General features: G+C 61.6%; 39 protein-coding genes (1 of these 39 cut by a window edge). 13 read left to right on the forward strand and 26 right to left on the reverse strand.

Features of this window, described 5'->3' with window-relative positions:
- The 3 genes from QWL29_RS09150 to dusA form a co-directional block, all read right to left on the reverse strand.
- Nucleotides 1-6 carry the beginning of an energy transducer TonB gene (locus QWL29_RS09150; protein WP_305822579.1) on the reverse strand. It extends 339 nt beyond the left edge of the window, so only the first 6 of its 345 coding nucleotides appear in the window; it begins with the start codon at nucleotides 4-6; its stop codon lies beyond the left edge, outside the window.
- Nucleotides 7-85: 79 nt separating this feature from the next.
- Complete coding sequence (locus tag QWL29_RS09155; protein ID WP_305822580.1) at nucleotides 86-1,846, reverse strand: methyl-accepting chemotaxis protein; 1,761 nt, start codon at nucleotides 1,844-1,846, stop codon at nucleotides 86-88.
- Nucleotides 1,847-2,363: 517 nt separating this feature from the next.
- The gene (gene dusA, locus QWL29_RS09160) at nucleotides 2,364-3,374 is read right to left on the reverse strand and encodes a tRNA dihydrouridine(20/20a) synthase DusA (protein ID WP_305822581.1); all 1,011 of its coding nucleotides are present in this window, start codon (nucleotides 3,372-3,374) and stop codon (nucleotides 2,364-2,366) included.
- A 307-nt stretch (nucleotides 3,375-3,681) separates the two neighbouring features.
- Here dusA and QWL29_RS09165 point away from each other — a divergent pair, with 307 nt between their 5' ends.
- The 6 genes from QWL29_RS09165 (at nucleotide 3,682) to QWL29_RS09190 (ending at nucleotide 8,833) form a co-directional block, all read left to right on the forward strand.
- Nucleotides 3,682-4,512, forward strand: a complete 831-nt coding sequence (locus tag QWL29_RS09165; protein ID WP_305822582.1) for a site-specific integrase — start codon at nucleotides 3,682-3,684, stop codon at nucleotides 4,510-4,512.
- Nucleotides 4,509-5,153, forward strand: coding sequence for a hypothetical protein (locus tag QWL29_RS09170; protein WP_305822583.1), 645 nt, complete (start codon nucleotides 4,509-4,511; stop codon nucleotides 5,151-5,153). The genes QWL29_RS09165 and QWL29_RS09170 overlap by 4 nt, the downstream gene beginning before the upstream one ends.
- A gap of 872 nt (nucleotides 5,154-6,025) precedes the next feature.
- Nucleotides 6,026-6,445, forward strand: a complete 420-nt coding sequence (locus QWL29_RS09175; protein ID WP_305822584.1) for a hypothetical protein — start codon at nucleotides 6,026-6,028, stop codon at nucleotides 6,443-6,445.
- A gap of 156 nt (nucleotides 6,446-6,601) precedes the next feature.
- Entirely contained in the window at nucleotides 6,602-6,859 is a 258-nt protein-coding gene (locus tag QWL29_RS09180) for a hypothetical protein (RefSeq protein WP_305822585.1), read from the forward strand.
- A complete protein-coding gene (locus QWL29_RS09185; RefSeq protein ID WP_305822586.1) occupies nucleotides 6,840-8,183 on the forward strand; it encodes a primase-helicase family protein in 1,344 nt (447 codons plus the stop codon). The genes QWL29_RS09180 and QWL29_RS09185 overlap by 20 nt, the downstream gene beginning before the upstream one ends.
- A gap of 41 nt (nucleotides 8,184-8,224) precedes the next feature.
- Complete coding sequence (locus tag QWL29_RS09190; RefSeq protein ID WP_305822587.1) at nucleotides 8,225-8,833, forward strand: hypothetical protein; 609 nt, start codon at nucleotides 8,225-8,227, stop codon at nucleotides 8,831-8,833.
- On the opposite strand, the gene QWL29_RS09195 is transcribed toward QWL29_RS09190, so the two are convergent.
- The 3 genes from QWL29_RS09195 to QWL29_RS09205 are packed head-to-tail and all read right to left on the reverse strand — an operon-like array spanning nucleotide 8,834 to nucleotide 10,999.
- The gene (locus QWL29_RS09195; protein ID WP_305822588.1) at nucleotides 8,834-9,034 is read right to left on the reverse strand and encodes a hypothetical protein; all 201 of its coding nucleotides are present in this window, start codon (nucleotides 9,032-9,034) and stop codon (nucleotides 8,834-8,836) included.
- A 24-nt stretch (nucleotides 9,035-9,058) separates the two neighbouring features.
- Nucleotides 9,059-10,114 (reverse strand): hypothetical protein, encoded by a 1,056-nt coding sequence (locus QWL29_RS09200; RefSeq protein WP_305822589.1) that lies wholly within the window; start codon nucleotides 10,112-10,114, stop codon nucleotides 9,059-9,061.
- A 51-nt stretch (nucleotides 10,115-10,165) separates the two neighbouring features.
- Nucleotides 10,166-10,999: a hypothetical protein gene (locus QWL29_RS09205; protein WP_305822590.1), complete on the reverse strand. Its 834-nt coding sequence runs from the start codon at nucleotides 10,997-10,999 to the stop codon at nucleotides 10,166-10,168.
- 220 nt (nucleotides 11,000-11,219) lie between these two features.
- On the opposite strand from QWL29_RS09205, the gene QWL29_RS09210 reads away from it, so the two are divergent.
- A complete protein-coding gene (locus tag QWL29_RS09210) occupies nucleotides 11,220-11,786 on the forward strand; it encodes a recombinase family protein (protein ID WP_305822591.1) in 567 nt (188 codons plus the stop codon).
- Between the two features lie 567 nt (nucleotides 11,787-12,353).
- Here the strand turns inward: QWL29_RS09210 and QWL29_RS09215 are convergent.
- From QWL29_RS09215 to rfbD, 5 genes are read right to left on the reverse strand one after another with little or no spacing between them, the layout of a single operon-like run.
- Nucleotides 12,354-12,914, reverse strand: coding sequence for a GNAT family N-acetyltransferase (locus QWL29_RS09215; protein ID WP_305822592.1), 561 nt, complete (start codon nucleotides 12,912-12,914; stop codon nucleotides 12,354-12,356).
- A gap of 36 nt (nucleotides 12,915-12,950) precedes the next feature.
- A complete protein-coding gene (locus tag QWL29_RS09220; RefSeq protein WP_305822593.1) occupies nucleotides 12,951-13,925 on the reverse strand; it encodes a hypothetical protein in 975 nt (324 codons plus the stop codon).
- The gene (locus QWL29_RS09225) at nucleotides 13,922-14,620 is read right to left on the reverse strand and encodes a WbqC family protein (RefSeq protein WP_305822594.1); all 699 of its coding nucleotides are present in this window, start codon (nucleotides 14,618-14,620) and stop codon (nucleotides 13,922-13,924) included. Before QWL29_RS09225 ends, QWL29_RS09220 begins: the two co-directional genes overlap by 4 nt.
- Nucleotides 14,617-15,735, reverse strand: a complete 1,119-nt coding sequence (locus QWL29_RS09230; RefSeq protein WP_305822595.1) for a DegT/DnrJ/EryC1/StrS family aminotransferase — start codon at nucleotides 15,733-15,735, stop codon at nucleotides 14,617-14,619. Before QWL29_RS09230 ends, QWL29_RS09225 begins: the two co-directional genes overlap by 4 nt.
- Nucleotides 15,732-16,778 carry a dTDP-4-dehydrorhamnose reductase gene (rfbD, locus tag QWL29_RS09235; protein WP_308635165.1) on the reverse strand — a complete coding sequence of 349 codons (1,047 nt, stop codon included), beginning with the start codon at nucleotides 16,776-16,778 and terminating at the stop codon, nucleotides 15,732-15,734. Before rfbD ends, QWL29_RS09230 begins: the two co-directional genes overlap by 4 nt.
- Before the next feature lie 162 nt (nucleotides 16,779-16,940).
- Between rfbD and QWL29_RS09240 the strand changes: the two genes are divergently transcribed.
- Nucleotides 16,941-17,627, forward strand: coding sequence for a hypothetical protein (locus QWL29_RS09240; protein ID WP_305822596.1), 687 nt, complete (start codon nucleotides 16,941-16,943; stop codon nucleotides 17,625-17,627).
- Nucleotides 17,585-18,145, forward strand: a complete 561-nt coding sequence (locus QWL29_RS09245; protein ID WP_305822597.1) for a hypothetical protein — start codon at nucleotides 17,585-17,587, stop codon at nucleotides 18,143-18,145. Before QWL29_RS09240 ends, QWL29_RS09245 begins: the two co-directional genes overlap by 43 nt.
- A 16-nt stretch (nucleotides 18,146-18,161) precedes the next feature.
- On the opposite strand, the gene QWL29_RS09250 is transcribed toward QWL29_RS09245, so the two are convergent.
- A complete protein-coding gene (locus QWL29_RS09250) occupies nucleotides 18,162-19,922 on the reverse strand; it encodes an ABC transporter ATP-binding protein (protein ID WP_305822598.1) in 1,761 nt (586 codons plus the stop codon).
- A gap of 204 nt (nucleotides 19,923-20,126) precedes the next feature.
- Here QWL29_RS09250 and QWL29_RS09255 point away from each other — a divergent pair, with 204 nt between their 5' ends.
- On the forward strand, nucleotides 20,127-21,215 hold the full coding sequence (locus QWL29_RS09255) for a hypothetical protein (RefSeq protein ID WP_305822599.1): 1,089 nt from the start codon (nucleotides 20,127-20,129) through the stop codon (nucleotides 21,213-21,215).
- Nucleotides 21,216-21,309: 94 nt separating this feature from the next.
- Here QWL29_RS09255 and typA read toward each other — a convergent pair whose 3' ends face one another.
- The 14 genes from typA to aroG all read right to left on the reverse strand — a co-directional run bounded on the left by typA (nucleotide 21,310) and on the right by aroG (nucleotide 41,010).
- Nucleotides 21,310-23,145: a translational GTPase TypA gene (gene typA, locus QWL29_RS09260; RefSeq protein ID WP_305822600.1), complete on the reverse strand. Its 1,836-nt coding sequence runs from the start codon at nucleotides 23,143-23,145 to the stop codon at nucleotides 21,310-21,312.
- A gap of 849 nt (nucleotides 23,146-23,994) precedes the next feature.
- Complete coding sequence (gene truB / locus QWL29_RS09265) at nucleotides 23,995-24,915, reverse strand: tRNA pseudouridine(55) synthase TruB (protein ID WP_305822601.1); 921 nt, start codon at nucleotides 24,913-24,915, stop codon at nucleotides 23,995-23,997.
- Nucleotides 24,912-25,337, reverse strand: a complete 426-nt coding sequence (gene rbfA, locus QWL29_RS09270; protein WP_305822602.1) for a 30S ribosome-binding factor RbfA — start codon at nucleotides 25,335-25,337, stop codon at nucleotides 24,912-24,914. Before rbfA ends, truB begins: the two co-directional genes overlap by 4 nt.
- A 134-nt stretch (nucleotides 25,338-25,471) precedes the next feature.
- Entirely contained in the window at nucleotides 25,472-28,294 is a 2,823-nt protein-coding gene (gene infB / locus QWL29_RS09275) for a translation initiation factor IF-2 (RefSeq protein ID WP_305822603.1), read from the reverse strand.
- 46 nt (nucleotides 28,295-28,340) lie between these two features.
- Entirely contained in the window at nucleotides 28,341-29,906 is a 1,566-nt protein-coding gene (gene nusA, locus QWL29_RS09280; protein ID WP_305822604.1) for a transcription termination factor NusA, read from the reverse strand.
- Nucleotides 29,903-30,391, reverse strand: a complete 489-nt coding sequence (gene rimP, locus QWL29_RS09285; protein WP_305822605.1) for a ribosome maturation factor RimP — start codon at nucleotides 30,389-30,391, stop codon at nucleotides 29,903-29,905. The genes nusA and rimP overlap by 4 nt, the downstream gene beginning before the upstream one ends.
- Nucleotides 30,392-30,691: 300 nt before the next feature.
- Nucleotides 30,692-32,788, reverse strand: a complete 2,097-nt coding sequence (rluB, locus tag QWL29_RS09290; protein ID WP_305822619.1) for a 23S rRNA pseudouridine(2605) synthase RluB — start codon at nucleotides 32,786-32,788, stop codon at nucleotides 30,692-30,694.
- The gene (gene scpB / locus QWL29_RS09295) at nucleotides 32,775-33,512 is read right to left on the reverse strand and encodes an SMC-Scp complex subunit ScpB (protein ID WP_305822606.1); all 738 of its coding nucleotides are present in this window, start codon (nucleotides 33,510-33,512) and stop codon (nucleotides 32,775-32,777) included. The genes rluB and scpB overlap by 14 nt, the downstream gene beginning before the upstream one ends.
- 399 nt (nucleotides 33,513-33,911) lie before the next feature.
- Nucleotides 33,912-34,925: a glucokinase gene (locus QWL29_RS09300; RefSeq protein WP_305822607.1), complete on the reverse strand. Its 1,014-nt coding sequence runs from the start codon at nucleotides 34,923-34,925 to the stop codon at nucleotides 33,912-33,914.
- Between the two features lie 129 nt (nucleotides 34,926-35,054).
- Nucleotides 35,055-36,011: a rhodanese-like domain-containing protein gene (locus QWL29_RS09305; protein ID WP_305822608.1), complete on the reverse strand. Its 957-nt coding sequence runs from the start codon at nucleotides 36,009-36,011 to the stop codon at nucleotides 35,055-35,057.
- Between the two features lie 81 nt (nucleotides 36,012-36,092).
- The gene (locus QWL29_RS09310; RefSeq protein ID WP_305822609.1) at nucleotides 36,093-37,784 is read right to left on the reverse strand and encodes an ABC transporter ATP-binding protein; all 1,692 of its coding nucleotides are present in this window, start codon (nucleotides 37,782-37,784) and stop codon (nucleotides 36,093-36,095) included.
- 2 nt (nucleotides 37,785-37,786) lie between these two features.
- Nucleotides 37,787-38,788, reverse strand: a complete 1,002-nt coding sequence (locus QWL29_RS09315; RefSeq protein ID WP_441295506.1) for an ABC transporter permease — start codon at nucleotides 38,786-38,788, stop codon at nucleotides 37,787-37,789.
- 5 nt (nucleotides 38,789-38,793) lie between these two features.
- Nucleotides 38,794-39,732, reverse strand: coding sequence for an ABC transporter permease (locus QWL29_RS09320; RefSeq protein WP_305822611.1), 939 nt, complete (start codon nucleotides 39,730-39,732; stop codon nucleotides 38,794-38,796).
- Nucleotides 39,733-39,948: 216 nt separating this feature from the next.
- Entirely contained in the window at nucleotides 39,949-41,010 is a 1,062-nt protein-coding gene (gene aroG, locus QWL29_RS09325; RefSeq protein WP_305822612.1) for a 3-deoxy-7-phosphoheptulonate synthase AroG, read from the reverse strand.
- Here aroG and QWL29_RS09330 point away from each other — a divergent pair.
- The 3 genes from QWL29_RS09330 (at nucleotide 41,009) to QWL29_RS09340 (ending at nucleotide 47,338) form a co-directional block, all read left to right on the forward strand.
- Nucleotides 41,009-41,230 (forward strand): hypothetical protein, encoded by a 222-nt coding sequence (locus tag QWL29_RS09330; protein WP_305822613.1) that lies wholly within the window; start codon nucleotides 41,009-41,011, stop codon nucleotides 41,228-41,230. The two genes, aroG and QWL29_RS09330, sit on opposite strands and share 2 nt — an antisense overlap.
- A gap of 269 nt (nucleotides 41,231-41,499) precedes the next feature.
- The gene (locus QWL29_RS09335; protein ID WP_305822614.1) at nucleotides 41,500-44,379 is read left to right on the forward strand and encodes a TonB-dependent receptor; all 2,880 of its coding nucleotides are present in this window, start codon (nucleotides 41,500-41,502) and stop codon (nucleotides 44,377-44,379) included.
- Nucleotides 44,380-44,623: 244 nt separating this feature from the next.
- On the forward strand, nucleotides 44,624-47,338 hold the full coding sequence (locus tag QWL29_RS09340) for a TonB-dependent receptor (protein ID WP_305822615.1): 2,715 nt from the start codon (nucleotides 44,624-44,626) through the stop codon (nucleotides 47,336-47,338).
- Nucleotides 47,339-47,518 lie beyond the last annotated feature (180 nt).

Here is a 47,518-nt window from a genome sequence, read left to right on the forward strand (position 1 = left end):
TTTCATAATTAGTATTCCCAAAAAGTGAGTTAATGTGCCGCTGACTGCTTGCGGTCTTTCAGTGTGTCCGGCAAGGTCGCCGTAATCAGAATTCTTCCCATTCATCGTTGCCCGCTGCAACCGGCGCCTTCTTCGGCTTGGCTGCGGCCGGCTTGGCCGCTTTGGCCGGTGCCGCCGCTGCCACCGGCTTCTTCAGCGCCGGACGTGCAGCACGGACGGCCGGAGCGCGCACCGCAGGCACGCTGGCCGCTGGCGCCGGGGCCAGTGCAGCGCCCTCTTCGCCTTCGACCAGCTTGAAGATGCTGACCACGCGCGCCAGTTCGCCCGCCTGGTCCTGCAGGCTCTGGGCCGCAGCCGCCGCTTCTTCGACCAGCGCCGCGTTCTGCTGGGTCATGCTGTCCATCTCGATGATCGACATGTTGACTTGTTCGATGCCGGCGCTCTGCTCGGCGCTGGCGTTGGCGATCTCGCCCATGATGTCGGTCACGCGTTTCACGCTCGCCACCACTTCGTCCATCGTCACGCCGGCCTGGCCGACCAGCTTGCTGCCGCGCTCGACCTTCTCGACGGAGTCGCCGATCAGGGTCTTGATTTCTTTTGCCGCCGCAGCCGAACGCTGGGCCAGGTTGCGCACTTCGGATGCCACGACCGCGAAGCCGCGGCCCTGTTCGCCGGCACGGGCCGCTTCGACTGCCGCGTTCAGCGCCAGGATGTTGGTCTGGAAGGCGATGCCATCGATGACGCCGATGATGTCGGCGATCTTGCTGGCCGAACTATTGATCTCGCCCATGGTGCCGACCACTTGCGACACCACATCGCCGCCCTTGCGGGCCACGTCCGAGGCGCTGGCCGCGAGGTGGTTCGCTTCACGAGCGTGCTCGGCGTTCTGGCGCACGGTGGTGGTCAGGGTTTCCATGGCCGAGGCGGTTTTTTCCAGCGAGCTGGCCTGCAGTTCGGTACGCGACGACAGGTCGATGTTGCCGGCGGCAATTTCACGCGAGGCGGTGCCGATGGTCTCGGTGCCGCGGCGCACCTGGCCGACGATCTTGACCAGGCTGTTGCGCATTTCGCTCATTTCCGACAGCAGGCTGCCCTTGTCGGCGGTGCTGGTGTCGATGTCGATGGCCAGGTTGCCATGGGCGATGCTGCCGGCAATCCTGGTGGTGTAGTCAGGCTCGCCGCCCAGCTGCTTGATCAGACCGCGGGTGATGAACCAGGCGGCGGCCACGCCCATGACGACGGCCACGACCAGCATGATGACCATGAAGTTGCGGGCATTCACGAAGGCGGCTTCGGCATCGGCCTGGCTCTGGGCGCTTTGCTTGTCTTCCAGCTGCACCAGCTTGTCCAGCGCTTCGGTCCACTTCTTCTGGACCGGACGCACTTCCTTCACCATCACGCGGGTCGCGTTCATGGCGTCGTTGGCGAGGTACAGTTCCGAGGCCTTGGCAATTGCCGGCAGGGCGGCGGCTTCATGCTGCTTGACTTCGGCCAGCAGGGCTTTCTCGGCGTCGCTGCCGTTGGCCGCGAAAATCTGGCTGACCTTGGTTTGCGCTTCGGTGTACTTGGCGGACTGGTCCTTGAACTTCTTGAGTTCCGGTTCCATGTCGGCAGGGTCGGCCATCAGGGTCAGCACGCGCAGCGATGCCAGGCGGTCCTGCACGTTGTTGCGCATCTCGATGACCATGCGGCTCGAAACATTGTTCACGCTAACGACGTGATCGAGGCGATCCTGGATCTGGCCCATGCGCAGCACGCCGACCACGGTCACTACCACCAGCAACACCAGCACCAGGGCAAACCCCAGCCCCAAGCGCATACCGACTTTCATGTTCGATAAATTCATTTCGCCTTCCCTATTCTGTTATTCAGATTTGCCTGGAACCAGTGTGCCCGCGTGATGTGCCAGTCGCAGACTTCCTTCATGGAAACTGTTTCCGAAAGGATAAATCAAATCGTACGGCGTCACATGGAAATTTATGCATATACAAGAAACACGCCTCGGAGCGCTTCTTCAACAAATCTTCGTTTGCTACCAGCGAAATTATGGATTGGGTCTTGCCCCAGAGCAAGCATGGCCTTGAGCTGTCTACACAAATCGACGTTTCCGTGTAGCAAATTTCCTACATCTGGCAAGAATATTACGTAGTTTCTTGTTAATAACATCATTGCTATTCTCTTATGGAACCATATATATCCCCGTAGAAACTTTTCCAAATGGCCGGGCGTCCCTGCCAATACAACTACCCGTCTGCCCGATACGCCAGCACAATGCAGGCGCGTAAACGCAAAAACGGCGCCTTGGAGCGCCGCCTTCCCGATACTGGTCCTGCTGCCCGCCTGCCTGGCCGGGCGCTGCCTCGCTACAGGCTGCGAATCCCGGCCGCCGCCTCGAGCAACAACTGCGGGTCGGCCTTGGCCAGCTGCTTCGGGTCTGACAGCATCTGGCGGAAGGCGCGTGCGCCCGGCAGCCCGGCGGTCAGGCCCAGCATGTGGCGCGTGACGCTGTTCAGCTTCATGCCGTACTGCCCATAGCGCGCCAGCTGGTCCGCGATATACGGCACCATCGCCGCCAGCACTTCGGCGCGGGTCTTCGCGGGCACGTCGTCGCCATAGAAACGCGCGTCCCAGTCGGCCATCAGGAAAGGATTGTGATAAGCCTCGCGCCCCAGCATGACGCCGTCCACGTGCTGCAGGTGCAGCGCGATCTCGTCGTTCGTCTTGATGCCGCCGTTGATCAGGATTTCCAGCTCCGGAAAGTCGCGCTTGAGCTGGTAGGCCACCTCGTAGCGCAGCGGCGGAATCTCGCGGTTTTCCTTTGGAGACAGGCCCTTCAGGATGGCGTTGCGTGCGTGGACGATGAAGGTGCAGCAGCCGGCATTGGCAATCGTACCGACGAAGTCGCGCACGAAACCGTATTCCTCGTTCTTGTCGATGCCGATGCGGTGCTTGACGGTGACGTCGATCGTCACCGCATCGCGCATCGCCTTCACGCAATCGGCCACCAGCTGCGGCTCGTTCATCAGGCAGGCGCCAAAGGCCCCTTTTTGCACACGCTCGGACGGGCAGCCGCAGTTCAGGTTGATCTCGTCGTAGCCCCACTCCTGGCCCAGCTTCGCGCTCTTGGCCAGGTCGGCCGGCTCGCTGCCGCCCAGCTGCAGGGCGACCGGGTGCTCGATGTCGTCGTAGCGCAGGTGGCGCTCGACGTCGCCATAGACCAGGGCGCCGGTGGTGACCATCTCGGTGTAGAGCCAGGTGTGTTTCGTGATCTGGCGGTGGAAGACGCGGCAGTGGCGGTCGGTCCAGTCCATCATCGGGGCCACACTTAGCAACCTCTTGTTTTTAATAGTATTTTTGTCGTTAATTTGGGTCATGTGCAGCATTCAGTGCACACGTAGTGCACACGGGGTAAATAATTCGTCCATAATTCGGGCATAACTCAACACACACAGATTGCACACGATGGCTACGTTCACAAAATTACCTAGCGGAAAATGGCGGGCACAGGTACGTCGACAGGGGATGTATCGGAACGAGACGTTCACCCGGAAGCGCGATGCGGAATCATGGGCGAAACAAGTTGAAATTCAAGCGGAACATATAGTTGCAAGCGGATACCAGCCAGTACCCGAGGGTTACAGCGTAGCCGATCTGATAGATGGGTATGCCCTAGAGTGTAACATGGGCGGTCGAACGAAACAGGCGACCCACGCTATGCTACGCCGCGAGCTTGGCAACATCCCATTGAAGCGTATTAACAGCATCCACTTGCGCGACTTCATCGATAAGAGGCTTGCTGCCGGGGCCGGAGGCGTGACCATCGCCGCCGACTTATCGTTCTTCGGTGCCATTCTCAAGTGGGGGAAACATTCACGCCGGATGGACTTACCTACCGACCTCGCCCTTAACGCACGGCGCGACCTAACTGCCCGGAATGTACGCACCCGTAGCAAAGAACGCGACCGTGAACCTACGCCCGCAGAGCTTGAACAACTTTTTGCCCACTGGCGAGATAACAACCGCCAGAAGATTCCGATGGCAACCCTGTGCGCTTTCGCCCTTGCTACATCCATGCGACAAGATGAAATCTGCTCCATCAACATCGAGGACGTAGATGTAGCCAAGCGCACCGTCATCATCCGGGACAGGAAAGACCCCAAGAACAAGGAAGGCAACCACCAGACCGTTCCGCTACTTCCCGCCGCGTGGGCTATCGTTGAATCGGCTCTACAGCTTCGTAAGGTTGGCCGCGTCTTCCCGTACCAAGCTTCCAGCGTAAGCACCGCCTTTACACGTGCATGTACAAAGCTAAAGATTGTCGATCTGCGCTTTCATGACCTTCGCCACAAGGCGACCACTGACCTGTTCAGCGTAGGGCTGACAATCCCACAGGTTGCGCTGCTCACCGGTCACAAAACGTGGACACAGTTGAAGCGTTATACGCACACGAAGCCAGCAGACGTACACGCGGCCCTGTTGGCACTGACAGGCACGAAGCCGGGTGCAGCATGACTACCGAGATCAGTCGAGACGACCCGTCCGAAATCGACAAATGGACGCGTGATTACTACCGCATTCAGGACGAAAGCACCGATGCATTCCTGATTCGCAATGGCTTCCTTGACGACACTCCCGCTGGGCTTGTTAAACGTTTGTACATGGGCTTAGCTTGGATCGAACCGCAGGTAACGGCCCACACCCGGCCTCTGATTGACGAAATCAAATCGATCCTGGCCCGATATGAGCAAGGTAGATTGGTCGAGACAGCCGAACATTGGCAACCGGGCAAGACGCTGCACCTGCCTCTGCACGAATCACCAGCCTGTGTGGTGTTACCCCCGCCACTAACCGAAGTCGATACCCTACAGTTGAAAAAGGGAGAGACGTTATTCGAACAGGCGCGAACGCTCCACAGGCTGCAACCGACACTCGACGCGCAGCAACAGTTTAAGGAGGCACAGAGCAAGAAGGCATCCATCCCCCGGAAGTTATCCGAGGCCGCATGCGTGAACATTGCAAAACACTACTGGGACAGCAAGCGCGACGGGACGGCTTACGGCGTAGTGAAGATGCTGGCAAACCGCTATGAAGTGAGTACGACAACGATCAACGCTGTAGTTCGGAAGTACAAACCAGCCTCAATTGACAAGTAGCCGGGCTGCACATCATTGCTCCTTTACAGTCCAGTCCTCACTAACAACACGGAGGACTGAAATGCAAACTAACACCCTTACCCACACCCCGAGCATTGCGCACCTAGCGCAGCTTGTTGACTGCCTAGACGAAGATGCCTTTGCCAAGCTCGCCGGGGTAAAGAAATCGACCCTTGAGGCATGGCGCAAACGCGGCCAAGGGCCAGAGTACGCACTACTCGGCTGCAACTACTTATACCCTATCGCCGCAGTGCGTAACCACGTTGCCGGACTAGTTAAGCCCCGCTCTACCATCGACTCGAAGAAGGTTTTGATGTGAGCGTAAGCTGGAAAAGCGACCGGATAGCCAAGAAAACTGACGCGCCTACTTCTTAATTTCATCCGGGTAAAATTCGCCCGAAGCACTGTCAAACGCCCCCGGCCTGCAATGGGCGATTCCCCCCGGTTTGTGTGCGATAGCCGAACAAAATAAAATTGTAAAAACGCTTGACTTTTACAAACTTCTTGACTTATTACAGGTGATCTGTTATAATTGTAGTCAGTGGAGAGGAACGTTCTCCGCATCCCGCCGTTGAAACACAACTCCCCGGTAAAAATTTAATCATCCTATCAACTTGGAGGTATCCCTATGCTTAATGAAAATCAATCCCCGCAATTTGGCGGAAAACTTAAAACAGCACCCTACTACGAAGCTGTGGCGTCTATTATCCGCGTCCTGCGCCCGTACTCGACGCTACGTACTATCTCGAATCATTTGAATTCAGTCGGCCTAAAAACGCCGTCTGACCTGATTTGGAACCGCGAACGCTTGGCTAACTTCATGCGTTGCACTGCAATCTAATTACTCACTACTACAATCTAAAGGAACTAAAATGACCGACCAAACCGCCGTACTTACAACCGATCTGCCAGTAGCAGCCCCAGCAGCACCAAGCCGCCCGGCCTCAATGTCACTAATTGGAACTATGATTCCGACCCTGCATAAACTAGTAGCCGCCGCACGCCAAGGGTACATTTGCACCGACCTACAAATTTACGGGCACACCGGGCAAATTATGGTAAATCTGGAGCGAGGCAACCCCGACGCAGACCTTGTAGAAGCCCTGCAAGCTGATATGGCTGACGTGCTGGAAGCAGAACGCATTCAGAAAGAAAAGGCCATTGAAGACGCCGCTATTCGCCTCGTTGCCGAACGCGAGAAAGCAGCCAAACAAGCCGAAATCGCCGCTGCCATTGCCGAGCAAGAAAAAACGCTTCGTGCCCTAAAGCGTCAGCAAGTAGCCGCCGCGTAATACCCGCCTCATACCGCTACCCGGTATCGGGTACGCACCAAACGGCCATTCCCGGCCACCGCAGTAAATCAAAACCAGACGCTAATAATAGTCGTATCGCCCGATAGGGATTGTTACGCCCGTTTTACGTCTGGAAATTAACGTAAAGGAAACAAAATGAATAGCAGCACCATAAAAACGGAAGCGCGGATGAGTCCACAGACCATCCCGAACACGAACCGGCAACGCGTTGTATCGAAAGATGGGACGGTACTGTTTCGTCAATATTGCTTCATGCCACAAGCCTCTTGGGATTCTTTGCAAAGGTTATGCCACGCATCGAACCAATCTGGTAGCCAAGTAATTCAACAATTAATCGCAATAGCCGATCTAGGCACGCAAAAGGACAAAACAAATGAACCACGCAACACCTGAAATCAAAACCTCGCCAAAGAATGCAGTCAATAATTACGCCCGGTACTTATCGTCACTTTCGCTTTGCGTAGACTACGCCGTGCATCCGCCGCAAATGTTCTTTTCGAATACGAAGCAATGTGCTTCTATCGAAACTATCACGGCGAAGTGGCCTAAGTGGGCAAAGGATAATAACGTCTTTATTGACGATTCGGAGCCATACGCCGACTTTAAAGCGAAGCTGCAAACCCGTGTCAAAGCCAAGCTACCGCAAGTGTACGGCTGTGCTTTCAAGCCCGTCAATGCCCGGTTCTTCGAAGCGCAAGAGGGCGTGTTGAAGGCGAACACGTTCGTGCCGTTCCTGCCGCCGCTGGCCCCTGACGCCCCGCAAGTGCTGACGGAGTACTTCGAACGCCTCTTCCCGAACGAAGACGACCGCCGCCACGTTCTGCAAGTCCTGGGCCACGCATTTCAGTTCCCGCTAGTCCGCCCGGCACATGCGTTAATGATTACAGGCGTGCAAGGTAACGGTAAGTCGACCCTGCCGATTGTTTTGCGAAAGGCACTGGGCGATAGACACGTGTTTGACGATAACAGCTACAGCAGCGCATTCAAGGAATTCTCTGCCGACTTGCCTGATAATATGTTCGTTGTATTCGATGACGCAAAGGGCGACCGCAATACGCATAATCGCTTAAAGCTGGAAATCACGCGTAGAAGCCAATCCGTCAACGTCAAGTACCAGACGCACCCGGAACTCCGCGAAGTGTATGCCCGTGTAATCGTTTTGAGTAATAGCCGCACGCCGCTAGTAATGGATAATTGCCGTCGATTTTACGCTACCGAGTTTTCTACGCATACGAACATGCATAACCCGGAAGGCGATAAGGCAAACACTGACGCGTTCTTCTCTCGCTTCTTTGCATGGCTCCAAGAGCCGGAAGCCGCCGCCCAGTTGCGTCAATTCTTTTTGAACATCGAACTTCAAGGAGATAAGCCGTTCAACGCGTTCAGCATTCCGCAAACGCCGACCTTGTTATCAATGATTGACGCTGGCCGTAGTGCACTTGCAACGCTAATCGAAAGCTATCTTGCCGATAAGCCGTGTTTCCACATGAACCAGCTATTCTCGTACCTGAAAGTGAATAACTTGCAACACCCGAATCTTGAAGCGGTAACTAAGGTTCTAAAGGAAGTGGGCTACGTCGAGAAACGCCGGATTGTCGAAGGTTGCGGCCCGGATCAAATTTACATTTGGGTTCCGCCAGCACCCGCAGGACAGAAAAGAACCCGATCCGTAACAGAAGAGGAAGCCGCCGAAATCGCTGCTGCACTGACTTATTGAAAAAGATAATGCAGACAAAATGCAGGGATAATGCAGAGATAATGCAAATCCACAAAAAGCTGAAAGCCCGTGTTTATGCGGGTCTTCGGCGGTTTGATTGCCATAATGCAGATAATGCAGAATTTAAAACAAGCTTCTACTTCTATGTAATGCACAAATTTCGAAGAAAGGTACAACAACACATGGCATATCAGACGCCTGAACAACTTGCGGAAGCAAAGCTTCTCCCACTAGGTTTTACCCTCGTCAATCGTACACTACTACCGTTCAGCTTTACCGATAAAGACGGCGTAGCTTTTAACGCAATGGCAGATTTTTACCACGCCGGGCTTGATTTGTGGGTTGAAATAAAATGCGACCATTTGAACGGAAAGACAAGCAAGGCTAACGCGGAAAAAGCATACAATCGACTTGAACCCGACAAGCTCCGCAAGTACCCGACCTTTTGCCAAATCCAGAATCAATGGAACCACGCCGCACCGAAACAGGCAATCGTGCAATCGACCATCGGTTCTCCGCAGTTTGCAATCGTCTTCACGAAGACGCCTGACGCCGAAACAATGGGCCGGATCACCAAGCAAGGCATTCATGCCTACAGCCTTGCCCGGTTTGCCAGCATGATCGACCTACAGTTGGAATGCGTGGCCTAGTCAGTCGTCAGCCGCCCAAATCCCAGCCGTAAGCGTAGCAGCCGTTGCGCTCAATTCTTCGGTAGGAATGCGGCCTTCAAGCCCTTTCCTGATGACGAGGAACTGAGCAATGATGTTCCCCGCACTCTTGACCTGTGCCCGCTCAAGTGTATCGTTACCGATTGCCGCCTCGATGTATTCGTGCACGCTTACGTTTGCCATGTTATCTCCGATTATTTTTAAAGCTCAAACAAAGTTTAATGTTCTACTGTACTCACTGAAGAGTTTGCAGCAGGTTAGGTCATTCCTTACCGCAATCGAAGGGGCATTAAGCACACTTCCAAGCCCATCAGCTACCAACTGTGTGTCGCTAAGCGACATTCCGTATGCAGTTCCGAAGACAGGCCGGGTTTTCTCGGCGATGATTGGATTGTCGCCGAGGAGAAGGCGGATATTCAATTTGTGGTAAGCGAATCCAAGGAAAACGATTCGCGACGCCGTTTCCATCAAGCTTCGAATCGCCATAATTTCACTGATTCGATCATCGGTTCCTTCGGTAAAGGTTTTTATGCCGCGAATCACCTTCAATAGTTGTTGGGGAGTCGGGACCTCTCCGAACGCAACTATCTCGTTATCACTGCGTTTCGCAGTGTCCCAATTTAGTGTTCCAACAGTGCCGTATGGATGATAGATTTCCACCTTTGAGACAATTTCTGATGCGACTTCCTCGGCTACCTTGTATATCGCCATAACAGCGTGCATAAGAAACTGCTCGATGCATCGGTCATAATTAAAGACGATGAACGCCACTCGCCCTAGTCGATCACGTAGTTTATTCAGATTACAGTCCTCGCTCAGGAACTGTACAAAAGGGGTCAGCCATGAATCCGCGCATTTGCTGAAGTCGTACCGTCCCTGACTGAGAGATTTTCGTAATGTACTACCGGCCTCCGCAGCCAAGATTGCCCTAGCGATAGCGAGCTTGCCGCAGAGTTCAATTGCTTCGTCGCTGTTGTGATTGTTCAGGTAATTGTCAATCGACAATGTAAGTGGCAAGGCATGTGCGATATCGCCCGCTGCACGTACTGTTTTTTGCAGTTCGAATTCGGAACGTCCCCAAGAGGCAGCAATTCGAAGAGCGTCAAAAATTTCATTGTTTTTAATTCTAGGCTGATCCCAAGGTTCATGCGGCTGAATTTTGAGCATGCTACTAATTTGCTCTTTCAACTTTGCACCTACTGGAAGCCCCATTTCAAAGCTTGCCCCAGCGCCTACAACAAACACAGTTTTGCCATTAGCCATTCAACGTTCGTCCGTTAGAATTAGTTAGGAGGTGAAGCAGCCGTTACCGCTTTATGCTTTATTAGCAGATGCTAAAGCCTGTATCGACTTTCTCGCCCCCTCAAGCTTTTTGCGGCGCTCCATATCCTCAATTTTGGCGTCGAGAATAATTTCGATTCCTACTTTTACCGCCGGAAATGCAGCAAGGCATTCTTTTTCTGATAGCTCGTGAATTCCTTTGCTGAGAATCCCGTACATTACACGGTTCTCAACCAGAAAATCAGGCAGGTGTCTCCGCAGCATTTGAATTTTGTCGGTCATACGGGCCGTCTGATACGTGTCGTCATCCCAGTCTGCACCAGTGTCTAGCTTGGCGGCTTCAGATTTTGCTGCCTGATGGGCTTCCTCGACCAGATTTTCAAAAATTCTTCGAAGATAAACGAATGATCCGATGCCGACACCGTGAGCCGCAAGACCTATTGCCCTTTTTAGCTCTTGAAACGTCTCTTTTGCAAGCACGCCACCGTACTTCCTTACGTCATACATGCTCAGTTCGGCAAGAGAAGGGTATTGCCCGATTTTCTGCATTGTCCGTTTTACGTTATCGACCTTTGTCGTGAAAATCATCCGATGGGACGGATTACGACCACAAGTAAATGCAGCATCAAACCGGTCCATCATGAGCCAATCTGCCGCCGTGTGTACTGCTTTTGCAGCGAGGTAACGTGTGAATATGCTGTGACTGTTGCAGCCTGAGCAGTATGCGTCAATTGGCCCCTTGCAATTGAAGATTGCCATAGCCTCCTTATCCTCGCCCTTCCCGAATGTAATCTCTTCATACAGCGGAGTGTCGATGAAGTACTCGCTTGGGGTTGGCGGAGGCGAAGCGGGTGCGGGGTTTGTCATAATTAGTGGCCGACTTTTGGTAAGACGGTCATTCTATCAACTTCATGCACGCTGTTGCAGAGCAGCTTTCCGAGTCCAACAAGGCATACATTTCAGACGTTCTCGTTTGCTCATCGTTTGCCCCGTGGCCTGCAGTCCAACAAGTATGCTTATCGACTTTCTATACAAATTCTTGAAAGTCCTATATACTTGTCGGACACATTCAGACAGGGAGCGGGAAATGAGCAACGGTCAAACGGTAGGATATGTTCGCGTGAGTTCGGTAGGCCAGAACACCGCTCGCCAGCTTGACGGCCTGACGCTGGATCAAGTCTTCACCGACAAATGCAGCGGGAGCGATACCGACCGTCCAGCATTGAAGGCGATGCTTGCCCACGTTCGCAAAGGCGATACCGTAGTAGTCCACGAAATCAGCCGCCTTGCACGTAACACGGCTGACCTGCTTGCACTGGTCAAGCAACTGACCGACAAGGGCGTAGCGATCACGTTCCAGAAAGAAGGGCTGAACTTCACGGGCGACAAGGCCAACGCTATGAATCAGATGCTTCTGACCATGCTGGGCGCTGTCTCCGCCTTTGAGCTTGCGATGATTAACGAACGTCGGGCCGAAGGCCAAGCCAAAGCCCGCGAAGCCGGGAAGCACATGGGACGCCATGCCAAGCTCACCGCCGACCAAGTAGCCAACCTTTGCAAGCGTGCCGAAGCTGGCGAAAGCAAGGTTGAACTTGCCAAAGAATTCGGCATCAGCCGGGCCACTCTCTACGCCGCTATCAAAGCCGCCGCCTGAGCCTCCTACAGCCCCGCCACGGGGCGAACGGCTGAGCCGTGCGGCAAAGTACTTGCAGATATTTCGCCAGCCCTACGGCCGTTCTACAGCGTGCCGTTTTCCGTATTAACAACCGCAGTCGAAACCTGAGATTTGCCCGTTTGCCCTAGATATCTTGCCTAGCGGTGCGGCCTAGTTCGCCACTCCGTTTTCTGTATTAACAACCGAAGCAGAAACTTGGGGTTTTCCGACTCCGGCCTGTCGCAGATACTTTTCGGTTACGCCGTCTCAATCGCCTGCTTAGACCATAATGCCGATTTTATTTTTCGTAGGTTTTCTGCTGCGCGCTTTTTTAGCCCTATGTGCAAGCTCAACAGATGCACACCATTTGCACACGAACCTGCTGAAAGTCGCATGGATGCTACACTTTACGTCCAGTCCATCATGGGAGCGACCGACAGGCGGCGGCCCGGCACCTGCGCGGGGATTGTTTCGAGAGTCATGTGGGGAAAACGAATGGAGACGCCGAGATGCCGGCGTCAGGGTCCGGTATTGTACACAGCTATGGTATCGGATGCTGCGGCCGGTTCAGTCCCAATACCCGGTTTGTGCGACGAGTTCGAGGTAGTCCTCGCGGGTCACGCCGACGATGATCTTGTCGTGGTATTGCCCATCGCGGAAATACCAGCGCCTGCGTACGCCCTCTTCTTTCCAGCCGCATTTCTCCAGGTAGAACCGGATCGAACGGTGGTTATACGCGATCATGTCGCCGTCGAGACGGTTCAGGCCGAGCTCCATGAAGGCATACCGCATGATCGCGAAGACGGTATCGCGGGCATACCCGCGGCCGCGCAGGTTTGGCTCACCGATCATCATGCCATGGAATGCCGTCCTGTTCTTCCAGTCGATATTGACGAGATTGGCCGTGCCGATGATGCCTTCGTCCGGCGTTTCGATGCACAGGACGTGATCGGTGAGATTCGCGTCCTTGCGCGACCGGATCCACTCTTCGGTCGAACGGCTGGAGAAGGGAAAGTGCCATCCGCCCAGCATATTCCACACCTCGGGATCGTTGCTCCAGCGGTGCAGCCTTGGCATGTCCTCGGATTCCGGCGCGCGCAGCTTGACGATTTTTCCGTAGATATTCACGTGTACTCCTGGATGCTTGCGTTCTAAGTGATTGCGTCAGCGGTTGATGAATTGCGTGCAGAGCGCAACAATGCGCGCCATATCGGTTTCGGCATAGCGCTGGTCGCACGGCAGCGGCAGCAGCTGCCGCACGAGGCGCTCTTCGGTACTGCCGGAAGCGGCATGTTCCACGACATCGGGCCAGTAGGTGGCAACGAAAATGCGCTGCGAAATCAGCCACGCGCGCAGTCCTTCCGCATCGACCAGCAGCGGATAACACATCGGCCCGTCGACATGCGCCGGATCGAGCGCAAGCCGGTTCAGGTGGCCGAGCCGCCCGTGCAGGTAGCGGAAATTCCGGCTCCTGCGCTCCCGCACCGCGGCGAAGTCGACGCTCGCGAGGATACGCGAGGTCAGCTGCGACATCCGACGCGGTTCCATATCCGCCAGCGACGCTTCGCCGCGCACGTAGGTTTGATAACCGGATTCCGGCGACGCCGCCAGGCGTTCCAGCAGCGCCTCCGCACGCTGCCCGGAGAGCTGATCCTGGACAGGGGGTGCTTCCAGGGGCAGGCCGGTGACGATCAGTCCCCCGTCCGGCACACCGAAAAACTTCCGTGGCGAGTAGATGACGGCAAGGCAGGGCCGTGGCGGCGAGTAGAACGCCTGGCAATGATCCAGCACGACCTGCCCGGGATTGAATTGCGTCAACAAGCGCGTGACGACATCGCCGCACACGCCGAAATAATCGACGTAATACAACCAGTCGGCAGCGTGCAGGTCGATGGCGGTGACGACCTCGAACCCTTCGTCGATCGCGTATGGCACGGCCTCGACGCCGGCCTCGCGCAAGGCGGCGTACATCGAATCGCAGAGATAGCGCGGCATCCACACGCGCTTGGGCTTGCCGACCCTGAGCAGGGCCAGGAAGGCCGACCGCGCCGACTGGTAGCGATGTGCCTGTGGAAAGGGAAGCGCACGGGGCGGCGGCAGCTCGAGTTCGAAATAGCCGCCGATGGCGTTCTCGCTCACGCCGCCCTCCCCGCCTGGACCAGCTCGCGTACGGCGCGTGCGTCGTTGAACATCAGCGCATCGAGTATCGACAGGCCCGGCTGGAATTCGCCGGCAAATTGCCTGTATGGGTGCAGGCAGGGGTCAACGAAATGCAGCCTGACCCCGGCGGCGGAAAACGCTTCTTCGCTGTAGAGTGCGCGGCCACCGGGCGGATTGAAATAGTCGCTCGCCTGTTCTCGCTGGCAGATATCCAGCACGCGCTGCGCACCCGACAATTCATCGTTGCCGTAGATGGCCGACGACTCGATGAATTGCGTGTCCAGTCCTGCATACGCGCACACCGTGTGCACGCTGGTGCGTGCGATGGCGGCAATCGAGGATTCTCCGGAATCGAGCGTCGCCTGGAGCAGATCGTTTGCGGCCTTGAAGTAAGGTGCCTTCGAATACGAATGCCGTACGCTTTCCAGCATTTTTTTCTTCCACAATGCGCCAGGCTGCACGTCGATCTGCCTGATCTTCAGGAATGGGCTTGCGCCGGAAAGCGGAATGGTGAAATAACGCACCGCACCGTTCAGACAGAGCCGGTTGCGGTTGATCCAGCCATGCTTGATGAAATTCACGTCATCATAAAAGACGAACTTGTCGACCGACGCCGCAAGCTGGAAATACCCTATGTATGGAAACAGATAGGGTTGCATGATGGCGAGTCTCACCAGGCGCTTCCTGCAATGACATCGACCACGCGGCGGACGCCTTCATCCGGCAGGTTCGGATAGATCGGCAGGCACAGGACCTGGCGCGCCATGCTGGCCGCCACCGGCAAGTTGCCCGGCTGCGCAGACGGCATGCCGCGGTACATGGGAAAATCGGTGATCAGCGGGTAGAAATAGCGCCGGGCATAAATGCCGTGCGTTTTCAACTTGTCATACAGGGCGTCCCGGTCGAGCGCATGGCCGGGTTCGACGAGAATCGGGAAATACGCGTAATTCGACACGGTTTGCCCGGCGTCGGCCAGGCACCGTATGCCGGGAACCTGCGCCAGCATCTCCCTGTACATGCGGTCGATTTCCGCGCGGCGCGCAATGGCCCGGTCGACGCTCTTGAGCTGGAGCATGCCGAACGCAGCATTAATTTCGCTCATCTTGCCGTTGATGCCAGGCGCGACGACCGTCAATTCATCGACAAAACCAAAATTCTTCAGGTGATCGATGCGCGTCTTCGTCTTGGCATCGGGGCAGACGATGGCGCCGCCCTCGAAGGTATTGAAGACCTTGGTGGCGTGAAAGCTCAGGACCGACAAATCACCATGCTTGAGCACGCTTCCATCATGGCGTTGCACACCGAATGCGTGGGCGGCATCGTAGATGACCTTCAGATTGTAGTTGTCCGCAATTTTTTGAATCGCGTCGACATCGCACGGGTTGCCGTAGCAATGGACAGGCATGATCGCCGTGGTTTGCGGCGTAATGGCGGCCTCGATTTTCGCGGGGTCGAGATTCAGCGTTGCGGGATGGATGTCGACGAACACGGGTTTGATGCCGTTCCAGAGCAGCGAATGCGCCGTTGCGACGAACGAATACGGGGTCGTGATGACCTCGCCGGTCACCCGCATGGCCTGCAATGCGGTGACCAGCGCAATGGTCCCATTGCTGAACAAGGCAAGATGGTCGACGCCAAGGTATTCGCACAAGGCACGCTCGAGCTGCTGGTGAAACGGACCGCCATTCGTCAGGATCTTGTTTTCCCAGATCTGCTCCAGGTAAGGAACGAAATCTTCCAGGGGAGGGAGAGACGGCTGGGTGACGTAGATGGGTGTCTTGTCGTTCATGATGATTTTTCCGCGCCACGTGCCAAGGGAACCGGGATTATCGCTGGTATTGCCTTATAGCTATAAGGAGAGCAGGAAGGAGAAACACGGTCAATTCGCTGCGCACCGTGCGCTTCATTCCGGGCAGCCGCAGCCAGCTCAGCGGCCAGCTCGGCAACCAGTTCGGCGACCAGGCGGTCGACATGCTCGCGCCAGTCCGGCATCCGCAGGCCGAACGTGGCTTCGAACAAATGCGTGTCGAGGCGCGAATTGCGCGGGCGCGCGGCCGGCGCCGGCCAGTCACGGGTGGAGATCGGCAGTACCGATTCCGGCCCTGCTTTCAGTGCGGCGCCGCAGGCGAGCGCCTGGGCCAGCAGGTGCCGCGCGTAGCCGTGCCAGGTCGTCGCGCCGGCCGCCGCGAGATGATAGGTGCCGGACAGGGCACTCGCTGCCGGGCCCGCATCGCGCAGGGTATGTAGCGCCAGCGCGGTGGCGTCGGCGATCAGGCCGGCGCCGGTCGGCGCGCCATGCTGGTCGGCGACGACCGTGAGGCTGTCGCGTTCCTGCGCCAGGCGCAGCATGGTTTTGGCGAAATTGCTCCCACGTGCAGAGAAGACCCAGCTGGTCCGCAAGATCAGGTGGCGTGCGCCGCTGGCGCGGATACGCTCTTCGCCCTCGCACTTGGTGCGGCCATAGACGGACAAGGGCTTGGTCGCGTCGCCCTCGACATACGCGCCCTCTTTCGCGCCATCGAATACATAGTCGGTCGAGTAATGCACGAGCCAGGCGCCTCGTGCTGCAGCCTCCTCGGCCAGCACGCCCGGGGCCAGCGCATTGACACGGTGCGCCGTGGCGGCGTCGCTCTCCGCCTTGTCGACGGCCGTATACGCGGCGGCATTGACGATCACGTCCGGGCCGAATGCGGCGATCGGCGCGCGCAGCGTTTCCGGATGCGCGAAGTCGGCGTCGGCACGGCCCAGCGCGCGCAAGCTGCCGAGCGGTGCGAGCGCGCGTTGCAGCTCCCAGCCGACCTGGCCGTCTTTTCCGAACAGGAGGATTTTCATGCCTGGATATTCATGTTCGTGGGTATCTTATCTGGCGTGTGCAGAGCCAACAGATGCCTGATTGCATCCGCTGTCTCCCTTCATCTAGAATAGCGGCAGCGACAGTTCGCCGCCCGATGCCTTGCGGCATGTGCCCTTCTCCCCACTTTATCGCGTACAACCATGAGCATTGTAATCATTAACTGGCGGGGGGGAGAAAACGATCCCTTCACCTATTTCAGCGCATGCATGAAGCAGGCGTTCGAACGCATGGGACGCCCGACGCACGTCATCAACCTCGACGATTCGTTCGGGCAAGCGATGGCTGCACTCGACGGCCAGGAAATCGATTTTGTCATCCTGTGGCAGGGTATCGGCCTGGACATCGGCGCGACCGACTCCGACCCCACCACCTTCTGGGACCGGCTGCAGGTGCCGGTACTGTGCTATCACGGCGACCATCCATGCCACATGCCGGGCAATCACAAGGCCATGTCGCCATGGGTGGAGCATATCTACAGCACGGCGTCGTTCGCCATGTTCGCGAACAGGTTCTTGCCGCGCAAGAGCCCTGCAAGCTTCTTTCCGCCACCTGTGTCGTTCACCGATGGCGTCAAAGGCCAATTCGACGGCGATTTCTTCGTGTTCCCCAAGAATGTCGACGATGTCGAGTCGACCCTGGCAGCCTGGCGCGCGGCGCCGGATCGCCCGGTCGCGCGCTTCCTGCTCGGCGGCGCCGATGCGATCATCGCTGAATTCCAGAACGGCAATCGCAACAGTCATCACGACATCACGACATCATCGACGGCATGCTCGATGCGGAGACGATGGCAATCCTGTGCGACGACCTCGAGAACGACGAGCTGGTAGTGCGCGTGCACCTGCACATGCTGCTCGACAAGATTCACCGCAATACGGTCTCCGAGCACGTCGTCAATGAGCTCGCCGATGTGCCGCTGAAGGTGTACGGGCGGGGCTGGGAGCGCTTCGAAGGCAGGCGCAACCCGCGTCACGAATTTCTCTCGTTCGACGCGATGTCGGACAATTCTTTCCAGTATGCGTCGCGCTACGGCATTCTCGATGCGGCGCCCATCCACGATTCCCTGCACGACCGCACCGTCCGCGCCATGGGCAACGGAGCAGGCTTCCTGATGGGGTCGGACTGGTCGTACGAGACCTTCCTTGGCAGCGATTACGGCAACCTGTTCTTCGACGGCAGCCCCGGCGCATTGCGTGCCCGGGCGGAGCGCGTCATGCAGTCGCCCGAGGATCACCGGGCGCTGTGCCGCGATTTCGCGCAACAATACAAGCGCAATTTCTCGCTCTTTAACTTCACCAAGTACTTCGAGGGAATGAGCGACATGATCAGGACCCGGGCCGGGGGCTGATCCGCCACGACGATGGCTATTCGAGGCCGTCGTCGATTGGCGCCGGCCGCTCTCCGATCTGCTGGCGCCACATCGCGTAATACAATCCCCTGATCTCGAGCAGCGCGCCATGCGTGCCGCTCTCGACGATCTGCCCCTTCTCCAGCACGAAAATCGTATCGGCGTGCATGACCGTCGAGAGCCTGTGCGCGATCAGGATCGTGATCTGGGTGGCGCGCGCGGAAATCTCGCGCACCGTGTTGGTGATCTGCTCCTCGGTCAGCGAATCCAGGGCCGAGGTCGCCTCGTCGAAGATGAGCAAGGCCGGCTGGCGCACCAGCGCACGCGCGATCGACAATCTCTGCTTCTCCCCGCCCGACAGTTTCATGCCGCGCTCGCCGATCATCGTGTCCAGGCCCTCGGGCGAACGCTCCAGCAGGTAGGCACACGAGGCCGCGCGCATCGCCGCCACGATCTCTTCGTCGCTGGCGTCGGGCGCCACGAAGCGGATGTTGTCGCGGATGGTGCCGGCGAACAGGTAGGTTTCCTGGGTCACGAAGCCGATCTGGCGCCGCACCCGGTTGTAGCGCAGCGCCGTGGTGGCCACGCCGTTGTAGAACACTTCGCCGGCGTTCGGCGTGTACAGGCCGACCAGCAGCTTCACCAGAGTCGACTTGCCCGAGCCCGAGGGGCCGACAAAGGCGATCGTCTGGCCGAGCCTGGCGTCGAAGGAGACGCCTCCCAGCGCGTCTTCCGGCGCGCCCTTGTGGCGGAAGCGCACGTCCTGGAAACGCAGCTCGCTAAGGGGGCCGATTTCGACCGGGTCGGGCGGGCGCCGCTCGATTGGCTTGTCGATCAGGTTCTTGAAGTTCAGCAGCGAGGCCTCGGCTTCGCGGTGCGCCAGAATGATGTTGCCCAGCTCCTGCAGCGGCGTGAAGATGGCCACCGAGATGAACTGCATGGCGATCAGCTCGCCGGTACTGAGCAGGTCGCGGAAGATCAGCCACAAGAGCGCGAACAGGATCGCCAGCCGCAGCAAACTCAGGGTCGAGCCCTGCAGGAACGATAGCAGGCGGATCCGCTTCACCTTCTGCATCTCGAGCGCGAAGATGGCGTCGGTCTGGCTGCGCAGGCGGCGGATTTCCGGGAAGGTCAGGCCCAGGCTCTTGATCAGCTCGATATTTCGCAGCGACTCGGTGATGAAGCCGGAATTGCGGTTGGTCTCGCGCACGATCGAGCGCTGCTGGGTCTTGATCTCGCGGCTCAACAGCCCGGTAAGCCCGCCCAGCACCACCACCCCGACCAGGAACACCGGCACCAGCAGCCAGTGCCTGGTCACCGCATACCAGATCAGGAAGCTCACACCTACCAGGGCTCCGAATACCGTGTTGATGAAGGTATTGATGAAGCGCTCGCTGTCGGCGCGCACCTTTTGCAGCAGGGCCAGCATCTCGCCGCTGCGCAGGTCCTCGAATTCCTGGAATTTCAGTCTCAGCAAGTGGCGCAGGCCGTCGTTGAAGATGGCCACGCCGAGCTTTTGCACGACCAGCCGGGTCACGTATTCCTGCAGCGCCTTGGCCAGGCGCGACAGCACCGCCACCAGCACCGCCAGGCCGAGCAGGCGCAGCACGCGCGAGACCAGCGCGGCGTCGTCGGGCCGGCGCCCGGTGACCCCGTCGATGATCTTGCCGAAGATGATGGGGTCGACCAGGGCCAGCACCTGGGCTATGCCGGCCAGCAGCAGGGCGAGCAGGCCCAGGCGCCAGTGCGGCTTGAGGTAAGTCCAGAGGATATGCATGGGTCCATCTTAACGGGCCCGTTCCAGGCGGCGCGCACTGATGAGCCCGCAAGCTGGCGGCAGGCAGGTCTGCCGGCGTTTGATATGGCTCAGTCGGGGCGGCGGCGCCCTCCCGTATCGTTTGGACTCGGCAGCCGTTTTCATCCGCTTTGCCACCGATCAACCTTCAGCGATAAAGCTCAACCGTCAACCATGAGGTCAATCATGCTGTTACGCAAATACCTGTACGCCCTGGCGCTCCTGCCGGCCCTGCTGGCGCCCCTGCACAGCCAGGCAGCACCGCTGTACACCGTCACCGCGCTGCCGACCGGTTTCAATTCCTGGGACATCAATAACCTCGGCCAGATCTCCGGCTTCGTCCAGAGCGAGCCTGGCGCCGCCACCTACGCGGCGCTGTACGCCGGCGGCACCATCACCGAACTGGGGGGCTTCGGCGGCAGCAGCGGCTTTGCGCGCGCGCTCAACGATGCCGGCCAGGTGATCGGCATCGCCTCCACGGCCTCGGGCGCATTCCGCAGCTTCCTGTACAGCGGCGGCAGCCTGATCGACCTTGGCGACGGGGTGAATGCCCAGAACATCAACGAGCGCGGCGACGTGGTCGGCCAGCTCAACATCGCCGGCGGCTATACCGGTTTCCTCTACCGCGGCGGCAGCATCACCCAGCTCGGCAACCTCGGCACCGGCGACGTCGGCGTCGCCTGGGACATCAACGACCATGGCAAGATCGTTGGCGAATCCAACATCAATCCCGAGCTGCATGCGCCCTTCCACCCCTTCCTCTACAAGAACGGCAAGCTGACCGACCTGGGCACCCTGGCCGACCGCGAAATCAATGGCGCGCGCGTCATCAACAATGCCGGCCGCATTGCCGGCTACAGCGAAGCCGAGGGCGGCGGCCAGCATGCCTTCATCTATGAAAACGGCGCCATGCGCGATGTCGGCTCCTTTGGCGGCCTGAACCTCGATGTATCCGACATCAACGAGCGCGGCGCCTTTGTCGGCAGCGCGTCCACCTGGGAAGGCCCGTCTGTCGGCTATATCTCCTTTGGCGGCGAGCTGATCGACCTGAACACCCTCATCGATCCGGCCTCGGGCTGGGTGATCGGCGGCGCATCGGGCATCAACGACCTCGGCCAGATCGTCGCCAGCGCCTGCCGCGACTTCGAGTGCAGCTCGGTGCGGCTGGACCTGGTGAGCGCGGTGCCGGAGCCGGCCATGGCGCTGATGCTGCTGCCGGGCGTGCTGGCGGTGGCGGGTGTGCGCCGGCGCCGTATGCGCAAGGGTGGGCGCTGACACAAAAGCTGCGGACGTAAAAAAACCCGCTGCAAGCAGCGGGTTCTTGAGCCGGGATGCGCCGGCACGGATGCGGACCTGGGTCCGCTTCCGATTACGCGCCTTCGCGCGATGCCTTCTTGCGCTCGTGTTCCTTCAGGTAACGCTTGCGCAGGCGGATCGATTTCGGGGTGATCTCGACCAGTTCGTCGTCCTCGATGAACTCGACAGCGTACTCGAGCGACATCTGGATCGGCGGCACCAGGCGCACGGCTTCGTCGGTACCCGACGAACGCACGTTGGTCAGCTGCTTGCCCTTGATCGGGTTAACGACCAGGTCGTTGTCGCGCGAGTGGATGCCGATGATCATGCCTTCGTACACCGGGTCGTTGTGCGACACGAACATACGGCCGCGGTCTTGCAGCTTCCAGATCGCGTAGGCAACAGCGGCGCCGTCGTCCTGCGAGATCAGCACGCCGTTACGGCGGCCAGCCATTTCGCCGCGGGTGTTGTCGACCGGCGCGTATTCGTGGAACACGTGGCTCATCAGGCCGGTGCCGCGGGTCAGGGTCATGAATTCGCCCTGGAAGCCGATCAGGCCACGGGCCGGGATCAGGTATTCCAGACGGACACGGCCTTTGCCATCCGATTCCATGTTTTGCAGGTCGCCACGGCGGCGGCCCAGTTCTTCCATCACGCCGCCCTGGTTTGCTTCTTCGACGTCGACGCTCAGGTTTTCGTACGGCTCTTGACGCACGCCGTCGACCATCTTGAAGACCACGCGTGGACGCGAGACGGCCAGCTCGAAGCCTTCGCGGCGCATGTTTTCGATCAGGATGGTCAGGTGCAGTTCGCCGCGGCCCGACACTTCGAAGATCGTATCGTCGTCGGTCGGCGCCACGCGCAGAGCAACGTTGGCTTTCAGTTCGCGCTCGAGGCGGTCACGCAGCTGGCGGCTGGTGACGAACTTGCCTTCGCGGCCGGCCAGCGGCGAGTTGTTGACCATGAAGTTCATGGTCAGGGTCGGTTCGTCGACGGTCAGCATCGGCAGCGCTTCCGGGGTGTCCGGTGCGCACACGGTCGAGCCGATACCGATTTCTTCGATACCGTTGATCAGGCAGATGTCGCCGGCGACGGCTTCGTCGACCAGCACGCGCTCCAGACCCTTGAAGTTCAGGACCTGGTTGATGCGGCCCTTGACCGGGGTGCCGTCTGGGCCGTTCATGACCACGACGTCCTGGCCGGTCTTGACGGTACCGCGGTTCACGCGGCCGATACCGATCTTGCCCACGTACGACGAGTAGTCGAGCGAGGTGATCTGCATCTGCAGCGGACCTTCCGGATTGTCGTCACGGACTGGCACGTGTTGCAGGATGGCGTCGAACAGCGGCTTCATGTCGCCGTCGCGGACGTCTTCGGTCAGGCCGGCGTAGCCGTTCAGGCCCGAGGCGTAGACGATCGGGAAGTCGAGCTGCTCGTCGTTGGCGCCCAGCTTGTCGAACAGTTCGAAGGTCTGGTTGATGGCCCAGTCGGCGCGCGCGCCCGGACGGTCGACCTTGTTGACGACGACGATCGGCTTCAGGCCCAGGGCCAGCGCCTTGCGGGTCACGAAGCGGGTCTGCGGCATCGGGCCTTCCTGCGCATCGACCAGCAGCAGCACCGAGTCGACCATCGACAGCACGCGCTCGACTTCACCGCCGAAGTCGGCGTGGCCTGGGGTGTCGACGATGTTGATGTGGGTGCCTTCGTATTCGACCGCGCAGTTCTTCGACAGAATGGTAATGCCGCGTTCTTTTTCGAGGTCGTTCGAGTCCATCACGCGGGTATCCACCGCCTGGTTTTCACGGAAGGTGCCGGACTGACGGAGCAGCTGGTCGACCAGGGTGGTCTTGCCGTGGTCAACGTGGGCGATGATTGCAATATTACGAATTGCGCGTTTGGTATTTGACATGTATTTTCAGCGTGATTTGCGTGATGATGCGGATGAACTCGCGGATGTGTCCGAGCCTGCCAATTTCGGAAACCGACTAGTATAGCACGTGAATGTGACGTTTCCAGGAAAAGTCCCGCCTTTTCAACGGCTTGCCGGGTTTGCAAGAGGAGTGCGGGGCTCAGTGAGCGGCAAGCCCCACCCTGCCTTTGGCCCGGAACTGAAGCAACGTAGAGGATGTGAAAAAATTGTCAGGGCAAGGCGCCGAGTCGAAGACAGTACGAGCGTACGGCGAGACGAGGCAACGCAGCCTTGGCGATTTTTTCACATCCTCGTAGGGTGGGCGCCCCGTGCCCACGCGTGAACGCGCCGCCGTGTTGGCCTGCTTTTCCCAAGATGCGGCCAGAACCGGGTGCCTGCCGATTGCGTAGGGTGGCCGGCTCCACCTTGGCGGGTGTGACGCCGCAACATGTACGCCGTCCACGCGTTCAAGCGGCTAAAGATAGCGTTCAGACCGTGCTTGCCCCGTTTGAACGCGTGGGCACAGGAGCGCCCNAACGCGCCGCCGTGTTGGCCTGCTTTTCCCAAGATGCGGCCAGAACCGGGTGCCTGCCGATTGCGTAGGGTGGCCGGCTCCACCTTGGCGGGTGTGACGCCGCAACATGTACGCCGTCCACGCGTTCAAGCGGCTAAAGATAGCGTTCAGACCGTGCTTGCCCCGTTTGAACGCGTGGGCACAGGAGCGCCCACCCTACGTTGCTCGCTGCACAGGTGAAATAGCGAAGGGGCCGTGCTTGCCCAGATTGAACGCGTGGACGGCGCAGCCGCCTTTCGTGGCCCGGTCCACTCTACCGACGCTACGAGCACACTTCAATGTTGCGCAGCGATCAGCCGTTCCGGTGCCAGGATGGACCACTCCTGCAGGTTCGCCGTGCCCAGCAGCTTGTCGCCGTGGTACACCCGCACGCGGCCCAGTTCGGCCGGTACGGCAAGCTCTTCCTTGCCGAGCGCCAAACGTTGCCCGTTCAAAAAACGTTTGGACAACTCCGCCGTCAACGCCACGGCAGGAAACGACGACAGCAGTGCATCCACCGGCGCCAGCAAGGACAGCGGCTCGGCATGCGCCTGCAGCGCTTCCAGCGTGATCATGCCGTCCATCGTCAGCGCCCCCACCTGGATGCGGCGCAGCGCGTTCAAATGCGCGCCGCAACCCAGCGCCGCGCCGATGTCCTCGCCCAGCACGCGCACGTAGGTGCCCTTGCTGCAGGTAACGCGGATCTTCAGCATCGGCGCTTCATACGCGATGAGCTCCAGGCCATGGATGGTCACCGGCCGCGCCTCGCGTTCGAGCACAATGCCCTCGCGCGCATATTCGTACAGCGCCTTGCCGTCGCGCTTGAGCGCCGAGTACATCGGCGGCACCTGCAGGATCGGGCCGCGGAAGCGCGCCAGCGCCGCTTCGATCTGCGCCAGCGTCACATCCACCGGCAGCGTCTCGATGGCTTCGCCCTCGGTGTCGCCGGTATTCGTCATGATGCCGAGGTGGACCGTTGCCTCGTAGGTCTTGTCCGCTTCCAGCAAGTCTTGCGAGAACTTGGTCGCTTCGCCAAAACACAGCGGCAGCAGGCCGGTGGCAAACGGATCGAGCGTGCCGGTGTGGCCGGCCTTTTTCGCGTTCATCACGCGCTTGGCCTTGATGAGCGCATCGTTCGAGGACAGCCCGACCGGCTTGTCGAGCAACAGCACGCCGTCGACGAGGTCGCGCGGCTTTTTCGGGGGACGTGCGTTCACTTCGGTTCGCTGTCCGCTGGCGCAGCGTCCGTGTTGCCGTCATCGAAGTCGGCCGCGCGCACGGCGTTCGCCTGGTCGATCAGGGCCGACATCTGCAGGCCGCGCGAGGTCGAGGTGTCGTGCACGAAGTGCAGCGCCGGCAGCGTGTGGATGTGCAGGCGCTTGCCGAGCATGTTGCGCAGGTAGCCGGACGCCTTGTTCAGGCCGTCGAGCGTCAGCTTGACTTCTTCCTTGCTGTCTTTCAGCAGGGTGAAGTAGATCTTCGCGTGCGCGTAGTCCGGAGTGAGCTGGACTTCGGTCAGGGTGATCATGCCGACGCGCGGGTCTTTCAGTTCGAAGGCGATCAGTTCCGACAGGTCTTTCTGGATCTGGTCGGCCACGCGCAAGCCGCGCTGGGGGATGGTTTTGCTGTGTTTTGCCATGATGATTGCTTTATATTTTTTGACGATGGTACATCGATTGCGCCGCGTGGGGCGTACGCGGTGCGCGCGATAAAAAAAACGCCATCGGCTGGGCGTGAGCCCGGCGGATGGCGCTTTTCGGTCGCGCGTCTGGATTACAGGGTACGCGCCACTTCGGTCACTTCGAACACTTCCAGAACGTCGCCGACCTGGATTTCGTTGTTGTTCTTCAGCGAGAGGCCGCACTCGAGGCCGGCACGCACTTCTTTCGCATCGTCCTTGAAGCGCTTGAGCGAGTCGATCTCGCCGGTCCAGATGACGATGTTGTTGCGCAGCAGGCGGACCGACGAGGAACGCTTGACGACGCCATCGGTAACCAGGCAGCCCGCAATCGCGCCGACCTTCGACACCAGGATGACCTGGCGAATCTCGACCTGACCGGTGATGGTCTCGCGTTTTTCCGGCGCCAGCATGCCCGACAGTGCGGTGCGGATTTCGTCGATCGCATCGTAAATGATGCTGTAGTAACGAATGTCCACGCCATTGGCTTCGGCCACCTTGCGCGCCTGGGCGTCGGCACGGGCGTTGAAGCCGATGATGACTGCCTTCGAGGCGACTGCCAGGTTGACGTCGGATTCGGTGATGCCGCCGACCGCCGCATGGACGACCTGCACGCGCACTTCCGAAGTCGACAGCTTCTGCAGCGAGCCAACCAGTGCTTCCTGCGAACCCTGCACGTCGGTCTTGATGATCAGCGGCAGGTTCTTCACCTCGCCCTCGCCCATCTGCTCGAACATGTTTTCCAGCTTCGCTGCCTGCTGCTTGGCCAGCTTCACGTCGCGGAACTTACCTTGACGGAACAGACCGATTTCACGCGCCTTGCGCTCGTCGGCCATGACCATGACTTCTTCACCGGCAGCCGGCACTTCGGTCAGGCCCTGGATCTCGACCGGGATCGATGGACCGGCGCTCGTGATCGCCTTGCCGTTTTCGTCGAGCATGGCGCGGACACGGCCGTAAGCCGAACCGGCCAGCACCACGTCGCCGCGGCGCAGGGTACCCGATTGCACCAGGATCGTCGCGACCGGGCCACGGCCCTTGTCGAGGCGGGATTCGACCACCAGGCCACGGGCCGGCGAGGCGACCGGGGCCTTCAGTTCCAGCACTTCGGCCTGCAGCAGCACTTGCTCGAGCAGGTCGTCGATACCGGTACCGATCTTGGCCGACACCGGGACGAATGGCGAATCGCCACCGTATTCTTCCGGCACCACGCCTTCGGCGACCAGTTCCTGGGTCACGCGGTCGGTATTCGCACCCGGCTTGTCGATCTTGTTGATCGCCACGACCAGCGGCACACCGGCAGCTTTTGCGTGAGCAATTGCTTCCTTCGTTTGCGGCATCACGCCGTCGTCCGCCGCCACCACCAGGATGACGATGTCGGTTGCCTTGGCGCCACGGGCACGCATTGCCGTAAAGGCTTCGTGACCCGGGGTATCCAGGAAGGTGATCATGCCGCGTGGGGTATCCACGTGGTATGCACCGATGTGCTGGGTAATGCCGCCGGCTTCGCCCGCAGCGACCTTGGCGCGGCGGATGTAATCCAGCAGCGAGGTCTTGCCGTGGTCGACGTGGCCCATGACGGTCACGACCGGTGCACGCGAGGTCGACTCGAACTCGGCGTGTTCGCCCTGGTCGGCCAGGATTGCTTCCGGATCGTCCTCGGCGGCAGCGAAGGCCTTGTGGCCCATCTCTTCCACCACGATCATCGCGGTTTCCTGGTCCAGCACCTGGTTGATGGTGCACATCTGGCCCAGCTTCATCAGTTGCTTGATGACTTCCGAGGCTTTCACCGACATCTTGTGAGCGAGTTCGGCCACGGTGACCGTTTCAGGAACGTGGACGTCCTTGACGATCGCCTCGGTCGGCGCCTGGAAGTTGGTTTCGCGGTCGTCGCTGTGCGAACGGCGGCCACCACTGCGGCCACCCGAACGCCAGCCATCGCGGCCGCTCGGCGAACCGGTGTTGCCACGGGTTTTCGCTCCGCCGCCAGGGGCGCCGCGCTTCTTGTCGTCCGACCAGGTCGACGACACGTTCGCCGACTTGATCGACTTCTTGTCGCCCGGCTTCTTGTCGCCCGGCTTGGCGGCGGCGCCGTCGGCCGGCTTCTTGTCGGCAGGCTTGTGCAGCGTACCGGCAGGTGCGGCCGGCTTGGCCACCACTGGTGCAGGAACCGGTTCCGGCGCCTTGATCACGCGGCGTGGCTGGGCCATCATCAGCTTGATCTGGGCGACTTCGTCGGCCACGGCCTTGCGGGCACGCTCGGTGGCGGCAGCGCGCTCGGCGGCGACCTTGGCCGCTTCGGCAGCTTTCGCCTTGGCGTCCTCGGCAGCGGCCTGCTTGGCCTGCTCGCTGGCAGCCGAACTGGCGGCAGCGGCAGCGGCGGCTTCGCGCTTGGTCTGCTCGGCAGCGTCGCGCTTGGCCTGTTCTTCGTCGGCCTTGGCTTGCTCGGCACGCTCGGATTCGAGCTTGGCCAGGCGTTCCTGCTTTTCACGCAGGTCCGCTTCCTGGCGGGCGACGAGCTCGGCATGACGGCGCGACTCTTCCTCGCGGCGTGCGATTTCGGCTTCGTCGATCACCGGTGCGGCAGGCGCAGCGGCAGCAGCCGGCGCCGGGTCGTCACGCTGGACGAAGGTACGCTTCTTGCGCACTTCGACCTGGATGGTGCGCGACTTGCCCGACGAATCGGCCTGCTTGATCTCGCTGGTTTCCTTGCGGGTGACCGTGATTTTTTTCTTCTCGGTCGATTCGCTTGCGCCGTGTGCACGGCGCAGGTGGTTCAGCAGCTTGTCCTTATCATCTTTCGACAAGGGATCTGACGTCGAACTTTTCTCGACGCCGGCAGAACGCAGCTGCGTCAGCAGCAAGTCTGCAGGCATCTTCAGTTCGGTGGCAAATTGGGCTACGTTGTTACTCGCCATTCAGTCCTCTTTTCTATGTGTCGCGGAGATGATAAAGATTTGCAAATTATGCCTTGGCCGTTTCTGCAAGGCTCCAGGCTTTCGCCTGCAGCGCCTTGGCGCGGTCATCATATTTACTGTCGACCAGCTTCATCTCATCGTCGGTCACATCATTAAATTCGTTCTTGATCAGTTCACGGGCGCGGTCCGACGGCAGCGACAGGATGGCGCCGAATTCGTCGTATGCGAGACCTGCAAATGCTTCTACCGTCTTGATGCCGGCCAGGCCAAGCTTGCCTGCGGTGCTGCGGTCCATGCCTTCGAGATTCACCAGTGCTTCTTCCATGCCTTCCAAACCTTCTTCGGATGCAATGGCTTCGGTCACCAGCGCGTCACGGGCGCGGGTACGCAGTTCGTTGACGGTTTCCTCGTCGAAGGATTCGATTTCGAGCATTTCCGAAATCGGGACGTACGCGATTTCTTCAAGGCTCGAGAAGCCTTCTTCGACGAGAATGTCGGCCACTTCCTGGTCCACATCGAGCTTCTGCATGAACAGGGTGCGGATCGCAGCCGTTTCTTGCGCCACCTTGTTGGCCGATTCCTCGGCCGTCATGATGTTGATTTTCCAGCCGGTCAGTTCCGACGCCAGGCGCACGTTCTGGCCCGAGCGGCCGATCGCGATGGCCAGGTTTTCTTCGTCGACCACCACGTCCATGGCGTGCTTTTCTTCATCGACCATGATCGACGACACGTTGGCCGGGGCCAGCGCGCCAATCACGAACTGGGCCGGATCGTCCGACCACAGCACGATGTCGACGCGCTCGCCGCCCAGTTCGCCGGTGACGGCCTGGACGCGCGAACCGCGCATGCCGACGCAGGTGCCGATCGGGTCGATGCGCTTGTCGGCCGTGTAGACGGCGATTTTTGCGCGGACGCCGGCGTCGCGGGCAGCCGATTTGATTTCCAGCAGGCCCTGCTCGATTTCCGGCACTTCCAGCTCGAACAGCTTCATGATGAATTCCGGCGCGGTGCGCGACAGGATCACTTGCGGGCCGCGCATGTTGCGGTCGACGCGCAGGATGTAGGCGCGGACGCGGTCGCCGATACGCAGATTCTCTTTCGGGATCATCTGGTCGCGCGGCAGGCGCGCTTCGATCTTGCCCGACTCGACGATGGCATCGCCGCGTTCCATGCGCTTGATGGTGCCGGTCACCAGCGAATCGCCGCGTTCCAGGAAGTCTTGCAGGATCTGCTCGCGTTCGGCATCGCGGACGCGCTGCAGGACGACCTGCTTGGTGTCTTGCGCGAAACGGCGGCCGAAGTCGACCGACTCCACCGGCTCTTCAATGTATTCGTCGACTTCGATGTCCGAAATCTGTTCTTTTGCTTCGAAGTGCAGGATTTCCTGGTCCGGCAGTTGCAGTCCGGCTTCATCCGGCACCACGTGCCAGCGGCGGAAGGTTTCGAATTCGCCGTTGTCGCGATCGATGCTCACGCGAATGTCGACCTCGCCTTCATAGCGTTTTTTGGTGGCCTGGGCCAGGGCGAACTCGAGCGCCCCGAAGACCACTTCCTTATCGACGTTTTTTTCGCGCGCAAGCGCATCAACCAACAACAAAATTTCGCGACTCATGCTTTGCGACTCCTAAAATCCACCTGCGGCACCAGGCGTGCCTTGTCCAATTCGGCCAGCGTAAATTCCAACAACGCCAGACCATCCTTACCTTCAAATTCCAGACCGATCTTGTCGCCTTCCGGCGCGACCAGGATGCCCGTAAAGGTCTTCCGGTTCGCGGAGCCCGGCATGGCGACGCGCAGTTTCACCGTGCATTCGTGGCCGGCGAAGCGCTCGAAATCGGCCAGGGTGCGCACCGGGCGATCCAGCCCGGGCGACGAAATTTCCAGACGCTCGTAATCGACGTTCTCGACGGTGAGTACGTGCGACAACTGGTGACTCACCGTGACGCAATCCTCGACCGTGATCGGCCCCTTCTCTTCGGCGACGGCAGCCGGGAAATCGATAAACACGCGCAGGACCCCGCGCTCGCCCCGTTCGACATCAACGAGGTCGTAGCCGAGGCCACCGACTGTCTTGGCGATCAAATCAAACTGCTGCACGACACTTCTCCAGGGCTTTAAAACGTTTTACCAAAAAAAAAATGGGCATCTGCCCATCTTTTTGAATTCACAACCCAACCAGATGAAAGCACTTGCACCAAATTAATACTGGGAAGAACTCCGGATTAGGACGCAAATTATAACGTATTCGAGGGCACGCTGCAATCGACATACCATTATATGGACGACCAAACAACAGCTGCACACGATAAATGTGGGGTGGGTTCTCTAACCTGCCACCCTACACCCCTCAGCATTCATCCGGTCGATGGTGGGTTCGAGAACCCACCCTACCAAACCTTAACCGCGGCGGCCGCGGCGCGGCAGGCCGTGCTCGGAACCGCGTGGGCCCTGGCCGCCGCGACGACCACCGCCGCCGCTGCCGGCGAAGCCGAACGTGGTCTGCAGCGGATCCGGCTGGCGCGGACGGCTGCTGCCGCCATTGCCGCCGCCATTACCGCCATTCCCGCCACCGCTGCCCGGACGGCCCGATGCGCCGCCGCCGAAGCCGCCGGCGTTGCCGCCACGCGCACCCTTGCCGCCACCTTGCGGACGGCCGTTCGGGACCGTCGACAGGCCGGCGTTGCGTTGCGGCGCGCCGGCGCGGGCGACCTGCGGGCCGAACGGGTCGACGTTGCGGTTCGCATCGGCACGGTCGATGCGGTTGCCGTCGGAACGGCGCGGATCGGCCGGCTGGCCGCTCTTGGCGCCCTTGCCGCCCTGCGCAGCGCCCGCGGCGCCCTTCTTCTCGATGCCGAAGGCCGACATGAAGTTGCGCACGTCGTTTTCTTCCAGCTCTTCCCAACGGCCGCGCTTCAGGCCCGACGGCAGGGTCATGGCGCCGTAGCGGGTACGGATCAGGCGCGAGACGGTCAGGCCGACCGCCTCGAACATGCGGCGCACTTCGCGGTTGCGGCCTTCGCCGATCACCACGCGGTACCACTTGTTGATGCCCTCGCCGCCGCCATCGACGATCTTGGTGAACGCCGCCTTGCCGTCCTCGAGGTCGACGCCGGCCAGCAGCTTCTGGCGCATGCCTTCTTCCAGCTCACCCAGGGTACGCACCGCGTATTCGCGGTCGATGTTATAGCGCGGGTGCATCAGGCGGTTGGCCAGGTCACCCGAGGTCGTGAACATCAGCAGGCCCTCGGTATTGAAGTCGAGGCGGCCAACGGCCAGCCACTTGCCGGTCTTCATGGTCGGCAGGCGGTCGAACACCGAAGGACGGCCTTCCGGGTCGTCGTGGCTGACGATTTCGCCGGCCGGCTTGTGGTACACCAGCACGCGCGGCGGCTTGGTGTTGTTCACCTTGCGCTGGATGAGCTTGCCGTTGATGCGCACGGCGTCGGTCGGCAGGATGCGCTGGCCGATGTGGGCCGGCTCGCCGTTCACCGACACGCGGCCGGCAACGATCAGGTCTTCCATGTCGCGGCGCGAGCCGAGACCGGCTTCGGCCAGCACCTTGTGCAGCTTCGGCGCGTCGTCGTCGGCGGTCAGGTCGCGGCGTACCGGCTTGGCTTTCTGCTGGCCCTGGCCGCCGTCGTTGGCGTCGAAGGCGTCCGAGGTGACGAAGGAGAACACGGCGTCGGCGTCGTTGCCGCCCTTGCCCGGCTTCTGCTTGCCGCCCTTGCCCTTGGCGCCGTGGGCGCCGCGCACTTGCTGACCCTGCTGCGCGCCGTGGGCGCCCGGAACACCCTGCTGGGCGCCTGGCTGGCCCGGCTTCTGGGCATTCTTCTGGTTCTTCTGCTTGCCTTTGCCCTTGCCCTGGCGCTGCTCGCGCACTGGCTCGGCGGCACGCGGCTCTGCCACGCCGTCGGCGCCGGCTTCGGGCGCGGCCTCGGTCTCAGCCTGAGACGCAACCGCGGCAGCCTGGAGCAGCTCGCGCTGGCCGCGCTGCTCGCGCATCTGGCGCGGACCGCGCGGCTTGCGCTGGCCCTGCTCCTGGCGCGGCGCATCGGCCGTTGCCGCAAGGGCGGCCTCGGCGGCTGCCACTGGGGTGGCCGGGGCCGGTGCAGGCGCCGGTGCACTGGCGGAGGCCGGCTGGGCTGGCGCCTCGGCCTGGACCTCGGCCTTCGCTTCGGCCGGCTTGGCCTTCGTCGCGCGCGGCTTGCGGGCGGCCGGGGCCTTCGGTGCAGGCTCGGCAGCGGCAGCGGAAGGAGCAGCAGCTGCAGTGGCAGCATCGCCCTCGGCGGCAACCACAGCCTTGGTACGGCGCTTCGGCTTCGCGGCCGGCGCGGTAGCGACCGCCGCGGCAGCGGCGGCGTCGGCCGGGACCGCGGCGGCAGGCGCCTCGCTCACGGCGGGCGCAGCAGCAGCGGCCTTGGTGCGGCGCTTCGGCTTGGCCGCGTCCTTGCCCGGCTCGGCGGGAGTGGTCTCGGTGGTGTCAGTTGGATTCATCATTCGTGTCATTGTTTTGCTGACCTGGTACCGAGCCGGCGGCCGGTTGCGGGTCATGAATCGGCACTTCCACTTGGGAAGCCCCTTGTTCGTCTTCGGCCGCCGCTCCCGCGGCTGCCCTGTCAAAATTGTCGTTCAGCGCCGCTTCGAGCGCTTCCAGCGAACGCCCGTCGGCGGCATCTGCAATCGCCTCCAGCGGCGGCAACTGGCCCAGCGACGCCAGTCCCAGGTCGTCAAGAAATTGTTTCGTCGTACCCAGCAAGGCGGGCCGCCCCACCACTTCGCGGTGGCCGACCACGTCGATCCAGCCACGGTCTTCGAGCATCTTGATCGTCTGCGAGTTCACCGCGACGCCGCGGATTTCCTCGATGTCGCCGCGCGTAACAGGCTGGCGGTAGGCGATGATCGCCAGCGTTTCCAGCGTCGCGCGCGAATACTTCGGCGGTTTTTCCGGCGACATCCGGTCCAGGTAAGGCTTCATTTCCGGGCGGCTCTGGAAACGCCAGCCCGAGGCCAGGCCGACGATCTCGATACCGCGGTCGCGCCAGTCGTGGCGCAGTTCCTCGAGCAGCAGCTTGATCGTGTCTGAACCGACGCCGATACCGAGCTGCCTGCCGTTCGCGTCGACGTCGGCGAACAGCTTCTTCATGCCATGGATCGACATCGGCTCGCGTGCGCACAGCAAGGCGGTTTCGAGGATCCGCTTGGCCTCGTCAGTCTTCATTCTCGATGTCGTCAGGCTCGAAAGCTCAATATAAATACTTGGTTGCCAGCGCACCGAGGCGCGGCAAAGATCATCGTGCAGCTGCCGCCGTGACGTGACCGGCCGAAAAATGCCGGTGGCTGTCGCGAACGGAACGCGGTTCACAGTACTGCTCGTCGAAACTGGATGCGTGGCCCGCGCCTGGATGGGACGGGCACAATACGGTAGCGGGACAGGACCCGGCTACAGGCCGCTCGCTTGCCAGGCGGGCAACGGGTTGGTGATCTAGCGAAACGGGCTTGCCGGTCTGCCGGCGCTCGCACGGGGCGCGAAGCCATCGTTTCTTCCAACTGCGGGCCATTGTAACCGATAAAACACGAGAACGGCCACTTGCGCAAGGGTGCGCAGTGCGGTTTGCGATCAAGCCGACAGTTTTTCCGCCAGAATCGCCGACACGCCAAGGAAAGCCGGATACTGCGCCGTGATCACGTAGGTGGGCACCTGGGACAGGTAGGAAGAGAACCTGCCCTTGCGCTCGAAGCGGCTGCGGAAGCAGGATAGTGCGAAGCGCTCGCCCAGGCGCGGCACGATGCCGCCGCCGATGTACACGCCGCCCTGCGCGCCCAGCGTCACCGCCAGGTTGCCGGCAGCGCAGCCAAGCATGCCGCAGAAGACCTCGAGCACCTCGCTCGCGAGCGCGCATTCGCCGGCCATGGCGCGGCGTGAAATCTCCGGCGCGCCGATCGCTTCCGGCTGCTGGCCATGGTACTCGGCCAGCGCCCGGTAGATCAGCTCGACGCCGGCGCCGGACAGGAAGCGCTCGGCCGACACGTGCTCGAACTCGCGCCAGGCGAACTGGAGGATTGCTACTTCGAGCTCGTTCGCCGGCGAAAAGCCGACATGGCCGCCTTCGCCGGACAGCGCGGTCCAGCTATTGCCCACCGGGATCAGGCCGGACACGCCGAGGCCGGTGCCGGCGCCAATCAGCGCCAGCGGCGCATTCGGGCGCGCGGCGCCGCCGCCGACCTGTACCTTGTCGCTATCCGCCAAGTGCGGCAAGGAGCGCGCCAGCGCGTAGAAATCGTTCACCACCATCAAGGTTGCGAAGCCCAGTTCCTGGCGCATGCCCTCGATCGAGAATTGCCAGTGATGATTGGTCATGCGGACCTGGTCGCCATCGACCGGATTGGCGATGGCGATCGCGGCGTGGCTGACCGAGCCGAAGCCTGCCGTTTCCGGCGCCGCCAGGTAGCTGCGGATGGCGTCGGCCAGCGTGTCGTGGTCGCCACAGCCCAGTACCTGCACCACCTCGAATTGCCCAGGCGCCGTTTCCAGCGCAAAGCGGGCATTCGTGCCGCCGACGTCGGCCAACAGGCGCGGTTGATCGAAACGGGCAACAGAGGAAACAATGGTGTCAGGCAAAGAAGCGGTCATTGCAGCACAGGAGGCAGGTGATCCTCCAAGCTTACTGGATTTCTTTACGGGAGTACAAGTTTATTTTGTAGTTTAGGTACAAAGCCAGCGAGCATCTAGGAAGAATGCATATCTTTATGCGTAGTACAGTTACGTCCGGAACGGTGTGAGTTCGGACGCCACCTCCACCGCCGCCGCATGGTGGGTGTTCCAGGCGTCGAGCCCGCCCTGCAGTGGCCGGGCGCGATGGAAGCCGTTGGCCAGGAATGCCTTGGCGACCTGGGCGGCGGTGACGTCGTTCGGGCAGCTGCAATACACAATGATGTGCCGGTCGCGGTCGAGCCCGGCCATCAGCTGGCCCGGCTCGCATTCCGCATACAAGAGCGCGCCGGGAATCGCGTGCTCCAGCGCCTGCGCCGTGACGCTGCGCGCATCGACGATCAGGGGATCGTGGCCGCCGTCGATCAGTGATTTGAGTTCGGCCACGCCGATGCGCGGCACGGCCATGCTGGCGCGGTGGCGGCGCCGCTCCACATATTTATAGGCGACGAACAGCGCCAGCAGCGTGCCGACCACCATCAGCGCGGTGCTGCCCATGGTTTCCAGGCCATCGAGCACGCGATCGACGCTGTCGTGGAAGAGCATGCCGACTGCCAGCCCGCTGCCGCCCCAGAGCAGCGCGCCGGTGGAGGCAAAGCCGAGGAAATGGCGCGTGCGGGTGCCGAGCGCGCCCGACATCGGCGCGGCAATCGCATTGAAGCCGGGTATGAATTTCGAGACCAGCAGCGACTTCGGGCCATAGCGGCGGAAGCGGTCCTCGGTCTGGTTGACGCAGGAATCCGGCGACAGGGAAATCCGGCACAGCAGGCGCAGCACGCGCTTGCCGTAGTAACGCCCGGCGCGGAACCAGAAATAATCGCAGATCAGGCAAGCCAGCAGCACAGCAGCCAGGCACAGCTGCCAGCTGGCGCCGCCATCCATGGCCATGGCCCCGGCCACGACCAGCACGGGAAAGGCGGGAATCGGCAGGCCGAACTGCTCCAGCAGCACCGTGCCGAAGACGAGCAGGACGCCGTAGTTCTGGATCAGGAGGATAAGTTCGGACATGCTGTGATGGTAGCGGAAATCTTCCTGCCCGGCTGGCAGCGGCCGGTTTTCCCTGATGGGATTACAACACCGGAGCAACAATCATGCGCCACGCGGGATCGCCGCGAGCAAGGCCTTGGTGTAGTCGTGCTGCGGGTTGCGGTACAGAACATCGGAATCGGCCATTTCCACCATGCTGCCGTGGTGCATCACCATCACGCGGTCGGCAATGTAGCGCACCACCGACAAATCGTGGGAAATGAAGATATAGCTCATCCTGTATTCGTCCTGCAGGTCTTGCAGCAGGTTCAGCACCTGGGCCTGGACCGACACGTCCAGCGCCGACACCGATTCGTCGCAGACCAGGATCTCCGGCTTCATGGTGAGACACCGCGCAATCGCAATGCGCTGGCGCTGGCCGCCGGAAAATTCATGCGGATAACGGCGATACGCCGCAGCCGGCAGCCCTACCCGCTCCAGCAGCGCCATCACGGTGGCCGTGCGCTCCTTGTCGTCGGCGCCAATGCCGTGGATGCGCATCGGTTCCAATAGAATCTGGCCAACAGTAAAACGTGGATTCAGCGAGGCATAGGGATTCTGGAAAATGATCTGGATGCGGCGCTTATACGCCTGGTAGTCGCGGTCGGACATGGCGAGCAAATCCTTGCCATCGAACAGCGCACTGCCGCCGGTGGCGCGGTGCAGCCTCAGCAGCGTCAGGCCGACCGTGGTCTTGCCGGAACCGGATTCGCCGACCACGCCCAGGGTCTTGCCGCGCGGGAGGGTGAACGACACATCCTGGACGGCGCGGAACTCGCGCTTGCCGAACAGCCCTTCGCGCAGCCAAAAGCTTTTTTGCAGGTTCTTGACCACCAGCACGTTCTCATCGTCCGGCGCATAGCCGCGCGTGCGCTGCGGCAGTGCGATGGATGAGGCGCCCTGCCCTCGCATGAAGTCGTCGATCACGGGCAGACGCAGCGGACGTTCGTCCAGCTTCGGGCGGCAATGCAGCAGGGCTTGCGTGTACAGGTCGCGCGGGGCGCCGAAGACTTGCGCCGCCGACCCCTCCTCGCGCACCACGCCATGGCGCATCACGATCACGCGGTCGGCAATCTCCCCCACCAGGCCGAGATCGTGGGTAATGAACAGCACCGCCATCCGGTGCTTCTTTTGCAGCCTGGCGATCAGCTCCATGATCTGCTTCTGGATGGTCACGTCGAGCGCCGTGGTCGGCTCGTCCGCGATCAGCAACTTCGGCTCGCAGGCAATGGCCATCGCGATCATGACGCGCTGCTGCTGGCCGCCGGACATCTGGCTCGGATAGGCGTCGATCTTGCGCGCCGGGTCGGGAATGCCGACTTCTTCCAGTAGAGCAAGGGTGCGGGCGCGCGCCGCTTTCGGGTTCATGCCCAGGTGCAGGCGCAGCACTTCGCCGATCTGGAAGCCGACCGTGAACACCGGGTTCAGCGAGGACATCGGCTCCTGGAAGATCATGGCAATGTCCTTGCCGCACAAACGGCGCCGCTCGGCCGCCGGCAGCTGCAAGATCTCGCGCCCATCGAACTGCACGCTCGACCCCGGGTCCACGACGGTCGTGTCCGGCGGCAGCAAGCCCATCACGGCCAGCGAGCTGACCGACTTGCCGCTGCCCGATTCGCCCACCAGCGCCACGGTGGCGTTCGCCGGCACGTCAAAAGAGATGCCCTTGATCGCCTCGACCGTGTTCTTCTTGTCGATACGGAATGCAATGCGCAGATCGCGCACCCGCAGCAGCATGTTGTCCTGGTGGCTCATGATCACTTCAGTTTCGGGTCGAGCGCATCGCGCAGCGCGTCGGTGAACAGGGAAAACGCCGTGACCAGCAGCGCCATCGCGCCGGCCGCGGCGGCCAGCTGCCACCACTTGCCAAGGATCAGTTCATTCTGCGCTTCATTGAGCATGCTGCCCCAGGACACGGTGCCGACCGGCACGCCGAAGCCCAGGAACGACAGGATGACTTCGGCCTTGATGAAGCCGACCACCAGGATCGACACCTGCACCAGGGCCACGTGCGACACATTCGGAAAAATGTGCGAGAACATCTTGCGCCAGCTCGAGGCGCCAATGGCGTCGGCCGCCATCACGTATTCGCGCGCCTTGTGCTTGATGTATTCGGCACGGATCAGGCGGTAGGGTCCGGTCCAGCCCGTCAAACCCAGGATCAGCACGATGGTGGCCACGCCCTTTTGCTGCAGCACGGCGGCCACGGTCAGGATCATCAGGATCGAGGGAATCGAGGTGAAGATGCTGTAGAACCAGTTGAAGAAGTCGTCGACTAGGCCGCCATAGAAACCCGAGATGGCGCCGAACAGGGTCCCGAGCGCCACCGCAACGAAGGCGGCCACCAGGCCGACGACGATCGAGGTTTCGCCGCCCTTGACGGTTTTCTTGAGGATGTCGTGGCCCCATTTATCCGCGCCGAACGGCAGCGTCAAGGCCTTGGCCACGGGCGGATGGCTGCGTCCGACTTCGCGCTTGAGGGTGTCCAGTTCGTCGGCCAGGGGATCGAAGGCATTCGGCGGCGTCGGCCGCTGTGGCTGGGCCAGGGCGGCCAGGGCCGGGTTGGCGCCAACCAATGTCGGCGGTGCGTAATTGACTGCGACCTCTTCTTCCCAGTCGGCTGCGACCAGGCCGCCCGAGGACAGGACCAGCATCAGGAGGAACAGACCGACCACGGCCAGGGCCGCCATCGCAATGCGGTCGGCGCGCAGGCGGCGCCAGGCAAGCGCCCACAGGCCGGGAGAGACTTCGTGGTGCATGTGACTCATTTTAGTTGCACGCGCGGATCGACAGCCTGGTACAGCAGGTCGGCCAGCAGGTTGAACACCATCGTTGCGGCCGCCACGTAGACGGTGATCGCCTTGATCACTGGAAAATCGCTGCGCTCGACGGCCAGGATGACTTCGCGCCCGATGCCGGGGATGCCAAAGAAACGCTCCAGCAGAAAGGCGCCGATCAGCAAGGCGGGCAGGTTCGCCATCACGTGGGTGATGATCGGGATCGCCGCATTCCTCAGCACGTGGACCCAGACGATGCGCCGTTCCTTCAAGCCCTTGGCGCGCGCGGTGCGCACGTAGTCCTGGCCCACTTCGTCGAGCACGAAGCTGCGGTAGAGGCGCAGGGTCGGGGCAATCGATACCGCCAGGCCGATGATGATCGGCAGCAGCGCGTAGTGCAGCAGGTTTTCTCCCAGGCTGTTGCCCCAGCCCTGGACCGGGAACAGGCCCAGCTTGTAGGCGAAGAAGTACTGGAACACGATGATGTAGACCAGTATCGAGATCGACATGCCGACCGTGCAGGCCACCATCACGGCGCGGTCCGTCAATGAGCCGCGCACGAAGGCAATGGCCAGCGCCAGTGCGATGCCCAGGAAGGTTTCCAGCAGCGTGAGCGGCACCAGCACGGTGAGCGAAGGGCCGAGGCGGCTGGCGATGATGTGCGAGACCGGCTCGCCCGTGCTCCAGGCGTTGCCGAAATCGAAGGTGAGGATTTGCTTCAGGAAGATGCCGAGCTGCACCCATACCGGCTGGTCGATGCCGAGCTGGGCGCGGATGTTGGCGATCGCCGCCTCGTCGGCCATCTTGCCCGCGAGCAGATAGGCCGGATCGCCGCCGACCCAGTTGAACAGCACGAACACGAGGACGATCACGCCGGCCATGGTGGGCAGCATTTGCCACAGGCGCCGCAGTAAATATGCTGCCATTAATAAGCTGCCATTCTTGTTCAGGAAGCCCAGCGATAAAAATGGTAACGATAGCGCATATCAGGCGCAGCGAGCCATCAACTTATTGTTGGCCCCTATAACGTAGGGTGGGTACTCGTACCCACCGTTCACCGTCGGTGGCGATGCGGCACGCTGCCGTTCAATCTGGTGGGTACAAGTACCCACCCTACAAACTGGCCCACCCTACGAACCGAATCACAAATCCTCGCGCAGCCGCCGCTGGCGCACCGCCGCCGCCAGCCCTTCCAGCACGCCGATGCTGGTCTCCCAGTCGATGCACCCATCCGTCACCGACTGCCCATACGTCAGCTCCTTGCCCGGCACCAGATCCTGGCGCCCTGCCACCAAATGCGATTCCACCATCACGCCCACGATCCGCTCGTCGCCGCGCGCAATCTGCGCGGCAATATCCGCACACACCGGCACCTGGTTCTCCGGCTTCTTCGAGCTGTTCGCATGCGAGGCATCGATCATCAGGCGCGAGGCCAGCCCCAGGCCGGCGATCTGGCGGCACGCTTCATCGACGCTGGCGGCGTCGTAGTTCGGCGTCTTGCCGCCGCGCAGGATGATGTGGCAATCCTCGTTGCCGGCCGTGGACACGATGGCGGAATGCCCGCCCTTGGTCACCGACAGGAAATGGTGCGGCTGCGAGGCCGCCTTGATCGCCTCGGTCGCAATCTTGATGTTGCCGTCGGTCCCGTTCTTGAAGCCCACAGGACACGACAGGCCGGAAGCCAGCTCGCGGTGCACCTGCGATTCCGTGGTCCGAGCGCCAATCGCGCCCCAGCTGATCAGGTCGGCGATGTACTGCGGGCTGATCACATCGAGGAACTCGGTGCCGGCCGGCAAGCCCATCTCGTTGACGTTGCGTAGCAGCTCGCGCGCCATGCGCAGGCCGTCGTTGATGCGGAAGCTGTTGTCCATGTAAGGGTCATTGATCATGCCCTTCCAGCCAACGGTGGTGCGCGGCTTTTCGAAATACACGCGCATCACGATTTCCAGGTCGCCAATAAAGCGCTGGCGCTGCTCCACCAGGCGGCGCGCGTACTCGATGGCGGCCTTCGGGTCGTGGATCGAACAGGGGCCAATGACCACCATCAGGCGGTCGTCCTGGCCGTGCAGGATGCGGTGCAGCGCCACGCGCGCATTCGCCGCAGTCTGCTCGGCAGCCGGCGTCACCGGAAACTCGCGGATCAGGTGCGAGGGCGGCGTCAGTTCCTTCATTTCGCGAATGCGTAAATCGTCGGTGCGGGGCATGCTGTACTCCGTTATCTGGTCTGCAAATAAAAAAACCGCCATCGCTGGCGGTTTCTGGTATTCGGTCCTGGTCTTTGCTGTTCGCGTGTACCCGCCGCTACTCCACCGCCTGAAGGCTGGAAAAGCCAAAATAAAACCAGCGGGTAAAGGAAACAGCGAAAGCAGCGTTGCGCATGAGGGAATCCGAAAAGGTCGAATCGACTATAACGCCAATGCGTGAAGATTGGCAAGCCTTTTGTCCGTAGCGTAAACATGGGTAGATCGGCAAATAAGTGGCAAGCAGTTGCGACAAACGCACAGCCGCGCGCACGCCGGCGTGACGTTTGAGAGATATCAGACAGCCTGTTGTCGGGAATGCAAAAGTCAGGACATGCCCCGGTTCAGCGGTGTTTGTCCTTATCGAGAATCAATTGCTGTGCGTTGATTGTCTAAGCGAACGCAAACAGACGCGACATGGACCGGAATTTCCACACGTTCTGGAGTCCGGACATGACTGAAACCCTGATATCGCGCGCCGTGCGCCGCATGTTTGCCGGCGGCGGCGCGGTCGGCCTGGCCCTGCTGGCGCTGCCGTCGGCGCAGGCACTGGCGCAGGCGCAGCAGCAAGAGCAGGCGCAGCGGCCCATCGCGCGCGTCGAAATCACCGGCAGTAACATCCGCCGCGCCGAAGCCGAAACCGCCTCGTCGGTGATCACCGTGAACCGCGCCGACATCGAGCGTTCCGGCAAGAGCACGGTGTCGGAACTGCTGCAGACCCTGGCGGTGGACAACCAGGGTTCGGTGCCGACCAGCTTCGGCAACGGCTTCGCGGCCGGCGCCTCGGGCATTTCGCTGCGCGGCCTGGGCACGGCCTCGACCCTGGTGCTGCAGAATGGCCGGCGCATGGCGCCCTATGGCCTGGCCGACGATGGCCAGAAGGTCTTCAGCGACCTGAACGTGATCCCCACCGATGCCGTCGACCGCATCGAGATCCTGAAGGACGGCGCCTCGGCCATCTACGGTTCCGACGCGATTGCCGGCGTGGTCAACATCATCCTGCGCCGCAATTTCACCGGCACCACGGTGCGCGGCCTGCTCGGCATCAGCGAGGAATGGGATGGCGAAGAACAGAATTTCGCCATCACCCACGGCTTCGGCGACCCCGACAAGGACCGCTACAACGTGCTGCTGAACTTCGAGTTCAAGCGCAGCAACGACATCTGGCTGCGCGACCGTGCCAGCCGCGACCACATCGGCCGCATCGACCTGCGCCGCTGGGGCTATTCGGCGCTCCAGAACCTCGGCGGCACCGGGGCCATCACCACCAACAACGCGGCCGGCAATGCCATCAACGGCAACGTGCGCAACCCGACCACGCTCGACTACTACAACCGCGGCAACCTCGACCCGGCCACCGGCTTCACCCGCTTCTTCCCGGGCGCGGCCTGCAGCAACTTCACCAACCACCCGCAGGGCGACCCCGGCGGCGGCTGCCTGATCGACTCGACCCTGGTCTACAACCAGATCCAGCCGCAGCAGGAAAACTACAGCCTGTTCGGGCGCGGCACCTACCGCCTCACGCCCGGAATCGAGGCCTATGGCGAGGTCAATCTGTACAGCAGCAAGTCCTCGTCCTCGACCACGCCGTCCACCGTCAGCGCCTCGGTCGGCTACCCCGGCGGCCCGGTCAGCAACGCCGCCTCGCTGCTGGGCGCGGCCCACCCCGACAACCCCTACTTCGGCACGGCCGCGCGCCTGCGCTACCTGGCCGGCGACGTCGGGCCGCGGGTATCGAACATCGATTCCTTCTTCTCGCGCCTGCTGGCCGGCGTGAAGGGCGAAGTCGCCGGCTGGGACTACGACACCTCGCTGCTGTTCTCGCGCAGCACCGTGACCAACGAGCGCCGTGGCCAGCTGCAGCGCGACGTCACCTTTGCCCTGCTCAATCCGGACGATGCCGTGAACGTGGCCTCGGCCCTGGCCACCAGCCCGGCCTATGCGGCGCTGCCGCCCGGCAGCTTCTGGCGCATCGGCGAAAACGCCGGCCTGAACGACCCGGGCGTGTACGCGGCGCTGTCGCCGATGATCCGCAACAGCGCCGAGACCAAGATCATCCAGGGCGACTTCAAGGCCACGCGCGAATTCGGGCAGCTGGCCGGCGGGCCGGTCGGGGTCGCGGTCGGCACCGAGTGGCGGCGCGAGGAAACCGAACTCGGCCCGAGCACCGGCACCGAGCGCGGCAACGTGATCGGCCTCGGCTATTCGGCCTACCGCGGCGCGCGCAACGTGTTCGCGCTGTACGGCGAAGCGCTGGCGCCGGTGCTGCCTGGGGTGGAAGTCACCGGCGCGCTGCGCTTCGACGACTTCACCGACGTCGGCCGTTCCTGGACGCCGAAGGTCGGCGTAAAGTGGACGCCTTCGCGCCAGTTCGCCCTGCGCGGCACCTTTGCCAAGGGCTTCCGCGCGCCCAGCGCGGCCGAGAACGGCGTCGGCGGCCTGGCCGCCTTTGCCACCGCCGAGGACCCGCTGCGCTGCGCCCTGGGCGTGACGGCGGCCTGCGACCCGGCGAATATCGCGGTCATCACCTCGCCGAATCCCGATTTGTCGCCGGAGCGCTCGCGCAGCTACAACATCGGGTTCATCTGGGATCCGCTGCCTCGCACTAGCATCTCGGTCGACTTCTGGAAGATCGAGCGCAAGAACGAGATCAACCAGGAGCTGACCGACACCGCGATTGCCGCCGGCAACGTGGCGCGCGACCCGAGCACGGCCACCGGCATCCCGGGAGACCCGGGCGCCATCACGGCGGTGCTGGCCAACTACGTGAATTCGGCGCAAACGAAAGTGCGCGGCATCGACGTCGACGCCCGCCACACGCTGCGCCTGCCGGACGGCTGGGGCAACCTGCTGCTCGACGGCAAGCTGACCTACCTCGACGAATGGGTGCGCACCGAACAGGACGGCAGCTCGCGCGACTTCGCCGGTACCCACGGCAACTGCGACGTCACCAACTGCGTCGGCACCCCGGACTACCGCGCCAACCTGCGCGCGTCCTGGGACCGTGCGGATTGGCGCGTGTCGCTGAACGCCAACTACCGCGGGCCGATCGACAACGTGCTGTTCAAGGGCGACCCCGACGGCTGCGCCAGCCACTACGCCAACGGCGACGACGCGCCGCGCAATTGCGAGCTGGCTTCGTTCACCACCTTCGACCTGGTGGTGCGCTGGAAGCCGCAGCCGCAGTGGGAAGTGTTCGGCACCGTGGAAAACCTGTTCGACAAGGTGGCGCCGCTCGACCCGCTCACCTATGGCGCCCAGGCCTACAACCCGCTCGACTACCTGGGTGCGGTGGGACGCACCTTCTCGCTGGGCGCGCGCTATACGTTCTGAGCGTTCCCTGTGGTGCACATGCCACGGCTTCCCGTGGCCGGCCTAGGTCCGGCAGGCGAATCGCCTGCCGGTGCCTGCCCGATTTGACCGAAATCACCGAACACGCATAAGGCAGTGCAAGACTCGGAAACAAGCACCTCGGCGCGACATTTGTTTATTTCACTGAACAATTGTTTTTCGCAATCATTTTTAACGACAAAGCAGGCGCTGCGAGGCCATTACGACACCATTCGGGGAGCCCGTCATGCACGAAACTATCCTGTCCCGTTCGCTGCGCAGCGTCTTCGGCGCCGCCAGCCTGGGTCTCCTGGCCAGCCTGCCCGTTGCCCTGCGCGCTGCCGCGCAGGAAGCGCAGCGCCCGCCCGAGTCGCCGGCCCTGCAGACGCAGGCCCCCGAACAATCCGCCGCGCAGCCGATCCAGCGCGTCGAAGTCACCGGCTCCTCGATCCGGCGCATCGCCGCCGAAAGCGCGCTGCCGATCACCACCATCCGCGCCGCCGACTTCGCCAAGCAGGGCCTCACCACGGTGCAGGAAGTGCTGAACACGATCCCGATGAACCAGACCTCGACGGTCAGCTCGTCCGCGGTCGGCTCCGGCACCGGCGGCCGCGCCGTGGCCGACTTGCGCGGCCTGGGCGGCGACAAGACCCTGGTGCTGCTGAACGGCCGGCGCCTGGCGAACCACCCCTATTTCGCCGACACGGTCGATTTGAACATCATCCCGGTGGCGGCGCTGGAACGGGTCGAGGTGCTGCGCGACGGCGCCTCGGCCATCTACGGCACCGACGCCATCGGCGGCGTCATCAACTTCATCACCAAGCGCTCTGTCGAAGGGGGCGTCCTCACCTACGAGGGCTACGAGCCCTGGCGCCAGGGCGGCGGCAACGAGCAGCGCATCAACCTGTCCGGCGGCTGGGGCAAGCTGGAGCGCGACGGCATCAGCATGTTCGGCGTGCTCGACTACCACCAGCAAAGCGCCCTGCGCGCCACCGAACGCGCCTTTTCGCGCACCGGGGTGCGGCTAGATCGCGGCATGAACGAAGTCAGCGGCACGCCCTTCCCCGCCAACTTCTTTTCCGACCTCGGCGTGACCGGCAACCCCGGCTACGCCGCCGGCTGCCGCCCGCCCGATTCGCTGCCGGCAGCGGACGCCCCGGTCTGCGCATTCGACTACACCCAGTACAACGACAACATCCCCAAGACGCGCCAGCTCAGCGCGATGGGCAAGGTCAACCGCCAGTTCACGCCCGACCACCTGGGCAGCCTGGAATTCGTCTGGGGACGCAGCACCAACGAGTCGCGCGTGGCGCCGCCGCCGATGTCGAACATCGGCATCGTCATGACCGCCGCCAGCCCGTATTACCCGGGCAACGGCGCGGTGCCGGCCTTCCCCGGCCTGAGCGGCGAAAACCTCGACATCAGCTGGCGTCCGGTGGAAAGCGGCCCGCGCGAGAACTACGACAGCAGCAGCACGGCGCGCCTGCAGGCCAGCCTCGAAGGCACGATTGCCGGCTGGGACTACAACACCGCCATCTCGCACTCTAGCGGGCGCGCGAAAAGCACCTTCCGCGGCGGCTACCTGGTGGACGGGCGCATCATCGACGGCGTGGGGGCCGGCATCCTGAATCCCTTCGGCCCGCAAAGCCCGGCCGGGGCCGACTACCTGAACAATTCCCTGCTGCTGGGCGAGTATGTACACGCACGCATCAACAGCAGCGCGGTCGACGGCCGCGTAAGCCGCGAGCTGATGACCCTGCCCGGCGGCGCGCTCGGCTTCGCCCTCGGGGCCGAGTTCCGGCGCGACCGCGCCAAGTACTTCGTCAACCGCGACCTGGCCGGGCAGGCCTCGAGTTCGGGCTATGCCGATGCGCAGAACCAGTCGGGCCAGCGCAGCATCTACGCCGTGTTCACCGAACTCAACGTGCCGGTAATGAAAGACCTGGAACTCAACTTCGCCGGCCGCTACGACCACTACAACGACGTCGGCGGCAGCTTCAACCCCAAGGTGTCGCTGCGCTGGCAGCCGACGCGCCAGTTGCTGGTGCGCGGCTCCTTCAACAAGGGCTTCCGCGCCCCGACCCTGTTCGACCTATACGGGCCGCAATCGACCACCAACAGTTCCGACACCTACAACGACCCGGTGCTGTGCCCGAACGGCGTGCCGGTGCCGGGCGCCAACCCGAACGTCGTCTGCGGCCAGCAGCAGGATATCCGCCAGGGCGGCAACCCCGACCTCAGCCCGGAACGCTCGCGCACCTACAGCGCCGGCGTGGTGTTCGAGCCGGTGCGTGCGCTGACCGTGTCGCTCGACTACTGGAACATCAAGCTGAAAGACCAGATCAGCGCCCTGGCCGAGCAGACCATCTTCTCCAACTACCCGCGCTACCAGAATCTGTTCGTTTACAACGCAACCGGCACCAGCCTCGACTACGTGCTCGACATCACCGACAACCTGGGCGAAGTGCAGACGCGCGGCCTGGATGTGTCGCTGCTGTACCGTATGCCGCGCAGCCCGGTCGGCAACGTCAGCGTCAGCCTCGACGGCACCTACGTCAACAAGTACGAATACCAGAACGAGCGCGGCGGCGACTTTACCCAGAATGCCGGCCGCTACGCCGACGCCTCCCCGGTCTTCCGCTGGCGCCACAACCTGCTGTTCACGCTGATCCGCGGCGACTACACCTTCAACCTGTCGAACCGCTACATGTCGCACTACGAAGACCAGAACACGGCGGTGGCGCCGGAGTTCTTCAACAATGTCGGGCATTACTCGACCTGGTCGGTGTCGGCCACCTTTACCGGAAATCCGAAGTTCGAGTTCACCGCCGGAGTGAAGAATCTATTCGACGAAACGCCACCGTTCACCAACCAGGTGACCAACTTCCAGCTGGGCTACGACCCGCGGTATACGGACCCGTTGGGGATCACGCCGTATATGCGGCTGACGTACAAATTTTAATGGCGTCAACGCATGAGGTCATAGGGCGGGCCGGGCCACGCTAGGCGCCGCGTGTACTCACCTTTTACGCGTGGGCACGGGGCGCCCACCCTACGTATTCCACTGTTTCGTCCAAAAAAATGCCCGGGCTAACCGGTAATGCCGTTCAGTTAAGACTGAACGGCATTTTTCTTTTGAGTG

The sequence above is a fragment of the Massilia brevitalea genome (assembly GCF_030711405.1).
GTDB lineage: Bacteria > Pseudomonadota > Gammaproteobacteria > Burkholderiales > Burkholderiaceae_D > Telluria > Telluria brevitalea.

Coding starts and splice junctions, on each gene's coding strand:
- QWL29_RS09155 (WP_305822580.1), bottom strand. CDS start 1,846: ATGAATTTATCGAACATGAAAGTCGGTATGCGCTTGGGGCTGGGGTTT.
- dusA (WP_305822581.1), bottom strand. CDS start 3,374: ATGACCCAAATTAACGACAAAAATACTATTAAAAACAAGAGGTTGCTA.
- QWL29_RS09165 (WP_305822582.1), top strand. CDS start 3,682: ATGGGCGGTCGAACGAAACAGGCGACCCACGCTATGCTACGCCGCGAG.
- QWL29_RS09170 (WP_305822583.1), top strand. CDS start 4,509: ATGACTACCGAGATCAGTCGAGACGACCCGTCCGAAATCGACAAATGG.
- QWL29_RS09175 (WP_305822584.1), top strand. CDS start 6,026: ATGACCGACCAAACCGCCGTACTTACAACCGATCTGCCAGTAGCAGCC.
- QWL29_RS09180 (WP_305822585.1), top strand. CDS start 6,602: ATGAATAGCAGCACCATAAAAACGGAAGCGCGGATGAGTCCACAGACC.
- QWL29_RS09185 (WP_305822586.1), top strand. CDS start 6,840: ATGAACCACGCAACACCTGAAATCAAAACCTCGCCAAAGAATGCAGTC.
- QWL29_RS09190 (WP_305822587.1), top strand. CDS start 8,225: ATGCAAATCCACAAAAAGCTGAAAGCCCGTGTTTATGCGGGTCTTCGG.
- QWL29_RS09195 (WP_305822588.1), bottom strand. CDS start 9,034: ATGGCAAACGTAAGCGTGCACGAATACATCGAGGCGGCAATCGGTAAC.
- QWL29_RS09200 (WP_305822589.1), bottom strand. CDS start 10,114: ATGGCTAATGGCAAAACTGTGTTTGTTGTAGGCGCTGGGGCAAGCTTT.
- QWL29_RS09205 (WP_305822590.1), bottom strand. CDS start 10,999: ATGACAAACCCCGCACCCGCTTCGCCTCCGCCAACCCCAAGCGAGTAC.
- QWL29_RS09210 (WP_305822591.1), top strand. CDS start 11,220: ATGAGCAACGGTCAAACGGTAGGATATGTTCGCGTGAGTTCGGTAGGC.
- QWL29_RS09230 (WP_305822595.1), bottom strand. CDS start 15,735: ATGAACGACAAGACACCCATCTACGTCACCCAGCCGTCTCTCCCTCCC.
- rfbD (WP_308635165.1), bottom strand. CDS start 16,778: ATGAAAATCCTCCTGTTCGGAAAAGACGGCCAGGTCGGCTGGGAGCTG.
- QWL29_RS09240 (WP_305822596.1), top strand. CDS start 16,941: ATGAGCATTGTAATCATTAACTGGCGGGGGGGAGAAAACGATCCCTTC.
- QWL29_RS09245 (WP_305822597.1), top strand. CDS start 17,585: ATGGCAATCCTGTGCGACGACCTCGAGAACGACGAGCTGGTAGTGCGC.
- QWL29_RS09250 (WP_305822598.1), bottom strand. CDS start 19,922: ATGCATATCCTCTGGACTTACCTCAAGCCGCACTGGCGCCTGGGCCTG.
- QWL29_RS09255 (WP_305822599.1), top strand. CDS start 20,127: ATGCTGTTACGCAAATACCTGTACGCCCTGGCGCTCCTGCCGGCCCTG.
- typA (WP_305822600.1), bottom strand. CDS start 23,145: ATGTCAAATACCAAACGCGCAATTCGTAATATTGCAATCATCGCCCAC.
- rbfA (WP_305822602.1), bottom strand. CDS start 25,337: ATGGCAAAACACAGCAAAACCATCCCCCAGCGCGGCTTGCGCGTGGCC.
- infB (WP_305822603.1), bottom strand. CDS start 28,294: ATGGCGAGTAACAACGTAGCCCAATTTGCCACCGAACTGAAGATGCCT.
- nusA (WP_305822604.1), bottom strand. CDS start 29,906: ATGAGTCGCGAAATTTTGTTGTTGGTTGATGCGCTTGCGCGCGAAAAA.
- rluB (WP_305822619.1), bottom strand. CDS start 32,788: ATGAATCCAACTGACACCACCGAGACCACTCCCGCCGAGCCGGGCAAG.
- scpB (WP_305822606.1), bottom strand. CDS start 33,512: ATGAAGACTGACGAGGCCAAGCGGATCCTCGAAACCGCCTTGCTGTGC.
- QWL29_RS09300 (WP_305822607.1), bottom strand. CDS start 34,925: ATGACCGCTTCTTTGCCTGACACCATTGTTTCCTCTGTTGCCCGTTTC.
- QWL29_RS09305 (WP_305822608.1), bottom strand. CDS start 36,011: ATGTCCGAACTTATCCTCCTGATCCAGAACTACGGCGTCCTGCTCGTC.
- QWL29_RS09310 (WP_305822609.1), bottom strand. CDS start 37,784: ATGAGCCACCAGGACAACATGCTGCTGCGGGTGCGCGATCTGCGCATT.
- QWL29_RS09315 (WP_441295506.1), bottom strand. CDS start 38,788: ATGCACCACGAAGTCTCTCCCGGCCTGTGGGCGCTTGCCTGGCGCCGC.
- QWL29_RS09320 (WP_305822611.1), bottom strand. CDS start 39,732: ATGGCAGCATATTTACTGCGGCGCCTGTGGCAAATGCTGCCCACCATG.
- QWL29_RS09330 (WP_305822613.1), top strand. CDS start 41,009: ATGCTGTACTCCGTTATCTGGTCTGCAAATAAAAAAACCGCCATCGCT.
- aroG (WP_305822612.1), bottom strand. CDS start 41,010: ATGCCCCGCACCGACGATTTACGCATTCGCGAAATGAAGGAACTGACG.
- QWL29_RS09335 (WP_305822614.1), top strand. CDS start 41,500: ATGACTGAAACCCTGATATCGCGCGCCGTGCGCCGCATGTTTGCCGGC.
- QWL29_RS09340 (WP_305822615.1), top strand. CDS start 44,624: ATGCACGAAACTATCCTGTCCCGTTCGCTGCGCAGCGTCTTCGGCGCC.